The organism is Granulicatella sp. zg-84 (assembly GCF_010892375.1).
Classification (GTDB): Bacteria; Bacillota; Bacilli; order Lactobacillales; family Aerococcaceae; genus WM01.
On record NZ_WNJX01000001.1, the window covers coordinates 1 to 57,671 of the forward strand.

Annotated in this window: 58 protein-coding genes and 1 other annotated feature (1 of these 59 running past the window's edge); of the genes, 7 read left to right on the top strand and 51 right to left on the bottom strand. The window is 32.9% G+C overall.

The features are described from left to right. Positions 1 to 267: 267 nt before the first annotated feature. The 6 genes from GMA06_RS00005 to GMA06_RS00030 all read right to left on the bottom strand — a co-directional run bounded on the left by GMA06_RS00005 (position 268) and on the right by GMA06_RS00030 (position 5,700). Positions 268 to 1,155 (bottom strand): sulfite exporter TauE/SafE family protein, encoded by an 888-nt coding sequence (locus GMA06_RS00005; protein WP_163561274.1) that lies wholly within the window; start codon positions 1,153 to 1,155, stop codon positions 268 to 270. 95 nt (positions 1,156 to 1,250) lie between these two features. Beyond that, complete coding sequence (locus GMA06_RS00010; RefSeq protein WP_163545189.1) at positions 1,251 to 2,405, bottom strand: MFS transporter; 1,155 nt, start codon at positions 2,403 to 2,405, stop codon at positions 1,251 to 1,253. A 119-nt stretch (positions 2,406 to 2,524) separates the two neighbouring features. Beyond that, positions 2,525 to 3,925 carry a dipeptidase PepV gene (pepV, locus tag GMA06_RS00015; RefSeq protein ID WP_163545190.1) on the bottom strand — a complete coding sequence of 467 codons (1,401 nt, stop codon included), beginning with the start codon at positions 3,923 to 3,925 and terminating at the stop codon, positions 2,525 to 2,527. Positions 3,926 to 3,989: 64 nt separating this feature from the next. After that, positions 3,990 to 4,751, bottom strand: a complete 762-nt coding sequence (locus GMA06_RS00020; RefSeq protein WP_163561275.1) for an exodeoxyribonuclease III — start codon at positions 4,749 to 4,751, stop codon at positions 3,990 to 3,992. A gap of 88 nt (positions 4,752 to 4,839) precedes the next feature. After that, positions 4,840 to 5,040 (bottom strand): cold-shock protein, encoded by a 201-nt coding sequence (locus GMA06_RS00025; protein ID WP_163545192.1) that lies wholly within the window; start codon positions 5,038 to 5,040, stop codon positions 4,840 to 4,842. A 189-nt stretch (positions 5,041 to 5,229) separates the two neighbouring features. After that, positions 5,230 to 5,700 (bottom strand): methylated-DNA--[protein]-cysteine S-methyltransferase, encoded by a 471-nt coding sequence (locus GMA06_RS00030; protein WP_163545193.1) that lies wholly within the window; start codon positions 5,698 to 5,700, stop codon positions 5,230 to 5,232. Between the two features lie 85 nt (positions 5,701 to 5,785). Here GMA06_RS00030 and GMA06_RS00035 point away from each other — a divergent pair, with 85 nt between their 5' ends. Next, on the top strand, positions 5,786 to 6,937 hold the full coding sequence (locus GMA06_RS00035) for an iron-containing alcohol dehydrogenase (RefSeq protein WP_163545282.1): 1,152 nt from the start codon (positions 5,786 to 5,788) through the stop codon (positions 6,935 to 6,937). A gap of 134 nt (positions 6,938 to 7,071) precedes the next feature. Here the strand turns inward: GMA06_RS00035 and GMA06_RS00040 are convergent, their stop codons facing one another. The 8 genes from GMA06_RS00040 to GMA06_RS00075 form a co-directional block, all read right to left on the bottom strand. Further along, complete coding sequence (locus GMA06_RS00040; RefSeq protein ID WP_163561276.1) at positions 7,072 to 8,004, bottom strand: 2-dehydropantoate 2-reductase; 933 nt, start codon at positions 8,002 to 8,004, stop codon at positions 7,072 to 7,074. A 289-nt stretch (positions 8,005 to 8,293) separates the two neighbouring features. Further along, positions 8,294 to 8,602, bottom strand: coding sequence for a ribosome assembly RNA-binding protein YhbY (gene yhbY, locus GMA06_RS00045; RefSeq protein ID WP_163561277.1), 309 nt, complete (start codon positions 8,600 to 8,602; stop codon positions 8,294 to 8,296). After that, complete coding sequence (yqeH, locus tag GMA06_RS00050) at positions 8,602 to 9,699, bottom strand: ribosome biogenesis GTPase YqeH (protein WP_163545196.1); 1,098 nt, start codon at positions 9,697 to 9,699, stop codon at positions 8,602 to 8,604. Before yqeH ends, yhbY begins: the two co-directional genes overlap by 1 nt. Further along, the gene (locus GMA06_RS00055) at positions 9,692 to 10,213 is read right to left on the bottom strand and encodes a YqeG family HAD IIIA-type phosphatase (RefSeq protein ID WP_163561278.1); all 522 of its coding nucleotides are present in this window, start codon (positions 10,211 to 10,213) and stop codon (positions 9,692 to 9,694) included. The genes yqeH and GMA06_RS00055 overlap by 8 nt, the downstream gene beginning before the upstream one ends. Next, on the bottom strand, positions 10,200 to 11,147 hold the full coding sequence (locus GMA06_RS00060; protein WP_163561279.1) for a glycosyltransferase family 2 protein: 948 nt from the start codon (positions 11,145 to 11,147) through the stop codon (positions 10,200 to 10,202). Before GMA06_RS00060 ends, GMA06_RS00055 begins: the two co-directional genes overlap by 14 nt. Before the next feature lie 12 nt (positions 11,148 to 11,159). Beyond that, positions 11,160 to 12,104 (bottom strand): nucleoside hydrolase, encoded by a 945-nt coding sequence (locus GMA06_RS00065; RefSeq protein WP_163561280.1) that lies wholly within the window; start codon positions 12,102 to 12,104, stop codon positions 11,160 to 11,162. A 15-nt stretch (positions 12,105 to 12,119) separates the two neighbouring features. Next, positions 12,120 to 13,376 (bottom strand): transcription termination factor Rho, encoded by a 1,257-nt coding sequence (gene rho, locus GMA06_RS00070; RefSeq protein ID WP_163545200.1) that lies wholly within the window; start codon positions 13,374 to 13,376, stop codon positions 12,120 to 12,122. Then, positions 13,376 to 14,647 carry a UDP-N-acetylglucosamine 1-carboxyvinyltransferase gene (locus GMA06_RS00075; RefSeq protein WP_163545201.1) on the bottom strand — a complete coding sequence of 424 codons (1,272 nt, stop codon included), beginning with the start codon at positions 14,645 to 14,647 and terminating at the stop codon, positions 13,376 to 13,378. The genes rho and GMA06_RS00075 overlap by 1 nt, the downstream gene beginning before the upstream one ends. 356 nt (positions 14,648 to 15,003) lie before the next feature. Between GMA06_RS00075 and GMA06_RS08445 the strand changes: the two genes are divergently transcribed. Then, a complete protein-coding gene (locus GMA06_RS08445) occupies positions 15,004 to 15,246 on the top strand; it encodes a sugar-binding domain-containing protein (RefSeq protein WP_240328808.1) in 243 nt (80 codons plus the stop codon). Here the strand turns inward: GMA06_RS08445 and GMA06_RS00085 are convergent. The 15 genes from GMA06_RS00085 to GMA06_RS00155 form a co-directional block, all read right to left on the bottom strand. Further along, positions 15,218 to 16,075 carry a transposase gene (locus tag GMA06_RS00085; protein WP_163561281.1) on the bottom strand — a complete coding sequence of 286 codons (858 nt, stop codon included), beginning with the start codon at positions 16,073 to 16,075 and terminating at the stop codon, positions 15,218 to 15,220. The two genes, GMA06_RS08445 and GMA06_RS00085, sit on opposite strands and share 29 nt — an antisense overlap. Positions 16,076 to 16,324: 249 nt before the next feature. Next, a complete protein-coding gene (gene rny, locus GMA06_RS00090) occupies positions 16,325 to 17,935 on the bottom strand; it encodes a ribonuclease Y (protein ID WP_163561282.1) in 1,611 nt (536 codons plus the stop codon). A gap of 128 nt (positions 17,936 to 18,063) precedes the next feature. After that, positions 18,064 to 18,762, bottom strand: a complete 699-nt coding sequence (locus GMA06_RS00095; protein WP_163561341.1) for a pseudouridine synthase — start codon at positions 18,760 to 18,762, stop codon at positions 18,064 to 18,066. A gap of 62 nt (positions 18,763 to 18,824) precedes the next feature. After that, positions 18,825 to 19,424, bottom strand: a complete 600-nt coding sequence (gene ruvA, locus GMA06_RS00100; RefSeq protein WP_163561283.1) for a Holliday junction branch migration protein RuvA — start codon at positions 19,422 to 19,424, stop codon at positions 18,825 to 18,827. Continuing rightward, positions 19,424 to 21,457 carry a glycine--tRNA ligase subunit beta gene (glyS, locus tag GMA06_RS00105; RefSeq protein WP_163561284.1) on the bottom strand — a complete coding sequence of 678 codons (2,034 nt, stop codon included), beginning with the start codon at positions 21,455 to 21,457 and terminating at the stop codon, positions 19,424 to 19,426. Before glyS ends, ruvA begins: the two co-directional genes overlap by 1 nt. Beyond that, the gene (glyQ, locus tag GMA06_RS00110) at positions 21,458 to 22,372 is read right to left on the bottom strand and encodes a glycine--tRNA ligase subunit alpha (protein ID WP_163546152.1); all 915 of its coding nucleotides are present in this window, start codon (positions 22,370 to 22,372) and stop codon (positions 21,458 to 21,460) included. Positions 22,373 to 22,635: 263 nt separating this feature from the next. Further along, complete coding sequence (locus tag GMA06_RS00115; protein ID WP_163561285.1) at positions 22,636 to 23,697, bottom strand: zinc-dependent alcohol dehydrogenase family protein; 1,062 nt, start codon at positions 23,695 to 23,697, stop codon at positions 22,636 to 22,638. Between the two features lie 118 nt (positions 23,698 to 23,815). Next, positions 23,816 to 24,817 carry a putative sulfate exporter family transporter gene (locus GMA06_RS00120; RefSeq protein ID WP_163561286.1) on the bottom strand — a complete coding sequence of 334 codons (1,002 nt, stop codon included), beginning with the start codon at positions 24,815 to 24,817 and terminating at the stop codon, positions 23,816 to 23,818. 236 nt (positions 24,818 to 25,053) lie between these two features. Next, positions 25,054 to 25,896: a MetQ/NlpA family ABC transporter substrate-binding protein gene (locus GMA06_RS00125; protein ID WP_163546163.1), complete on the bottom strand. Its 843-nt coding sequence runs from the start codon at positions 25,894 to 25,896 to the stop codon at positions 25,054 to 25,056. 10 nt (positions 25,897 to 25,906) lie between these two features. Continuing rightward, positions 25,907 to 26,503: a methionine ABC transporter permease gene (locus GMA06_RS00130; protein WP_163546194.1), complete on the bottom strand. Its 597-nt coding sequence runs from the start codon at positions 26,501 to 26,503 to the stop codon at positions 25,907 to 25,909. 58 nt (positions 26,504 to 26,561) lie between these two features. Next, on the bottom strand, positions 26,562 to 27,578 hold the full coding sequence (locus GMA06_RS00135; protein WP_163546164.1) for an ATP-binding cassette domain-containing protein: 1,017 nt from the start codon (positions 27,576 to 27,578) through the stop codon (positions 26,562 to 26,564). 36 nt (positions 27,579 to 27,614) lie between these two features. Further along, positions 27,615 to 27,837, bottom strand: a binding site (T-box leader). Positions 27,838 to 27,901: 64 nt separating this feature from the next. Beyond that, a complete protein-coding gene (locus tag GMA06_RS00140) occupies positions 27,902 to 28,951 on the bottom strand; it encodes a C40 family peptidase (RefSeq protein WP_163561287.1) in 1,050 nt (349 codons plus the stop codon). Between the two features lie 165 nt (positions 28,952 to 29,116). After that, positions 29,117 to 29,953, bottom strand: coding sequence for an alpha/beta hydrolase (locus tag GMA06_RS00145; RefSeq protein WP_163561288.1), 837 nt, complete (start codon positions 29,951 to 29,953; stop codon positions 29,117 to 29,119). A gap of 25 nt (positions 29,954 to 29,978) precedes the next feature. After that, the gene (locus tag GMA06_RS00150; protein ID WP_163561289.1) at positions 29,979 to 30,977 is read right to left on the bottom strand and encodes an NADP-dependent oxidoreductase; all 999 of its coding nucleotides are present in this window, start codon (positions 30,975 to 30,977) and stop codon (positions 29,979 to 29,981) included. Between the two features lie 83 nt (positions 30,978 to 31,060). Continuing rightward, the gene (locus GMA06_RS00155) at positions 31,061 to 31,492 is read right to left on the bottom strand and encodes an Rrf2 family transcriptional regulator (RefSeq protein ID WP_163561290.1); all 432 of its coding nucleotides are present in this window, start codon (positions 31,490 to 31,492) and stop codon (positions 31,061 to 31,063) included. Between the two features lie 230 nt (positions 31,493 to 31,722). Here GMA06_RS00155 and GMA06_RS00160 point away from each other — a divergent pair, with 230 nt between their 5' ends. After that, the gene (locus tag GMA06_RS00160; RefSeq protein ID WP_163561291.1) at positions 31,723 to 32,829 is read left to right on the top strand and encodes a Xaa-Pro peptidase family protein; all 1,107 of its coding nucleotides are present in this window, start codon (positions 31,723 to 31,725) and stop codon (positions 32,827 to 32,829) included. Between the two features lie 143 nt (positions 32,830 to 32,972). On the opposite strand, the gene GMA06_RS00165 is transcribed toward GMA06_RS00160, so the two are convergent. The 20 genes from GMA06_RS00165 to folD form a co-directional block, all read right to left on the bottom strand. Further along, positions 32,973 to 34,655, bottom strand: coding sequence for an ABC transporter ATP-binding protein (locus GMA06_RS00165; RefSeq protein WP_240328809.1), 1,683 nt, complete (start codon positions 34,653 to 34,655; stop codon positions 32,973 to 32,975). Between the two features lie 250 nt (positions 34,656 to 34,905). Beyond that, positions 34,906 to 35,544, bottom strand: coding sequence for a thiamine diphosphokinase (locus tag GMA06_RS00170; RefSeq protein ID WP_163561292.1), 639 nt, complete (start codon positions 35,542 to 35,544; stop codon positions 34,906 to 34,908). A gap of 1 nt (position 35,545) precedes the next feature. Beyond that, entirely contained in the window at positions 35,546 to 36,193 is a 648-nt protein-coding gene (rpe, locus tag GMA06_RS00175) for a ribulose-phosphate 3-epimerase (RefSeq protein ID WP_163546171.1), read from the bottom strand. Between the two features lie 37 nt (positions 36,194 to 36,230). Continuing rightward, on the bottom strand, positions 36,231 to 37,103 hold the full coding sequence (gene rsgA, locus GMA06_RS00180) for a ribosome small subunit-dependent GTPase A (RefSeq protein WP_163561343.1): 873 nt from the start codon (positions 37,101 to 37,103) through the stop codon (positions 36,231 to 36,233). A 285-nt stretch (positions 37,104 to 37,388) separates the two neighbouring features. Then, complete coding sequence (locus GMA06_RS00185; protein WP_163561293.1) at positions 37,389 to 37,739, bottom strand: YtxH domain-containing protein; 351 nt, start codon at positions 37,737 to 37,739, stop codon at positions 37,389 to 37,391. Positions 37,740 to 37,759: 20 nt separating this feature from the next. Further along, positions 37,760 to 38,200: a DUF948 domain-containing protein gene (locus GMA06_RS00190; RefSeq protein WP_163546173.1), complete on the bottom strand. Its 441-nt coding sequence runs from the start codon at positions 38,198 to 38,200 to the stop codon at positions 37,760 to 37,762. Continuing rightward, positions 38,190 to 39,719: an ATP-binding protein gene (locus GMA06_RS00195; protein ID WP_163546174.1), complete on the bottom strand. Its 1,530-nt coding sequence runs from the start codon at positions 39,717 to 39,719 to the stop codon at positions 38,190 to 38,192. Before GMA06_RS00195 ends, GMA06_RS00190 begins: the two co-directional genes overlap by 11 nt. Continuing rightward, entirely contained in the window at positions 39,716 to 40,417 is a 702-nt protein-coding gene (locus tag GMA06_RS00200) for a response regulator transcription factor (RefSeq protein ID WP_163546175.1), read from the bottom strand. Before GMA06_RS00200 ends, GMA06_RS00195 begins: the two co-directional genes overlap by 4 nt. A gap of 84 nt (positions 40,418 to 40,501) precedes the next feature. Continuing rightward, entirely contained in the window at positions 40,502 to 41,854 is a 1,353-nt protein-coding gene (locus GMA06_RS00205) for an aspartate kinase (RefSeq protein ID WP_163561294.1), read from the bottom strand. A gap of 27 nt (positions 41,855 to 41,881) precedes the next feature. Continuing rightward, entirely contained in the window at positions 41,882 to 43,771 is a 1,890-nt protein-coding gene (gene mnmG / locus GMA06_RS00210; RefSeq protein ID WP_163561295.1) for a tRNA uridine-5-carboxymethylaminomethyl(34) synthesis enzyme MnmG, read from the bottom strand. 132 nt (positions 43,772 to 43,903) lie between these two features. Next, complete coding sequence (mnmE, locus tag GMA06_RS00215; RefSeq protein ID WP_163561296.1) at positions 43,904 to 45,283, bottom strand: tRNA uridine-5-carboxymethylaminomethyl(34) synthesis GTPase MnmE; 1,380 nt, start codon at positions 45,281 to 45,283, stop codon at positions 43,904 to 43,906. A 154-nt stretch (positions 45,284 to 45,437) separates the two neighbouring features. After that, positions 45,438 to 45,968 (bottom strand): rod shape-determining protein MreD, encoded by a 531-nt coding sequence (mreD, locus tag GMA06_RS00220; protein ID WP_163561297.1) that lies wholly within the window; start codon positions 45,966 to 45,968, stop codon positions 45,438 to 45,440. Beyond that, entirely contained in the window at positions 45,965 to 46,816 is an 852-nt protein-coding gene (gene mreC / locus GMA06_RS00225; RefSeq protein ID WP_205426125.1) for a rod shape-determining protein MreC, read from the bottom strand. Before mreC ends, mreD begins: the two co-directional genes overlap by 4 nt. A 184-nt stretch (positions 46,817 to 47,000) precedes the next feature. Next, positions 47,001 to 47,480, bottom strand: a complete 480-nt coding sequence (gene greA, locus GMA06_RS00230; RefSeq protein WP_163546181.1) for a transcription elongation factor GreA — start codon at positions 47,478 to 47,480, stop codon at positions 47,001 to 47,003. Between the two features lie 163 nt (positions 47,481 to 47,643). Further along, positions 47,644 to 49,314, bottom strand: a complete 1,671-nt coding sequence (gene recN, locus GMA06_RS00235) for a DNA repair protein RecN (protein ID WP_163561299.1) — start codon at positions 49,312 to 49,314, stop codon at positions 47,644 to 47,646. Between the two features lie 12 nt (positions 49,315 to 49,326). Beyond that, positions 49,327 to 50,145 carry a TlyA family RNA methyltransferase gene (locus GMA06_RS00240; RefSeq protein ID WP_163561300.1) on the bottom strand — a complete coding sequence of 273 codons (819 nt, stop codon included), beginning with the start codon at positions 50,143 to 50,145 and terminating at the stop codon, positions 49,327 to 49,329. Between the two features lie 10 nt (positions 50,146 to 50,155). Further along, a complete protein-coding gene (locus tag GMA06_RS00245; RefSeq protein ID WP_163561301.1) occupies positions 50,156 to 51,028 on the bottom strand; it encodes a polyprenyl synthetase family protein in 873 nt (290 codons plus the stop codon). A 5-nt stretch (positions 51,029 to 51,033) separates the two neighbouring features. Beyond that, on the bottom strand, positions 51,034 to 51,255 hold the full coding sequence (locus GMA06_RS00250; protein ID WP_163546185.1) for an exodeoxyribonuclease VII small subunit: 222 nt from the start codon (positions 51,253 to 51,255) through the stop codon (positions 51,034 to 51,036). Between the two features lie 2 nt (positions 51,256 to 51,257). Further along, positions 51,258 to 52,607, bottom strand: coding sequence for an exodeoxyribonuclease VII large subunit (xseA, locus tag GMA06_RS00255; protein ID WP_345940862.1), 1,350 nt, complete (start codon positions 52,605 to 52,607; stop codon positions 51,258 to 51,260). Between the two features lie 7 nt (positions 52,608 to 52,614). Then, on the bottom strand, positions 52,615 to 53,481 hold the full coding sequence (gene folD, locus GMA06_RS00260; RefSeq protein WP_163546187.1) for a bifunctional methylenetetrahydrofolate dehydrogenase/methenyltetrahydrofolate cyclohydrolase FolD: 867 nt from the start codon (positions 53,479 to 53,481) through the stop codon (positions 52,615 to 52,617). A gap of 141 nt (positions 53,482 to 53,622) precedes the next feature. Here folD and GMA06_RS00265 point away from each other — a divergent pair, with 141 nt between their 5' ends. The 4 genes from GMA06_RS00265 to GMA06_RS00280 all read left to right on the top strand — a co-directional run bounded on the left by GMA06_RS00265 (position 53,623) and on the right by GMA06_RS00280 (position 56,533). Beyond that, the gene (locus GMA06_RS00265) at positions 53,623 to 53,997 is read left to right on the top strand and encodes a helix-turn-helix domain-containing protein (protein ID WP_163546188.1); all 375 of its coding nucleotides are present in this window, start codon (positions 53,623 to 53,625) and stop codon (positions 53,995 to 53,997) included. A gap of 12 nt (positions 53,998 to 54,009) precedes the next feature. Continuing rightward, the gene (locus GMA06_RS00270; RefSeq protein WP_163561303.1) at positions 54,010 to 54,483 is read left to right on the top strand and encodes an endolytic transglycosylase MltG; all 474 of its coding nucleotides are present in this window, start codon (positions 54,010 to 54,012) and stop codon (positions 54,481 to 54,483) included. Between the two features lie 93 nt (positions 54,484 to 54,576). Beyond that, the gene (gene rpsT, locus GMA06_RS00275) at positions 54,577 to 54,831 is read left to right on the top strand and encodes a 30S ribosomal protein S20 (RefSeq protein ID WP_163561304.1); all 255 of its coding nucleotides are present in this window, start codon (positions 54,577 to 54,579) and stop codon (positions 54,829 to 54,831) included. Positions 54,832 to 55,006: 175 nt separating this feature from the next. Then, positions 55,007 to 56,533: a CAP domain-containing protein gene (locus tag GMA06_RS00280; RefSeq protein ID WP_163561305.1), complete on the top strand. Its 1,527-nt coding sequence runs from the start codon at positions 55,007 to 55,009 to the stop codon at positions 56,531 to 56,533. Positions 56,534 to 56,588: 55 nt separating this feature from the next. On the opposite strand, the gene GMA06_RS00285 is transcribed toward GMA06_RS00280, so the two are convergent. Both GMA06_RS00285 and eno read right to left on the bottom strand, forming a co-directional pair. Beyond that, entirely contained in the window at positions 56,589 to 57,332 is a 744-nt protein-coding gene (locus tag GMA06_RS00285) for a GNAT family N-acetyltransferase (protein WP_163546763.1), read from the bottom strand. 99 nt (positions 57,333 to 57,431) lie between these two features. After that, a protein-coding gene (eno, locus tag GMA06_RS00290; protein ID WP_163546740.1) for a phosphopyruvate hydratase crosses the window boundary here: on the bottom strand, positions 57,432 to 57,671 show its 3' portion. The gene runs 1,059 nt beyond the window's last position; only the last 240 of its 1,299 coding nucleotides appear in the window; its start codon lies beyond the right edge, outside the window — the gene reads right to left on this strand; it ends in the stop codon at positions 57,432 to 57,434.

Here is a 57,671-nt window from a genome sequence, read left to right on the forward strand (position 1 = left end):
GTCAATAATTTTTTTGTATAATAATCCATGAGAAATACCTCCTTGTTTAATTGTGGTGATTTAATCATACAGGTATTTCTCTTTTTTTGTCCACTTTTATATACAAAATCGTGTTGGTGGATTATTCCCACCAACACGATTTATTATAGAGCCCTTTTTATTCTATATCATGCTAAAGTTCATCATCTATAAAACTCACTAATTTCTGACTTTATTGATTTAATAATAAAATTAGTTCTATTTATAAAATAAAACGTGTTTCCGGATTTATCCGTCAACACGTTTTTTATATGACGCGTATAAAAGCGTAATACCTGTATAAGAGGCGATAAACACAACAAGTACTTTTAATTGATTTACATCAATATTCGTTAAAAAGAACCCTGCTGTTAATACCCCAAGTACACCACCAACAATAATGCCAGGAACGCCAGGCCAATTGACACGTCCTGATAAAATAAATTGTTTGGCTCCTGCTGTCATAATCATAGCTGCATTTAACATCATAACAGGTAAAGCAACGGCAGGACTAATTCCCATGAGTGAGAAGAAAATCAATTCTGGAGCGTAATTTCCTAAGCCCATACTCATGAGCATACCAATACCAAAGTCAAAAATGGCACCTATCAATAAATTGATACCGTACAATCCTCTTATATCATCGTTTAAATCGGCACCCGGATTGGTTATCATACGATATACCATAAAAAAAGCAGCTAAAAGCAATAAAGAACCTAAAATGCGTTGGACTTTAGACGTATTCCAATGCTGTGTTACGCGTACTCCAACAAATGCTCCTAAAAAAGCAGATAAAGCCATGACAATGAGTGTCCATAAATCGACTTTAACAATTGTAATAAATAAAAGTGCTTCTGTTAAAACAGGAATAACATGAGCTGTTGTCATAGTGGCTGGTATTTTACGGTCATCTTCTACTAATTTTGTTAGTTTAAAAAGTGTTGTTGTCGTTGCAAAAGTTCCTATTCCTAATGTATCCAATAAATCCGTTAAATAACCAATACCAAATCCTGTCCAAAACTTTTTTGTTAATGATATTTTATGTTTTTTTGTATAAGAAAACATAATAAACAAAAACCAAAAAATTAAACAGATAAGTAAAATTTGAATGCTATGCAATAATAGTTGATTTTCCATGAACGTATTGTAATACGAAATCTTTATTTCGTAAACTGTTTTTTATTTATTTTTACAAAAAATAAAGTCGTCATCTTGCTCTAAGATGACGACTATTATCGAAACAAAATTAAATCTTTATTATCTTGCACTTTAAAATTCACTAATAATAAAAATCCAATACATAATGAAGCTAACATCACTAAATAAAAGCTACTATATCCATAATATGTAATAAGAAATCCACCAATAAATTGCCATAATACAGCCGATAAACTACCTAATGTTGCAACAATTGATAAAGCACTAAATTGATATTCATTTGGTATAATTGTACGTACTACTTTTAAATTGGTCATAATAAACGTCATTCCAACGGTATGTTTAAACAATAAAGTAGCGATAATTTTAATGGGTAAAATCGCCAATAAGCCATAAGCTAAAAACTGTACCATAAGAGAAATATACAATAAAGTAAGTAAATGTTTATTTTTCATTTTATCCATAAATAAATGTGAAAAGAAAACGAGCGGCATTTCACAAAGAACAGCAAATGAAACAACAGTCATACTTACCGTTTCATTTAATCCACTTTGCTGTAACATTGCTGGAATATGCGTTCCAGATACACTTAATGTGCCATAAAAAATAGATGCAATAATCAAATACATCGTATATTGCTTATTACCAAATAGCGTCGCTTTATAATTAGATTGATTTGTCTGTATACTTAATGTATCTACATTATTTTTTGTAAATAACATACCACATACTGATAGAAGCATCGTTAAACAGAATAAAAAATAAATAAACGATGCTCCTATGTATTGATTAACCAAACCTGCTAATTGTGCACCAATCGCAAAACCAATCGTCCCCCAAATACGTAGTGTTCCATATCTAAAACGACTTGTTGTTGCTGTTTTCTCAATAGCTGGGTTCACACCATTCATCAATAAAAAAACAATGGCATACATTATCGCCATAAAGAAAACATCATTTAAAAAAGAAAATACTAATCCAAATAAAGCCGATAAACTCAACAAAATCGTATTTAACAATTTAATATTAAAACGGTCACTTAAATAGCCAATAATAGGTTGTGTTGCCATACCTGCAATTAAACCTGATGACACAATAATGGATACATCCACACTTGTATAGCCTTTATTCAATACATAAATAGATGTAAATGCTGTGAATAATGCATACGAGGCATAGTAGAAAAAATACATGGTGAAGTAACTAAAATAACTATCTTTTATTTTCAACTTTATTCTCCCGTTTAAAACACTTTGTTTCTTGTAAGCTCATAAAATCAATACAAGAAACAATCGTGTTTATTTTAATTTGAACAACCACTTTGCACGGTGCAAAGTGGTTGTTTAGATTATTTTACTAATTCATAGATTGCTTCTGCATAAATCGCACATGCTCTGAATAAATCATCTAAATCAATAAATTCATTCGCTTGGTGCATTGTATCAATGCTGTGTGGGAACATCGCTCCATATGCAACACCACGTTTTAGTAAACGTCCATATGTTCCACCACCGATTGTTTTCTCAACACCTTTATGCCCTGTATGTTTTTCATATACATCAAGTAATGTTTTCACAAGTGGATCACTTGCAGGAACATAGTGAGGTATTTGAGATTTACCGGCTGTCACAACAACATTAAAGTCAACCAATGCTTTTTCAGCTCCAGCTTTAATTTCTTCAGCTGTAATACCTTGTGGATAACGGAAGTTTAACAATACTTTTCCACCATTTTCATTATATGTGAATACTCCTGGATTCATTGTCAATTCACCCATGACTTTATCTGTATATGTTAAACCTAATTTTTCTCCATAATGTTCCAAATGTAATGTTTGTTCAATAAAGGATAAAAAGTTTTTATCATGCCCTTCAAAATGATATTGATTTAAGAATACAGCTAAATAAGTACCTGCATTCACACCATTCATCGGTGCCATCCCATGAGATGCTTTTCCGACAACATCAATTCTTACTGTATTATCTTTTTTAGATAAAGTAGCTGTAATTGGGTATTTGTTGACAAATGCATCTAAATCTTTTTGTAATGTTTCGATAGATACAGGTGTGACGAATAAAGCTGAAGCATCTTGTGGTACCATATTTTCACGTAAACCTGCTTCAAAAGACACTAATTTTGTATCCGCTTGGCTTGGTGCATTTTTAACACTGACGTGTAATGTTAAAATACCTTTTTCTCCATTGATAATTGGGAAATCAGCATCAGGAGAAAAACCAAAATCTGGCGTTCTCTCAACTTCTAAGTAGCGGGTCATACATTTCCAACCACTCTCTTCATCTGTTCCAATAATCAAGCGTAATGTTTTAGACACAGGTAAACCTAATTCTTTAATCATTTTAATAGCATAGTAAGCAGCCACTGTTGGTCCTTTATCATCACTTGAACCACGTGCGTATAAACGATTATCTTTAATTGTTGGTGTAAATGGATCTGTATCCCAACCTGTTCCAACAGGTACTACATCAACATGTCCAAAAACCCCCATCAATTCTTCACCTTGTCCAAACTCAATATGACCAGCTAAATTATCTACATTTTTTGTGATAAAACCATCACGTTCACCAATAGCCAAAAACGCCTCTAATGCTTTTCTTGGCCCAGGACCTACAGGTGCATCTTCTGTTGCTAAATCGTCATTACGAACACTATCAATACTTAATAAAGCATTTAAATCTGCCAATAAGTCATCTTTTCTTTTTGCTACTTCTTCTGTCCAATTTATTGTCATTCCATAACCTCCTAATCATTGGCATTATTATATCATAATCATTTTGAACACTCTATACATTTACTCAATCTAGCCATAATTCAACTGGACAATGATCAGAGCCTAATACATCTTCACGAATCACCACATCTTTAACATGTGACATAAATTCTTTTGCTACGATAAAATAATCAATTCTCCATCCGATATTTCTTTTTCTAGCTTGATTCATATAGCTCCACCATGTGTAAGCACCTGTTTTGTCTGGATAAAAAGCACGAAAACTATCAACATAGTTCGCTTTTAGTACACAATCAAATTTTTCACGTTCTTCTTTTGTGAAACCTGCATTGCCAATATTTGTTTTTGGATTTGCCAAATCAATTTCTCGATGCGCCACATTTAAATCCCCACAAAAGACAATAGGTTTTTTCTTATTTAGTGCGTTAATATAATTTAAAAAATCATCTTCCCATTGTTGACGGTAAACTAATCGTGTCAAATCACGCTTTGCATTCGGCGTATAAACTGTGACAAGATAATATGTATCAAACTCGAGTGTAATCACACGCCCCTCTTGATCATGTTCTTCTTTATCAATACCATAAAACACTGACAATGGTTTTATTTTCGTTAAAATAGCTGTACCAGAATAACCTTTTTTTACAGCACTATTCCAATAGACATGATAACCAAAGTCAGAAAATGGATAATCAACATCTGTTATTAGAGCTTTCACTTCTTGTAAGCACATAATATCTGGCATACTTTCTTGTAAATAGTCTTGTAAAACACCTTTTGTTAAAACGGAACGAACACCGTTCACATTCCACGTTGTTATTTTCATAGATAACCTCTTCTATTTTAAAATATATTTCTATTTTATCTCTATCAAATAAAAAAAGCCACCTTTAAGTAAGGTGACTTTTTTATGATTATAATTTTACAACGTTTACTGCTTGAGGGCCACGAGCGCCTTCACCGATTTCAAATTCAACTTCTTGACCTTCTTCTAATGTACGGTAACCGTCTGTTTGGATTGCTGTAAAGTGTACGAATACATCTTCGCCACCTTCACGAGAAATAAACCCGAATCCTTTTTCTGCATTAAACCATTTTACTGTTCCTTTTTCCATTGGAAATCCTCCTGTTGTGCACGTGCACAGTTTATTATATCTTTTGTAGCCGGTGCCAACTGTCGTAAACACAAAATGATTTAAACTTACAATTACCCGAAAAGTCTAACAAAAAACATTATAGTTAATGTAACATACTTTTTTCTAAAAGTACAGAGAAAAATATAATTTTTTAAAAAAATGTTCGATTTAGTATGTATATTTTTCTTTTTCATGTTCTAATAATTCTATTTTCAAAGAAATACCTGCTCGAAAGCCACCTAAGTAACCGTTTTTACCTAAAATACGATGACAAGGAATCATCATTAAAATTGGATTTTTACCAATCGCATTTGCAACTGCTCTGACACTTTTAGGTTTATTGATAAGACAAGCAATATCCGTATAAGTTGCCGTCGAACCAAATGGAACAGATAATAAGGCTTTCCAAACCTCTATTTGAAATGGTGTACCACGTAAATCAAATACGACATCAAATACGGTACGTTTCTTTGTAAAATATTCCATTAGTTGTTGTACATATATATTTGTTTTTTCATCACATTTTATAGCTTGATAAAGTTGTACATAAAACGGGCTTATATCAATAGAAACTAAGCCTTTTTCTGACACAACTATATAATAAGTATGCATACGATAAAAAATTGTGCTGTAATACATGAATGCCTCCTTTAAAACGAAATAGTTGAAAGTAATATATGTATATTGTAGACTATAGTCATTATTTATGAAAGAAGGTAATCACATGGTTGAATTTGCTTATAAAAACCCGACAAAACTTATTTTTGGAAAAAATAAAATCTCTCAATTAAAAAAAGAACTTGAACAATATGGAAAACGTCTATTATTAGTCTATGGTGGTGGTAGTATTAAACGTACTGGTTTATACGATTCTATCATGACAGAATTAGAGGGTTTTGATGTTTTTGAATTAAGCGGTGTTGAACCAAACCCACGTGTTACAACAGCTCAAAAAGGTGCTGATATGATTAAAGAACACAAGATTGACGTGGTTTTAGCTGTTGGTGGTGGTAGTGTCATTGATTGTACAAAATTGATTGTTGCTGCTGCTTATTATGACGGTCCCGCTTGGGATATTGTTATTGGTAAACATAAACCAACACAAGCTGTGCCATTTGGTACGATTTTAACACTTGCTGCAACAGGTTCAGAAATGAATTCTGGTAGTGTGATTACAAATATTGACACAAATGAAAAATTAGGTTGGGGAAATCCTCTTGTTTATCCTGCTTTTTCTATTTTAGATCCTACATACACATTCACTTTACCTGAACATCAAACTGTAAATGGTATTGTAGACATGATGAGTCACTTAATTGAACAATACTTTAACGAAGCTACAAACACAACTGTTCAAGACGGTATGATTGAAGGTGTTTTACGTGCCATTATTGAAACTGCACCAAAAGTGATTGATAATCCAACAGATTATGATGCACGAGAAACACTTATGCTAGCTGGAACAGTTGCATTAAATGGTTCTTTACGTTGGGGATATAGTGGTGACTGGAGTACGCATAATATCGAACACGCTGTTAGTGCTTATTATGATATTGCACATGCACAAGGTTTAGCCATTATCATGCCAAACTGGATGTCATATGTCATGCCTAAACACGTGGATCGTTTTGAGAAATTTGCAAAAAATGTATTTGGCATTCAAAAAGAAACAGCCTTTGATACAGCAAAAGCTGGGATTGATGCACTTCGTGCTTTTTGGACAAGTTTAAATGCACCAAGTACTTTAGCTCAAGTTGAGATTGATGATACAAAATTAAAAGAAATGACAGAGCATTGCATGATTTATGGTACTTTTGGTCGTTTAGAACCATTAGGCTATGATGATGCACTTGCCATTTTGAAGATGAGTTTATAAATAAAAGTACCTCATTTTTATTATAAAATTCATTCTAACACCTAAAAACAGGAAAAGCGAAGTCAACATATTACCGTGTTGACTTCGCTTTTTGACTTTTGGGACAACTTACTAATACAATTTGACAAAGTTTTTTATTTAGCGTCTAAAATAACCTCTTTTAGATGCATCAGTTTTGTGATGAAATCATTATACGGAACAGAAATATTGTTTTGTTTCCCAAGTTTTGCAATATAGCCATTCAAATAATCAATTTCTGTTAAGCGACGGTTTTTCACTAAATCTTGGTACATAGATGTATAATGGTCTTTTACTTTTAATGTTGCCTGCAAGACAAACGCAAGCAATTCTTCTAAATCAAAATCAATATTTTGTGTGCGAGCGACTTCTACAAATTCTTCGGTTAGATGTCTAACAACCTCCTTACCATTTTCTTGTAATAAATATTCTCCTAAATTACATTCTAAAAGAGCTGTAGCTGCATTAGAGCAACAATTCACACATGCTTTTTTCCAAATGGCATGCATCACATTATCACTATATTGTGCATTTAAATTTGCTTGATTAAAAATATGTACAATCTGTTCAACGCTTTCTTTTAATGTGTCATCTAGTACAGCATTTTGCAAAGTAATATTACCAACACCATGTAACAATACATGCCCTGCTTCTTTTAATTGTGCCGTCCAAATGGTTGTCCCTAACACGATATTTTCTTTTGGTATATACTTTTCAAAAATAGTATGATGTCCTAACCCATTTAATAAAGAGATAACACGGGTATTTTGATGACAATATGTTTTTACATCTTTTAAGACATTCTCTAATGCCATTGATTTTGTTAATGGGATAATGACATCAAAAGTATTGGTTACTTCTTCAGGATAATAAATGGGAATTGGTACACATTCTTCAATACCATTATAATCGACATATAAGCCACTTTTTTTAATTTTCTCGACATGGTCTTTCCATGTATCGACCAATGTGACATTCTCCCCTGCTTTCATTAACTGATAACCAATACGACACCCTAAAGCACCTGCACCAAAAATTGCAAACTTCATAGTATCCTCCTTTTCTTATATACCTATAGCATTTCAAAAACATTTGTTTAACACGATTAGCATATAGAAAAACGAGCTTTGTGTCAACATGAACATTTTATTCATATAAAAAATATCTCTACAACTATTTTGATACCTTTTTCATAAGACATTGTATTTTAATCATGCTCCATTTACACCAACACGATTTAACGACGAATTAAAAATAGAGAAAAGCGATAAAGACTCGTTTTTCTCTATTTTTGTTTTCCTTAATCATTGTTGCAATACATAGAAGATAATAAGGTATTTATACTTCTTTCACACACACAGAGATACGTCTATATTTTTCTTTTGAGGATACTTTGTATAAAACAAGTGTATGCCCGATAATTTGAACAATATGAACGTGTAACATTTCTGTTAGAACACTTGCAACATGTTCTTCATCTTCCATTGTATTTTGTAATAAATTTATTTTTATCAATTCTCTTTTTTCGATAGCTTCACCTATTTGTCTAAGCATATCTTCGTTTAAACCACCTTTTCCAATTTGAAAAATTGGTTTTAAATGGTGTGCTTCTTTTTTCAAAAATTTGACTTGTTTTGTTGTCAACATTAAATAATTGCCTCCCTAATTGTTACGTCCACACCTTTTGGAACATAAACAGCTACTTTACCTTTATGATGCATTGTAATCCAACCCAATCCAGAAATTACAATATCCATTTGTTTTTTGATAAAAAATTCACTACGTACAAATGCCACATCTTCTTGCGGGACAGGCGATAATAAACCACCTTTATGTTTGTCATAAAAAGCTGTTGCTCCATTTAATTTTGTGCGATGTAACAACAATTCTTGAGCAAAATAAAATGTCATAGCATTTTTTTCTCCCGATAAATAATCAAAACGAGCTAATCCTCCAAGAAATAATGTTTGTTCTTCATTTAATTGGAATGTCACCGGCTTTAATTCTTTTTGTGGAGATACTAGTTTCAATGATTTTTCATCTAAATAATGTGCCATTTGATGACGATGAATAATTCCTGGCGTATCAATTAAATCAGCGCCATCCTCAAAAGGAATACGAATTTGATCTAATGTTGTTCCTGGAAATTGAGATGTTGTTATCAATTCTTGTGTACCACCTAAACTAGAAATAATAGCATTGATTAAAGTTGATTTTCCAACATTTGTGACACCTACAACATAGACATCTTTACCCTGCCTACGATGTTCAATAACATCTAATAAGGCATCAATCTCTTTTTTCTTTTTACCACTTGCCATGACAATATCAATAGGCTTAATGCCTTGTGTGTGTAATTGTTCTTTTAACCAGTGTTTCACACGATTTAAATTAACGGATTTTGGCAATAAATCAACTTTATTAGCAACAATCAAAATATCGTTTTTGCCTGCAAAACGATGCAAACCAGAAATCATAGAACCATAAACATCAAAAATATCAATCACATTCACAATCAAGGCATCACGTGAACCTATTTCATGCAACATGGCTAAAAAATCATCATCGGATACGGATACTTTTTCTAATTGATTATAGTGTCTTAATTTAAAACAACGTTGACAATAAAGTTGTCCTGTTTCAATACCTTTTTCATACGCAGATTTCGGCGTATACCCTTTTTCTTTTGGATTTTCTGTTTGTATAGCTAATCCACAACCTATACAAAAAAGTGTTTCAGTCAAGTGTTTCTCTCCATTCTAAATGATATTTTTTTTGCCATTTTGCTAAAATACGTCTTTCAAAAAAACGATTGATTTTTGTCATAAAATAATCACTGTTTACAAGTGGTTTTACCATAACTGTTCTCATTTTTGATAAAGTACCGGCTACAATATCAGTCAATAATTGATCTCCCACCATAATTGTTTTATCTGGTGTACTTTGTAAATTCTCCATTGCTTTTTTCAAACCACTAGACAGTGGCTTTTTAGCACTGGCAACATAAGGGATATCTAAAGTATTCGCTACTTTGGCAACACGATTTTGTCGATTATTCGATACAATGGCTACTTGAATATGTGCCTCTTTTAAGGTTTGTAACCATTCTTTTAAAGCAGGGGTCCCTAATGGATCACACCAAGCAACAATCGTATTGTCTAAATCAACTAAAACAGTATGAATATCATGTGTTTGTAATGCTTCTGGCGTTAAACCATAAACACTATTTAACATCCATGTTGGTTTAAACGATGTCATGCTCGCTCTCCTTTACGTTTATATTTGTATCATCAATCAGATATGGTGGACGTTTTTTTACTTCGTAGTAAATTTTACCAATGTACTCTCCCAAAACACCAATCGAGATGAGTTGCACACCACCAATCACTAAAATGGCAGAAATTGTCGTAAAATACCCACCAACCGTCACACCCTCTTTTAATATTGTGATAAATGTCCATAAAATATATAAAAATGACATGAGCACACATACTAATCCTAATTGAAAGGTGATGCGTAAAGGTTTGTCGTTAAATGATAAAATACCTTGCACACCATAGTTAAATAATTTTTTCAACGACCATTTTGTTTCTCCAACTTGACGTTCTTGATTTTCATACTCGATAATTTTTTGTTTAAAGCCAATCCAAGAAAAAAGACCTTTTGAAAAACGATTGCTCTCTTTTAATGACAATAAAGCATCGACTGCTTTTCTGCTTAATAAACGAAAATCGCCAACACCGTCAACCATTTCAACATCTGTTAAATGATTGACAATTTTATAATACATCTTGGCAAAAAACGTTTTAGATACAGAATCTCCCGTTCGTGTTCTTTTGGCAATTACTTGATCATATCCAGCATGAAAAGCATTGATCATTTCTTTAATAAGTAGAGGAGGATGTTGTAAATCAGCGTCCATAATAATCACAGCTTGTCCACTTGCGTAACTCAATCCTGCAAGCATTGAACTTTCTTTTCCAAAATTACGACTAAAGCTAATGTATTTTACATGATTGTCTTTTTTTGCCAATAATTTTAATTGCAATAACGTGTTATCTTTACTGCCGTCATTGACAAAAATCAATTCATAAGACATACCAATCTCTTTTAATACATCAATCACGTGCTTATATAGCAAAGGAATGGCTCCTTCTTCGTTGTAACAAGGAATTATAATTGATAACATCATCCTTACTCCTTTCTATTTTTTAGCTAAATCAGTAATATAATCAAAAAATGCTGTTGGATTGACATCATATACTAAGTCAACTGGTCGTCCATTTTCTACTTTTATCGTGCGTCCTTTACTTGCTCCTGTTGTGACCACATCACTGTATACAATGTCACGTTTGACTAAAGCTTCTTGTCCAAATGAAGCTGTCGTTAATACATCCCATAAGAAATATGTTGAGTTCGTTACAAAATGAGTCAATGGTGGTACGATAGCATAACATTGTCCTAAAAAGTCAACTCCCTCAAAACGACGTTGACTTGCCCACATATCACGTACATCTAATGTTAAAGGAACTTTTCTTGTACTTTCTAAAGCAACTAATTCAATTTTGATTGAAGAATCCCAAACACGTTTTGCGGCAAATGGATCCCAAAATACATTCCACTCTGCTGTTCCATCATGCTCCGGTTCTTCAATATTGCCATGCTCTAAAAATGTTCCACCCATCCAATATAATTTATTGATTTTTTCTTCAATGCTTGCATCCATTTCTAACGCTCTTGCCAAATCGGTTAATGGACCAACAAAAACTAAATCAATTTTTTCATCACTATTTTTTAAGACATGCACTAAATCTTCATGTGCTTTCAAAGAACTATCTTGAATACTTACTGGTTTATGTTCATTTAAAATAGGTAAGGCATCTACTGTAAAAGCGTGCATGCGCCATTCTTTAGGAAATGGATGAACCGGTCTTGAATTAGAAGATGCAACTTTGATATGTTTTTTATCTTTTTCTGATCCGAATTTTTCAATAATTTTTTTACTTGCAGATACGGCAGGTTCTAAATAACAATCTGCTTCAATGACACCAACACCAACAACTTCAACATCGTCCATTTTCAATAATAAATATAAAGATACTAAATCATCTACACCACCGTCATGGTTTAAATATACTTTTCTTGTCATATTCTCTCTACCTTCTTATTTTAATAAATCAAAATATTTTTTATTGCTTGTTGTACTACGCATTCCTTTTAAAATAGCCTCTGTATACTCGAGTGAATCTCCTTTCATACTGTTACGCATTTTAAAAATTAAGTCTAAACGTTTTTTATCTATCAATAATTCTTCACGACGTGTGCCTGATTTTTTTATATCAATTGCAGGAAAAATACGTCTTTCTGCTAGTTCTCTGGATAAATGTAATTCCATATTACCAGTTCCTTTAAATTCTTCATAAATCACATCGTCCATGCGACTACCTGTATCAATCAATGCCGTTGCAAGAATTGTTAAACTACCGCCGTCCTCAATATTACGTGCGGCTCCAAAAAAACGTTTTGGTTTATAAAAAGCGGCTGGATCAATCCCTCCACTCAATGTTCGACCAGACGGAGGAATAACAAGATTATATGCTCTAGCTAAACGGGTAATGCTATCCATTAAAATGACAACATCTTTTTTTTCTTCAACTAAGCGTAATGCTCGTTCATGAACTAACTCAACTAAACGTACATGGTTTTCAGGTTGTTGATCAAATGTCGAATAAACCACTTCTCCGTTAATACTGCGTTCTAAATCAGTTACTTCTTCTGGACGTTCGTCAATCAATAAGACAATTAAATAAACGTCTGGATAATTTTGTGTAATTCCTTTGGCAATCGTTTTAATCAATGATGTTTTACCTGCTTTTGGAGGTGCAACAATTAACCCACGCTGTCCAAACCCAATTGGTGCTACCCAGTCAATCACACGTGCAGCAATATCATTTGTTTTATGTTCCAAAACAATTTGTGTGTCTGGATAAAGTGGGACTAAAGCTGGAAAATGCTCTCTTTCTTTAGCTTTTTCTGGATCTTGTCCATTGACTTTTAACACATGCATTAACCCATTGCGACGTTCACTTTGTTTTGGTGGACGAGCCGTTCCTGTCACTAAATCGCCTCTTCTTAAATCAAAGCGACGCATTTGTGAATTAGAAATATAAATATCTTCTTGACTTGGGGTATAATTTATTGGACGTAAAAAACCATAGCTATCTTGTCCGTTATAAACAACGTCTAAAACACCTTCAACTGTAAAGAAACCTTGTGTTTCTTCTTGTGCACGAATGACAGCCATGCACAATTCCTTTTTATTCATTTGACTATATGAGGGAATATTTAATTCTCTAGCATATTTATAAATTTCTTTTAACGTTTCTTGCTCAAGTGTTTCTAAAGTCCAAATATTTTCCATTAGTCGCCTCCAATTTCAACCATTTCAATATCCGCCCCTAATGCACGTAAATTATCGATAATATGGGCATATCCTCTTAAAATATGCTCTACACCATAAATTTCTGTTGTTCCCTCTGCCATTAAACCGGCAATTAATAAACATGCCCCTGCTCTTAAGTCGCTAGCTGTGACTTGTGCACCCATAAGACGTTCAGAAGGCCCATTGAAACGAATCGTATCTCCTTCTACTTTGACATTTGCACCCATTCTCACCAATTCAGCAATGTGTTTCACACGTTTTGGATAAATCGTATCTAAAACCGTTCCTGTTCCTGTTGCTTTTAATAATAATGGTGTAATCGGTTGTTGTAAATCAGTCGCAAATCCCGGATAAGGTTGCGTTTTAATTGATACCATATTTAATTCTTTCGTTGGTTTTACTAAAATATCTTCTTCTCCAACAACAAAATCGACACCCATTTCGTCTAATTTCGCCAAAAAACTTTCAATATGTTCGGCTATGACATTTTTGACTAAAATACCCTCACCGCAAGCGGCTGCCAATGACAAATACGTTCCTGCTTCAATACGATCTGGTATAACGGCATGTGTACAGCCATGTAAGTGTTCCACACCATCAATACGAATAGTGGCTGTACCTGCACCACGGATATTAGCACCCATTTTATTCAATAATGTTACCACATCAACAATTTCAGGCTCTTTTGCTGCGTTTTCTATAATGGTTCTACCTTTTGCTTTCACCGCTGCAAGAATACAGTTAATTGTGGCACCAATAGACACAACATCAAAGTAAATACGTGTGCCATGTATCCCGTGTTTTTTAGCATCTAAAGAAATAGCACCTTGCTCATTCGTCACGGTTGCACCTAATTTTTCAAAAGCTTTAATATGCTGATCAATTGGACGAGGACCTAAAAAACAACCTCCAGGTAATCCAATAACTCCTTCATGAAAACGAGCCAATGTTGCACCCATAAAGTAATAAGAAGCACGTAAACTTTGAATTTTACCACTTGGCATTGGAACAGATTTTATATGCGTTGGATCTATTGTTAACACGCCATTATCAAATACTGCCTTTACATTAAAATCATGTAATATCTCAATCAATGCATGTACATCTTTAATATCTGGTACACCTTCTAAAGTTACTGGGCTATCCGCTAAAATGGCAGCTGGAATAAGTGCTACAACACTATTTTTTGCACCATTTATTGTCACTTCCCCAAATAGTTTTTTGCCCCCGTGAACAACAATTTTTTTCATGTTTCATTCTCCTTAAAACGTATCTACTATCTCTCATTCGCAATTTTCTTATTTTTGTCTAAATGACAAAAACACCCATTTTAGAATAGCTTAAAATGAGTGAAATGTCTATCTTTTTATGTTGTATTCACGTTTCTTCTTGAATGCTGTGCATAAATCGTATAGAATAATATTTAATTTATATAATCATTAAGGATATTCTATGGAAAAACATGTATAAAATAACGATACATTTTTAATTCATCTATGAGAGGACTACTATATTCATAACCAACCGATTACAGAATTATCGAAAAAATATGCCTTGAGTCAATACAAACTTTTAAAAGAGCTAGACGAATCGAAAGATAAAAAGCTTGTTAAAATTTTTATTCATTAGCTTTATCCGTAAAGACGTATTATTTGAATCATTAGACACAGCTGTTGTTGTTTTATACGGTCACCCATTCAATATCAATGGACAATTTTTATCAATCAATCACAACAAAACATTTGGGCTGTCGTTAGAAAATATTTTCTACATTTCTATCCGAATTAGTGTATGTAATAACAAATTTAAATCATCTGCCATTATCGGTACATTAAAAGGAAGTTTATGAACGCATTTATTTTTAGACAAAAAATTTGCATTGAAAATTTTGGATACATTATGAAAATAATAACAGAGTTTATGCAAAAATCCAAATGGAGACGTACTTGCGCCATAAAGCAGTCTACAATAAAATTGTGTTTACCATCTACACTACGATGGTCTAAGTACATAAATCCTTTTTCTTTATTATCCCGATGGTAATAGCCACTTTCTTTATCAGTCGTACTTTCTTTAATAGTTTTAGAGATGGTTTTATCGGTGTAATGAAACGGCTTTTTTCCAATAGCTTCTCGTTCGGCGTTGATTTCGTTTTCTAAATCTCGTTTACGTTCTTGAACCACTTCAATAACAGCGTTTCTAAATTTATTTTTATTGGCGTTTGCTTTAATGTGTGTGGAATCTGTGAATAAAGCTGTCCCACTAATTAAATGATGTGAGATAGCTTGGTGTACAATAGTATTAAATATATCTTCAAACACAGACGTCCCTTGAAAACGGCGAATATAATTTTGAGAGAAAGTAGAATAATGTGGGGTAGGTTTAGAGAAAGGGAGGTTTAAAAACCATCTAAACGCTACATCCGTTTCGACACGTTTAATGGTTTCTCGCATGGATTTAATGCCATAAATATCTTTTAAAAAGACCAATTTAAATAAAACAACAGGGTCTAAACTATTGCGACCATTCGTATGACTATAATAAGGAGAAGTAATTTCATAAATAAAGTTGAAATCAATTGATTTATCAATTTTACGTAGTAAATGGTCTTTTGGTACTAATTCGGACAATGTGTTTAATATGATTTCATCATTTGGGTGAGTTTCTTTATAAAACATCGATTTTTCCCTCCTTTTTCTTATCTCTATTATACCACTTTTAAGCGTTATTATCGTATCAGACGTTGTGGTACGAATGGCTTCGTTCTCGCACGTAGTAGAGAGCGAGCGATGTATCGTGTACATCGTGGTAAGCCGGACAACTTAACGTCTGATACGAAAAAAGACTGTCGACATTTTAATTTGTCAACAGTCTGAAATAACAAATCATCCTAGTGCTTCTTGCACTAGGATGATTTGTTATGTGTTTTATTTAGCATACTCCACTGAACGCAATTCGCGTATCACTGTTACTTTAATATGCCCTGGATATTCTAACTCAGATTCAATTTTCTCTTTAATATCACGTGCCAATAAAGCTGTTTGATCATCGTCCAATACATCAGGTTTAACCATGACACGTACTTCACGACCTGCTTGTATGGCAAAACTTTTATCAATACCTTCAAAACTATTTGAAATTTCTTCAAGTTTTTCTAAGCGTTTAATATAGTTTTCTAATGAATCACTTCTAGCACCTGGTCTTGCAGCAGATAACGCATCTGCAATGGCAACAATCACTGCAATGACTGAGGTAGCTTCAACATCACCATGATGGGAAGCAATGGCATTGACAACAATAGGATTTTCTTTATATTTTTGAGCAAATTCAGCACCAATTTCCACGTGTGATCCTTCTACTTCATGGTCTAAGGCTTTTCCTAAGTCATGTAGCAATCCTGCACGTTTTGCCAAATTAACGTTTTCTCCTAATTCTCCAGCAATGATACCAGATAAACGAGCCACTTCAATACTATGATTTAAGACATTTTGTCCATAACTTGTTCTGAAATATAAACGTCCCAATATTTTAATTAAATCAGGATGTAATGTATGCACACCTACATCAAAGACTGCTTTTTCCCCAATATCTCGAATGCGTTCATCCATTTCTTTTCTAGATTTTTCAACCATTTCTTCAATACGAGCCGGATGAATACGTCCATCTTTCATGAGTTTTTCTAATGTCATTTTAGCAATTTCACGACGTACTGGATCAAAACCACTTAATACAACAGCTTCTGGTGTATCATCTATAATAACATCAATCCCTGTTAACGTTTCTAATGTACGAATATTTCGTCCTTCACGCCCAATAATGCGACCTTTCATTTCTTCATTTGGTAAAGAAATAACTGATACAGTATTTTCAGAAACTAAATCTGATGCCGTACGTTGAATAGCTTGTAAAATAATATTTTTTGCTTGACGATCGGCTGTTTCTTCTGCTTGACGTTGTGACTCTTTTACCAAAACGGCACGTTCATGTTTTAATTCTTCTGTTAGTTTTGTTAAAATGATTTCTTTTGCTTCATCAGATGTTAAAGATGCAATATTTTCCAATTCTTGTTGTTGTTGTGCAATCAATGATTCTATTTTTAATTGCTCTTGTGACAATACTTCAGAACGTTGAGATAGTACCTTTTCCTTATCATCAATCGTTTGCTCACGACGAGATAAGTTCTCATCTTTTCTATCTAAATTTGTTTCACGCTGAACAAGTCTTTTTTCTTGTTCAATGACATCGTTTCGACGTTCTTTTAACTCTTGATCTATACTTGTACGATATTGTTGAATTTCTTCTTTTGCACCTAATAATAAAGCTTTTTTCTCAGATTCCGCATCTTTTAATGTCAAATCCGCATTCTTTTTAGCATCTTCTAATAAAAATTCGACTGTACCACGTGTACTTGCCAATTTTTTTTCATAAGATAATTTTCTAAAAATATATCCTGCCCCTATACCAAGGATAGCAGCTACTAAAATAACAATGATAGTAGAGGTTGCATCTCCTTGTGGGATTAAACCACTAGGTCCCATATCGACACCTCCTATCATATTTATTTTTTTATTTTTACTAAATAATACATAATGACATACGACAACTTAGCCGTACACCCTTACATTTTATAGATAATATAGTCCCTTGTCAAATATTATATGGTCATTTATCTACCCTTTTTTAAATGCTCCAATTCTTCAATTGTTAACTCTCGATATGCTCCAATTGGAAGTGTTTCATCTAATTGTAAACTTCCCATACTCAATCGTTTTAAAAAAACAACTTTATTATTCAATGCTTGAAACATACGTTTTACTTGATGAAATTTTCCTTCTTGAATCGTCACGAATACACAATACGAATCTTTTATCGTGAGCTTAGCAGGCAAACATTTATAGCCGTCTTCTAATATGATGCCTTCTTCAAAAGAAAGTACTAAATCTTCTTGAATTGGATATTTTAGATGTACTTCATATCGTTTATCAACATGCTTTTTAGGAGATAATAAATCATGTGCTAAAGCACCGTCATTTGTCAATAATAATAGACCTTGTGTATCCTTATCCAATCTACCAACAGGTGCTACTCGATGATACCTTTTATCCAACAAATCTAAAACTGTTTGATGTATCTTATCTTCTGTTGCACTTACCACACCTTGTGGTTTATTTAACATAATATAGTCGTATTCTGTATAGTGATATACTACCCCTTGGCACATAACTTCATCTTGTTTTCCATCTATTTTATCATCTGCTTTTTTAGCAATTTCTCCATTTACTTGGACTTGTTTCTTTTTGATTAACTCTCTAACATCTTTTCGTGAGCCAACACCCATGTCTACTAAAAATTTATCTAATCTAATCATCTTTTTCTACCTACTAACACAATAAAATCACACTGGTAACCCACTGTGATTTTATTGATTTATTTACTTCCTAATAAAAGTTTAAATGCAATTCTCAACGCTTGATCTGTCGATTGACAATGTTCTTTTTCAAGTTGAGGTAAGACTTTTTTAATTTCACGTTCCGAATATCCTAATCCTAATAACGCTTCTTTCGTTTCTGCTAAAATTGGTGATATTTCTAAAACAGGAATATGATTTTCCAAAACAGGTTTCGATATATCAGTAAACTTCCCTTTTAAATCTAACACTATTTGAGCTGCCGTCTTTTTCCCAACACCTGGAAACTTCGTCAAATAAGTAACATCATTCGTTTCAATAGCCTGTATCAATCCCTCACTATTATCACTCGCCAAAATGGACAACGCACTTTTTGGACCAATCCCCGATACGCTAATCAATTTCAAAAATAATTGTTTTTCTTCTAATGACTTAAATCCATATAACGTAATGGCATCTTCTCGAACAGCTTGATACACATACACCGTTATATCTTGTTTGAGCATTTCTTGCAAACCGAATGCATTCGGCATAAAAATCTGATAACCAACACCATGCACCTCTACAACTACATACGTTGGATAAATCGACACTAACTGTCCTTTTACATACTCAAACATTATTTCACCACTAATTTCGTTGTATCTGCATAGTTTAATATTTTTGTTGCACATTGCACCAATATACTTAAACGATTGTTCCGAACTTCTTCGTTTTCAACCAACACCATATTATCATTAAAGAAAGCTGTAATAGGTTGTGTCAACATTTTTAAACTATCATAAGAAACATGCTCTACTTGTTGCATCACTTGTGCCAGTACTTTTTCACTATCCGTTTCAAATAAATCTGATACGATGTTTATTTTTCCGAAGTTTTCTATATCATGCGATTTTTTAGCAAGGTTTAACACACGAGATACAGCCTCGATTGTTACTTTAAAATCAATTTCTTGCGTATGCTCTTGCAAATCTTTGGCATTATGGATAAGCAATGGAATATTTAATGTTTGACTCGCTAAAACAGATTCAATCACATCATAACGAATATCATAACTTTGTAATTTTTGTTGTAAACGTGCCAAAATAAATTGTCGTAATAACTCTACAACGTCACTATTTTCAACGTGGTATACTGTTTTTAAAATAGTTTCAAATAAAGAAACCATATCGATTTGCCAATTTTCTTTTTCAAAAATAGACACAATACCAATGGCTTGACGACGCAATGCGTACGGATCATTCGAACCACTTGGTATCATTCCTTTTAAGAAGAAACTAATCAATGTATCTAGTTTATCAGCAACAGCCAACAATGCTCCAGATATACTTTCTGGTAAAGCACCGTCACTTGATAAAGGCAAATAATGCTCTCTAATGGCTTGTGCCACTTCTATACTTTCACCTTTATCTAAAGCATATTTTTCACCCATAATTCCTTGTAATTCTGGGAATTCACCAACCATATTTGTCACTAAATCAAATTTATAAATTTCTCCTGCTCTTACAGCATGTGTCACATCAATTTGTAACAAGTTTGAAAGAACTGTTAAAATGGCTCTTGTATTTGACATTTTGTCATAGACAGATCCAATTTTCACATGGAAGTTAACATGTTTTAGTTTCTCAACTGCTTGTGCAATCTGAATTTTAGCATCTTCTTTTGTAAAGAATAGCGCATCTTCTAAACGTGCTACCAACACTTTTTCATTTCCTTTAACCACATTATCTAAATGTTGATCATTCCCATTTCTAACAGAAATAAAGAATGGTAATAATTGACCTTCTTTATTTTTAACATAGAAATAGCGTTGGTGCTCTTTCATTGTGGTGATAAGCACTTCATCAGGTACAACCAAATATTTTTTGTCAAATGTTCCAAAAAATGCAGTTGGATACTCCACAATGCTTGTTACTTCTTCAAGCAACTCTTCATCTAATTCCACAACCCAATCATTTTCTTGTGCTAACGCATCAATTTGTGACACAATCAATGATTTTCTATCTTCTTGATTAACTAACACATATTCTTTTTCTAACTGTGAAACATAGTCGCTTGGTGTCAAAACTGTCGTTTCTTGTCCTAAGAAGCGGTGGCCTCTTGTTGTTGTACCTGTTTCTACACCCAAAATATCAAATGGAATGATAGTATCTCCGTAAAGAGCGATTAACCAATGAATAGGACGAATATATTTCAACGTATGATTGCCCCATGTCATTGAAATCGGAAAAGTCATTTTTAAGATTACATCTTTTAAACCAGACAAAATAGATAATGTATCTTGTCCTTTAATTGATTTTTTAACATGAACATACTCAACACCTTTAATATCCTCAAAGAAAATATCATCTGTTGATAATCCTTGCCCGTTGACAAAACCAATAGCGGCTTTTGTCCATTGACCTTGTTCATCTAAAGCAATTTTTTTTGCCGGACCTTTGGCAACTTCTTCTATATCTTCTTGTTTTTCAACAACTTCTTTAACAATAACTGCCAAACGACGAGGTGTGGCATACGCAACCACTTCTTTGAATGCCAAACGATTTTCTGTTAAAAATTGTTCTACACGTTCTTTTAATTGTTCACTACTAGAACGTACATATTTAGCAGGTACTTCTTCTAGTCCAATTTCTAATAAGACATCTTTTGTCATTTATTTATCCTCCTCTAATAATTTTCGTGCTTCTTCACGACTTAACAACGGAAAACCTAAATCACGTCTTGCTTGTACAAAAGCTTTTGCGACTTCTCTAGCCATATTACGAATACGTGCCAAATATCCTGCTCTATCTGTTACAGAAATAATACCTCTTGCATCCATTAAGTTAAATGTATGACTACATTTTAAAATATAATCATAAGCTGGGTGAACTAAATTTTTCTCCATTTGCTTCAAAGCTTCTACTTCATATTTATCAAATAATTCTTTTAATAATGGAGCATCACTTGTTTCAAATGCGTATGTAGAATGTTCAAACTCTGGTTGAATAAAAATCTCACCATATTTTACTGTATCGGTCCATTGTAAATCATACACGCTTTCTACTTCTTGAATATAAGAAGCTAAACGCTCTAAACCGTATGTCAATTCTGCTGTAACAGGTTTACATTCTAAACCACCAACTTGTTGGAAATATGTAAACTGTGTCACTTCCATACCGTCTAACCAAACTTCCCAACCTAAACCAGCACATCCTAAAGACGGATTTTCCCAGTTATCTTCTACGAAGCGAATATCATGCTCTAAAGGATCAATCCCCAATGCTTTTAGACTATCCAAATATAATTCTTGAATATTATCTGGAGAAGGTTTCATAATGACTTGAAATTGATGATGCTGGAACAGTCGGTTTGGATTTTCACCATATCTTCCATCTGCTGGACGACGAGATGGCTCAACATACGCTGCATTCCAAGGCTCTGGTCCAATAGCTCTTAAAAACGTATAAGGGCTCATTGTTCCTGCCCCTTTTTCCGTATCGTACGCTTGCATCAATAAACAACCTTGTTTAGACCAATAATTTTGTAATGTTAAAATAATTTCTTGTAAGGTCAATCCTTTTTTCATATTTTATATCCTTTCCTATCTTCTCGTTCTTATAAAAGAATGGCATAATCATGCCACATTTTACCATATTTTTAATCAATTCACAACGATACAATACGATATACTAAGCTATTAAAATAATGTATATATAAACATTTTTATTGTTTTTTTACAAAAAATATTGAATCTCCGTCAAATCTGTTGGTACAACACGATTTATTATAGAGCCAAAATAATATAAAAAGCCTAAACTAGCATTGGCTAGTTTAGGCTTAGAGTGATTTTTATTCAACTGGTGTAATATCATTTTCGATAATAACTTTAATCGCATTATGTTCACTTGCTTTACCAAAAATTTCATATGCTTCTTCAATTTCACTTAATTTGAAGTAGTGTGTTACTAATTTTTCTGGTTGAATTTTGTTTGCTGCTAATGCTTGTAATAATTGAGGTGTTGTATTTGTGGATACTAAACCTGTTGTAATATTGATGTTGTGAATCCATAATCTTTCAATATCGAATAAAACAGGTTTTCCATGTACACCCGCATTTGCGATTGTTCCATCAATCGCAATAACTTTTTGACAGAAGTCAAATGTTGCAGGAATACCAACAGCCTCAATGGCTACATCGACACCACGGTTATCTGTTAATTCAAATACTTTTTGAATTGCTTCGTCAACATTAGAAGAATTGATTGCGTGTGTTGCACCAAATGACAATGCTCTTTCTAAACGGTTGTCATCAAGGTCAATCATAATGATTTTTGCTGGTGAGAAGAATTGAGCTGTTAATAAAGATGCCAATCCAACTGGTCCAGAACCAACGATTGCTACGGTACATCCTGGTGTTACTTTACCTTTAAGAACCCCAATTTCATATCCTGTTGGTAAAATATCTGATAACATTACTAATGCTTCGTCAGATAATTCTTCTGGTGTATGATATAAAGTTGCATCTGCATGTGGTACACGTAAAAATTCTGCTTGTGTTCCGTCGATTAAGTGACCGAAAATCCAACCACCTTCGTCTTCACAGTGTGCATAAATTCCTTTTTTACAGTAATAACATTTACTACATGAACATACACATGAAATAAGTACTTTATCCCCTTTTTTAAAGTTTGTTACTGCTTCACCAACTTCTTCCACAACACCAATACCTTCGTGTCCTAAAATAGTGCCACTTTTAACAGCAGGAACATCTCCTTTAATGATGTGTAAATCGGTACCACAGATTGTTGTTTTTACCATGCGAACAATAGCATCTGTTGGTTTTAAAATAACCGGTTTGTCTTTTTCTACAAATTTTGCTTCTCCTGGTTTAACATATGTATAGGCTTTCATAATTAACCACCTTTCTTCTATATGATTATATTATGCCACATTTTTTACAAAAAATACATAACTTTTAAATACAAAAATCATCGAATTTATTGTTTATTCGGCACAAAAATAAGATGCACTAACGAATGTGAAAAAGAAATATAATGAACAAAGCTATCACAACTTGAAAAAGCCCCACACTCAATCCATAAATAGCAAATTTAGGACCTTCTTTTAGGAATTTTTTTATATCCAGTCGTAATCCAATAGCGGCTAAAGCAATGGTTTCAAACCAACTGCTTACAAATTTTGCACTGGATACAAAAACTGGTAGTATCCCTATGGTACTATTGATAAGGCAAATCAATAAAAATAAGCACACATACCACGGAATAGGGAATGTTTGTCTTTTTTGGACAACTATTGGCGAATGATGTTTTTTAAACACTACTTTTTTACAAGCATATACAACAAATACTAAACACATAATACGTGTCATCTTGTATAGCATCGCAAATTTAACGGTTTCTTCGCTGACTAAGCTTGCTCCTGCCACTACTTGACCTACCGATTGCAATGTACCACCTAACAAGGCACTTTTGGACATCAAAGCATCTTGAAACAGTGCAGTCGCTAAAAATGGTAATGTTAACATCATCACAGTCCCTAATAAATTGACTAATGTGACAATTTGACCTTTCTCATCATCTTTAGCATGTATTGCCGGTGCAATAGCACCGATAGCTGATGATCCACATACAGCATTTCCTCCCGCCATCATCAAACTCATCTCATCATTAAACCCAATACGTCTTCCTAAAAAATAAGTTCCTATTAACACAATAGACATATTGAGGAAAATATATCCGACACCATTGATGCCCATTTGACTAATCGTTTGAAAAGTTACAGTAAATCCTAATAAAACAACAGAACACTCAAGAAGCTTACTTTCAGAAAATTTTGTTCCTTTATTAAATATTTGATGCTTTAAAACAGTATTACCAAATAAAATGCCTAACAAAATAGCTAATGTTGCTGGTCCTCCTATGGCAATATAGCTTGATACCATTTTTGCCATAACCGTGACAAAAAAAGCAGCTATTACACCTGGTAAAAGAGGTTTTATTGATATTTTCATATACTGACACTTCTTTCTAATCTTTTATGTTTATCTTACACAATATGCTCCCTTTTGAATAGGTATTTTACTAAATTCTAACAATCAATTATGAAATATACACTACGACTGAAATTTATCTGTTAATTTAATTTTTTATTAGATGTACTAATTTCGATTACTTTCTATTATTTAATAGTAAAAAAGCTTGAAATCAACACATAAACGTGTTAATTTCAAGCTTTTTCGTTAACTCTTTATTTATAAGACGGTTTGTCGAAACCTTTGAATTGTTCATCAATCACTTTGTTGAAATCATCTGATTTCACAACGTCGATAATGTCTTTTGCAAATTGTGCATCTTTGTCTTTTGTATTGACAACAACACGGTTACGATAATTGTCATCCATTTTTTCAAGAACAAGTGCTGTTGTTAAATCTAATCCAGATGCTAAAGCGAAGTTACCTGGTACAGCTGAAATATCAGAAGATTCGATAGCTCTTGGTAAACCAGCAGCTTCAATTTCGTTAAAGACTAAGTTTTTTGGATTTTCAGCAATATCTTTTTGAGAAATTTTCAATACATCTACATCCGCATTTAATTTTAATAAACCTTGTTGACTTAAAATATTATATGCACGTGCAGCATTTGTTGCATCTCCTGGTAATGATAACTCTGCTTTTTCTGGTAATTCAGATAATGATTTATATTTAGATGAGTAAATACCCATTGGTGCTGTTGGTACTTGAATTAAATCAGATAATTGTAAATTATTTTTTTGAGCAAAGTTTTTCATATAAATGATATGTTGGAATAAATTAGCATCTAATTCTCCAGCTGCTAAAGCATTATTTGGCTGTACATAATCTGTAAATTCTTTTACTTCTACTGTATAACCTTTTTTCTCTAGACCTGGTTTAATAGCTTTTTTCACCATATCCGCATAAGGTCCTGATGTTGCACCAATAACTAAATTTTTCTTTTCTTGTGGTTTCTCTTTGTCCGCTGCTTTTTCTGTTTGTGCACCACATGCCACTAATGTAACAGCTGATAAAGTTGTTAAGCCTAATAATAGTAATTTTTTAAATGATTTTTTCATATACATTCTCCTATTTCTTCGTTAATTCTGCTAATTTGTCGCCCGATATTTGAATAATTTGGACAACTAATACTAAAAAGACAATCGTCACAATAAGTGTCATATTATCATAACGATAATAACCATATCGAATAGCTAAATCACCAATCCCCCCTCCTCCAATTGCTCCAACAGTAGCACTATAAGCAATAATGTTAATAAGTGTTAACGTAATGCCTTGTATAATGCCATAAGTTGCTTCAGGTAGTAAGACAGAGGTAATGATTTGCCATGTTGAAGCTCCAGAAGCCACACTCGACTCCAAAACACCTTTGTCTATATTTCGCAAAGCCGTTTCAACTAAACGTGCCAATAATGGCACTGCCGCTACACTAAGCGGTACCACGGCTCCCATAGCACCTGTTGATTTTCCAACAAGTAATTTTGTAACAGGAATCAGAGCAACCATTAAAATAATAAATGGAATGGAACGTATCATGTTAATAATCATATTAGAAATGGCTCTCACTACATGATTTTTCCATATTAGCCCTTGACTTGTAATATAAAGTAAAATACCTAACGGAATCCCTAATACAATCGCAATGATAAGCGATAAACCTACCATAATGCTTGATTCCTGTATTGCTTTCACAAATTCTGGTCCAATTTCTTGAATAAATGTTTCAATCACAAGACGTCACCACCTTTACCTGTGATACGACACTTCTTAAATAACTTAGTGCCTTTTCCTTTTCTTCATCTTTTCCGGATAAAGCAATCGTTAAATGCCCCAATGGCTCATCTTGAATATACTCAATTTTTCCTTGCAAAATTGACACAGATACCTCAAATAAATCTTTTAGTTTATCAATAACCGGTTCTTCGGCATTATTGGAATGAAACACTAACGTTAAAAGAGTGTCTTTTTCATTATGATTAAACACTTGACTTGGTAGAGCATCATCATATAAACTCGCAACAAATTGTTTCATCAAATCTGATTGTGGATGTGCAAACAAGTCATACACACGATTGCTCTCAACAATGCGTCCTTTCTCCATAACAGCAACTTTATGACAAATGGATTTAATCACTTCCATTTCATGTGTTACCAGTACAATCGTAATACCTAATGATTCATTGATTTTTTTTAATAAAGATAAAATTTGTTTTGTTGTTTCCGGATCTAATGCACTCGTTGCTTCATCGCATAATAAAATCTTTGGATTATTTGCCAATGCTCTTGCAATACCGACACGTTGCTTTTGTCCCCCCGATAATTCTTTTGGATAACTCGTTGCTTTATCGGATAGCCCTACAAGCGTTAACAATTCATTGACACGAGTAGCATGTTCTTCTTTTGGTACATTTGCCGCTACTAAATTAAAAACAATATTTTCATAAACCGTCTTAGAGGCAATCAAATTAAATTGCTGAAAAATCATACCAATGCTTGCTCTAGCACGTCTTAATTCGTTTTTATTTAGCGTTGATAAATCCACACCGTCAACTTCTATTTTCCCAGATGTTGGCTGTTCTAAAAAATTGATACATCGAAGCAAAGTACTTTTTCCTGCTCCACTATATCCAATAATACCAAATATATCACCTTTTTCGATATGCAAGTTGACTTGATGTACGGCTTGTATTTCCTGTTTTTTCTGTTTAAACAGTACACTAACATCATCAATTTTTATCATATCAATCTCCTTTCTGCACAAAAAAACTCGTCCTTCATGAAGGACGAGTTTCACCCGTGGTACCACCTTTGTTTACTTATTCATCACTAAATAAGCCTCATACAGTTTAAAACTGTGACACGATAACGGGTGCTCCGTTTATTCCTAATAAGTTAGAATAACCACTCTAAGACCATTTCCATTAGCGATTATATTTGCTTTCACCACGCACAAACTCTCTACAATTATCCACTAATGTTCTTCTTTTCACTGCGTTTTATGAGAGAAATTATAATATTGACTCATCATTTTGTCAATATTTTTTTATTATAATCTACACAAAATTATGGTTGAACAATTCGACGCACATATTTTAATTCTTTTTCATAGGGTGTTCCTAAAATGGACATCATTTCTAAAGAGGCATTTTCATTTGGAGCGTGTAGCATGACACCTTTATCGACGTAAATACCTACATGATGTATACCTTGCTCATTTTCAAATAATAGTAAATCACCTAAAGACGCTTTATCTTTTGGTATCTCTATACCATCAAGCACTTGCTTCGTTGTATCTCTGGATACTTGAATATCTAATAAACGATACAAAGTATGTACCAAACCACTACAATCAAAGCCATTACCACTTGTCCCAGCCCATGTATAGTCTATCCCAATCAATGATTTTCCAATCGTCATCATCTCTTCTAATGAAGTCATAGATCCTCTCACGATTGCATCTGATTTTTGAATGGTCGCTTTTCCATTTAAGGTTTCCACAATAAAATCCGTTGCTGTTTCATCTACTAATGGTAAATAAGAACCGATTGATAATGTTATATCACTATTCTCTAATCGTCCTTTGGTCGTTGCTTTACTCACAACAATTTGTTTTTCAGCTCTTTTAAACGTTTCTGGAATATCAGATAAATCTTGAGTAAAGACCCACCCGATATACCCATCCACATCTTTACCATTAGGCTGTTGGAGTGCAACAACTTTTGTATAATCACCACTTGTTTCAAGTACCCTTACCGTATCGGCATACAGCAATTCTGAATCGACTAACTGGTCATGCAATAATTGAACACGCTGTTCATGATTTAACACATAAGGTTCTTTTTTCAATGCTTGCTCGTATAAAATATCTTTTACAGGATGTGATGTAGGTGCCTTAAATAAAAAAGTCGAAAAACGATTGACTACTTTTAATTGTTTCTCTGCCGTCCATTGATTAGATACTTGATTTGTATCTGTTTCTTGAACAACAGATTGTGTTTGATTCTGTTTCATCAATAAATAAATGAAAATAGAAAATATCATCAACAGTAAGACTACACCCATACCTATTAAATGTGTTTCTTTTTTCTTTACGTGTTTTTCAGTTCTTTTCATTCTCTCACCATTAACATTCTAATTTTGTGACATAATACGATTTGTCTTTTTATCAATCTTACACTTACAACCTAGATAACGTCAATATTTTTGAATGCTAAAAATGAACCGACAATGTTGAGTTGTCGGTTCACCATATCATATTTATGAATGTCGTCGTCTTTTTTATACTTCTAAAAAGGTGAACACATCTTTTGAAAATGTATCTGCATTTTGAAAAATAGAACCATGTCCTGCATTAGAATAAATAATCAGTTGACTACCCGAAATTTTTTCGTGCATATCATAAGAATTTTCGGTTGGCACTTGCATATCATTGTCGCCATTGACAATGAGCGTTGGTTGCGTAATAAAACGTAAATCATCACTTTGTGATTTCCCCCAACGTTTGATTGCTTTTAATTGTGTTAAGAAAGCAGACACTTTCATCGCTTTATCTGCATAGCTATCTTGTCTTATGTTCATGCGATTTAACACTTTTTCTGCCTCAAGTTTTCCTTGTTCATCATGATTATAGAAAATATAGCGTTTTGGATCGACACGCTCCAAACTCGCTTTTAACATATAGCGAAAAGTCTTACCAGTCACCTTATCTACTTCTTTACCTCCACGAGAAGCTGTTCCAGCTAAAATTAACTGATTGACCAATTCGTTGTTTAATCGAACGATTTCTTGTGCAATCATACCACCCATAGATAAACCCAGAAGATTGATTTTTTCATACCCAAGTTCTTGAATAATGGTAATAGCCTGCTCTGCCATTCCTGGAATAGTACCGGCTACTTTCCCCTCACTTGCACCAACACCAGGTAAGTCTAAAACAATGATATGTTGTTTTTCTGAAAGTAAATCAAGTAATTTTGGATCCCAATTATCCAAAGTAGCTGCTAAATGAATAAGCATTACCAAAGGTAGTGCTGACTTCCCTTTCCCAAGTTCTCTATACGCAATTCGGTTACCCGAAACCATAATATACTCATTTTTTGTTGTAATATACGACATATTTTCTCCTTTATACTAAATCACTCTAAAATGTTAATACTGTCTTACCTTTAGAACGTCCATTCGCTACTTTATCTAAAGCTTCATTCACTTGTTCAAATGGATAAACTGTATCAATAGACGGTTTAATCATACGTTCACTAAAAATATCAGCAACTTCTTGTAATTGTTCTCCATTACTTTCTACAAAAATAAAATGATAGTGTACACCATATTGACTTGCCATTTTATCAAATTTGCGGCCTGCCAATCCAAATAAAAATTGTTTCCACTTTGGTAAATGCATTCGTTTGGCAAAATCACCATTTGGCATGGCACGTAAAGAAACGAGATGTCCACCTTTTTTCATAATAGACATTTGTTTCTCTGTTTCTTCTCCACCAAGGGTATCTAAAACATAATCAACTTCCTTTAATAAATTTGTATAATCTTCTTTTTTGTAGTCAATAAAACGGTCAGCACCTAAAGCTAACACACGGTCTTCATTGACACCATCTCCATTCGTAATAACGGTTAGACCTTTAGCTTTTGCAATAGGAATTGCCATGCCTCCAACGCCGCCTGTGCCTCCAGAGATGAAAATAGTTTTTCCCGCTTTTGCATCCATCAATGCCAAAGACTGCATAATAGTTAATGCTGTAAGAGGAATAGCCGCTGCCTCAATATCTGTTAAATATTCAGGGACTTTGGCTAATGCTGATGCATCAACAGCAACAAATTCTGCAAAGGCTCCAATGCTATTTAATGGTAAACGAGCAAAAACACGATCTCCTACATGAAATGTTTTGACATTTGATCCTATTTTTTCAACAAAACCGACTACTTCATTACCTGCCGTTTGTGGTAATTTATATGGAACAATCATCTTTACTTCACCACGAGAAATCATATTGTCAACAGGATTTACACCAGCTGAAACGACTTTCACTAACACTTGATGCGGTTTAATTTCAGGTATATCCATTTCTGTTAAAGTTAAGGTAATATTTTCTTTATGATAAGTTGTATGTTGTGCTACTTTCATTTTGTATTCTCTCTTTCTTTTTGTGTACTTGTATCTGATTCAAGTCTATCTTTATGTTTAATAAAATCTGACTATTATATTAGTCAGATACGATTTTGTCCTACTTCTTGATAAAGATTATGAATGACATCATCTAATGTTTGTTTTGATAGCTGGTTTTCTAATAGACGTTCAGCATCTGAAAAAATAGGAAACATAGCTTTTTCAATATGTTTTCCAACAATACATTCCCTATTGGCATGTTGGTGAATTTGAAAAAGACTAATAGTGTTAACTTCTTGTGTTGCATAATAAATTTCTAATAAAGAAATTTCTTTGGCAGTCTTACTAAGTTCATAGCCTGATTTTCCTTGTCGAGATGTTAAAAGACCTGCATTTTTCAATAGTGCAATCACCTTACGAATATAACTTGCATTTGTTCCCACACTTATTGCCAATGACTGAGAACTTAATACTTCCTTACTTTCGCTAATCATCGTCAAAATATGAAGAGCAACAGAAAATTTTGTATCCATAACGGCTCCTTTCGTAGTTGTATCTGATACAAGAACAACTTTAACATAAAAATATTTTTTTGACAAGCTTTTTTGATAACAAAAATAAAATAAAAATGACTTTTTATAAATATCTATCATCTTTCTAAGAAAATAAGACAATATATCCCGTCTTTATTTTAAATAGTTGCGATAAACAAAATATGTGCTAATATAATTTATAACAAATGAACTAGAAAGGACAAAACATAATGTCTACTTTACACACATTACAACAAACTTTAGCACATCAACAAGTTGATTTATGCTTTATACAAAATCCAAGTACTATTGGTTATTTAACAGGATTTCATAGCGAACCACACGAACGAGTGTTTATGCTTATCCTTGTACCAAATGATAAACCATTACTAGTCTTACCTGCTTTAGATTATGAATTAGCTAAAGAAAGTACAACAGGATTACAATTTTTACCCCACTTTGACAGTGAAAATGTTTGGGAAAAATTGGCACAAACATTACGCCCATATATTTCTCAAGCAAAAAAAGTATCTATTGAGAAAAACTTTGTCACAATGCAAACATTAGAACATTTAACACGTATCTTACCAACCATTCAATTTACGCACGATGTTTCAAGTACGATTGAACAATTAAAACTAATCAAAACACCAGAAGAAATCACTTTATTAAAAGAAGCAGGAAAAACAGCCGACTTAGCTACTAAAATTGCCGCTCAAACATTACAAGAAGGCATTACAGAAAGTGCTGTTATTGCAGAAATTGAATACCAACTAAAAAAACAAAACGTATCCAAAATGAGTTTCGACACAATGGTACTTTCTCAAGCAAACGCAGCAAATCCACATGGTAACCCAGGCTTAAATAAAATTCATTTTAATGAATTTGTACTCGTTGACTTAGGTACAATGCACCAAGGGTACGCTAGCGACATGACACGTACACTATTCTTTGGTGATAACCTATCCAGTGAACAAGAAAAAATTTATAACATTGTTCTTGAAGCACATCACACAGCAAGAGATATGGCAAAAATTGGTATGACTGCTAGCGAATTAGATGCTATTGCCAGAAATATTATTACAAAATACGGATATGGCGATTATTTCACACATCGCCTAGGCCATGGTATTGGACAAACCGTTCATGAATTTCCGTCTATTGCCTCTGGCAATGATTTTGTACTTCAAGAAAATATGTGCTTCTCTATTGAACCAGGTATTTATATTCCTGGAAAAATCGGTGTTCGTATTGAAGACTGCTTCTACCTAACACCAACAGGTGCACAATCCTTTACTTTTAGCCCGTACTCTCTAAATTGGAAAGATTATATTTAATGAAAACAGAGATAATCGACATGCTTACCAGTTCGATTATCTCTGTTTTATCATTCTAAATATTTTTAACATTAAATGAAGAAAGTTTTTTGAAATAAATTCGGCTCTTTTTATTTTAGGTCAATTCGTATTTTTCAATACTTTTATATCATTTGTTCAGACACAAAACGTGCGTATGTTTCATGTGTTTGTAAAAGTTCTTCATGTCTACCTTGTCCAGTAACACAATTATTTTCTAAGAAATAAATTTGGTCGGCATCTACAACTGTTGATAATCTATGAGCTATGACAACAATCGTACGATACTCTTTTAATTTCTTTAAACTTTGATTGATTTTATACTCTGCATCAGCATCTAAATTTGCTGTTGCTTCATCAAACAGAATATAAGGAGAATCTTTCAAATAAGCTCTTGCTATTTGCAATCTTTGCTTTTGTCCTCCAGAAAGTAATTTGCCATTTTCTCCAACTTGACTATTCAACCCTTCGGATAATTGTTTTATTTCATCTGTAAGAGATACCATGGACAATGCTTCGTCTAAGTCTTTGTCTGTCACTAGTTTGTCTATCCCAAAGCAAAGATTTTCACGAATGGTACCAGAAAGAACAGCATTGGATTGTGCCACTAAAGCAAATAATTGTCGCCAATTTCGTAAATCATATTGATAAATATCTTTTTCACCGATTTCAATACTTCCTCCTGTAATATCATAAAATCTTAAAAGGAGATTGATAATAGTTGATTTACCAGCACCAGACGGACCAACAATCGCAATTTTTTGATAAGGTTTAATGATTAGATTCACTTTATCTAATACAGGCTTATCAGAAGAATAACTAAACGATACATCTTTAAATTGAATGGTTTCAACATTCATAGAAATTTCTGTTCCTTCATACTCCTCACTAGGTATTTCTAATAAATTCATTATTTCTGTTGTAGCACCCTTTTGTTTCGCAAATTCTGCAGAAACAGACGATAATGTACCTATTGGATTTAAAAGTTGCAACAAATAAATAATAAAGGAAACTAATGTACCAACACTTAAATCTCCTAACGCTACTCTCTGACCACCATATAAAAATACAATAGCTATAACACCAAAAATAAAAAGTAGTGCAAATGGTGATTCAAACGATAGTACTAAATCTGTTTTTAAAGCGTGTTTTCGGATAGAATCTACTCTTTTTTCTTGTTTAGTTGCGATACTTTTCTCTGCAACATTTGCTTTAATCATTTCTATCTCCTGAAAAGATTCAGCAATATTCCCACTTAGTAAACTTGTTTCTTCTTGAAGTGATTTATTTGCTTTTTCACTAATATTAGAAATTGGTATAATCAACAACGCCATAATAGGTAATGTAATAATCAAAACGAGAGAAAGTTTCCAATCCAAATACAATAATACACTCACTGTTCCAATTAGAATGATAATACTTGCCACTAATTGTGGTATACTTTTTATCAAAAAATCTCTAATAACAAGTGTATCATTCACAATTCTAGAAGCTAACTCTCCACTTTTTCGATAATGAAAAAAACTCATTTTCTTACTATAAAATTGACTGATTAAATGCTTTCTAAGTGAAGCAACTTGATTCTCACCTGCCACAGCAAATACGTAATTACCAAATGACAAAATTAATGCTTGAAGTAGTAACATACCTATGAGAATACCTAAACTATTTATATCCAAAGAAGTATCTGAATCAACCACTTTTCTTAAAAAAAGAGGAATGATTAAATTTGTTAAAGATGATGCAATAACCAAAATAACTCCGAGAGACATTTTATGTGTCCACACCCACAATTTATTTTTTTTCATATAGTAACTCCTTTCAATATCTTACAATTAATAGGTCCTATTAAAAAAACAAGTAATAAAGTATACAAACAGAAGCTAAATTCTCCTAATAAATTTTATCAATAGATACAACAAATACCGACTGATAATTCATATAAAACTGAAATTTTTTAATTGCTTGTTCCTTCTCCTCAAATAATTGAAATAAAAATCCTTTTAAACAATATTATATATATTGGCAAATATTTAAAATTCTCCATCAATATAGAGCTTATTTATCAGCTGTTTGCATCACACACATTAAACCTTTTTCAAAAGAAAACGTCATCGTGTCTGTTAAAAACTCATTGCTGATTAAAGAAACAGGATACTCATAATTGGCTTTGTTCAAAGGATATTTCGCATTAATTAAACTCAATGCTTTTAAGGGGGTCATACCAATAAAGGACAAATATTTTTTCGTTTTGTCGTGTGTTAACGTATACTCTCCCGGTTCATAAAAACGTATCGTATTGCCCTTTTCAATCAAACGAAATTTTGTCAACCACTTTTGAAAACGTGATTGGTACACAAACCACAGATTACAAATCAAGTGGTCAATACGTCCACCACTTAAAGAACCCAAAATGATAATTTCTTCAATATCATCGTCATTTTCTTGGCTTAACACATGCATAAGAGCATACTGCAAATCAGTATCATCCTTTTCACAAGGCAACACAATACTCTCTTTACTATCCGGTTTCTCAACCGAATCAAAATCTCCAATAGCCCAGTCCAGCACATACCCAGCATCTACTAAGCGTTTGGCACCAGCATCAACACCAATTAACATATCATACGAGATTGTTTTTAAATATGCTAAATCAGGGTCTGGTGCTCCAGCACAAAAAACAATTTTTTTACCCATATTACTGCACGGCTTTCAAACTTAAAATAGCTTGCTCTATATTTGGTGCATTGTAAATATAAGAGCCTGCGACAACAATATCCACACCTGCTTCGTGACATAATTGAGCAGTTTTATCATTGATACCTCCGTCTACCTCAATGACATAGGTATACTTTCTTTCTTTACGCAATGTATCTAATTGTCTAATTTTATCTAATGTTGACGTGATAAACGCCTGACCACCAAAACCGGGATTTACTGTCATGACAAGCACTAAATCTACATCTGCTAAAATAGGTTCAATTGCACTTACTGGTGTCGCAGGATTGATAACAACTCCAGATTTTACACCAGCCTGTTTAATTTGTTGTAAAACACGGTGTAAATGTGTACACGCTTCATAATGAACGGAAATAATATCCGCACCCGCTTTAGCAAAAGCGTCAATATACTGATCAGGATTTGAAATCATTAAATGACAATCCAATGGTAAATTGGTAACTTTGCGAAGTGCTTCAACAATATTTGGTCCTAATGTTAAATTAGGTACAAAATGTCCGTCCATTGCATCAATATGAATCAAATCAACTCCATAGTGTTCAACTAATTTAACATCTCTTTCTAAATTGGCAAAATCTGCACTTAAAATAGACGGTGCTACTTGCATCTATATTCCTCATTTCTTTTTAGTTTATTCTTTTTAACTATTTTTTATAAATTATTTTTTTGTTTTTTATTTCATCATGAAATTGTACATAATGCTGATAACGTTGATTTAAACCTACATTCGTATCGAGTTGTTTCTTCACAGCACAATGCGGTTCGTGCGTGTGTAAACAACCACGGAATTGACAGTCCTGCTTAAATGTAAAAAAGTCAACAAAACATTGTTCTAGTTCTTGTAATGACATATCAAAAAAATCAATGGCACTAAACCCGGGTGTGTCTGCGATAAAGCACCCCTCCACATCATGTACTTCTACATGCCTTGTTGTATGACGACCACGTCCCAAATGTGTTGAAATATCTCCTGTTTTCAAATCTAATTCAGGTAATAGCTCATTTAAAAGTGTTGATTTACCTGCTCCCGATTGTCCCATTAAAACCGAAAGCTTACCTTGTAAAACATTTTTTAATGTTGATAATACATTTTCTTGGTGTGAATAAAAGACTGTATATCCTAATTGCTCATAATACTGACACATTTGATGTATAGACGTCCTATCTTCTATTAAATCACATTTGCTTACATAAATAACAGGTTGTATCATCAGCTGTTCCAATGTCACAATAAACCGATCTAATAAAAAACTAGAAAAATCCGGTTCAATAGCCGACATCACGATAATGCCTTTATCCACATTGCAAATAGGCGGTCGAACGAGTTCATTTTTTCTTGGAAATAGCTTTAATAATACACCTTCTTTGTCATTAGTACTTTCAAACTCAACAAAATCTCCAACCAAAGGTTTTTGATTGCTTGCACGGAAATTTCCTCTCCCTCGTGTTTGATACACTTTTTGATTAGCTTCCACATAATAAAAACCACTTAACGCTTTAATAATTTGTCCTTTTATGCCTATCACCTCATTTATTTACTACAATTCTATCATAAAGTACCTACTCGGAACAGATAAATCATTTTCTATTTAAAAAATATGATAAGATAATCTTCACTCATCTATTAGTATTTTTGAATATACATTTAATCTTATATTGATTATACCATATTAACAGAACAATACGAACGATCGACTATACTTGTCTTTATACCAAACCGTGTTGGTGGCTTTCAGCCACCAACACGGTTTTACGAAGTACCATAAAAACACAAAAAGCACCCTAAGGTGCTTCTCGTATGACTATTCAACGTCTTCTTTAATGTCTTCAACAGATTCTTTTACATCTTCTACAACTTCTTCAGCTGTATCTTTTACTTTTTCTGCTTTAAATGATAGTTGAGATTTCAAACCTTCAACATTTTCTTTTAATGTGCCACGTAATTCTTCTGTTGATTGTAAAGCCGCTTCTTTTAATTCTTGACCTTTAATGCTTGCTAGTTCAACATAATCTAAAGCAACAGCTTTTAAATCTTCTGCTTTATCAGCAATATCTTCACGTAATTCTTCACCTTTTTTAGGTGCGTATAATAATGCTACAACAGCTCCTGTTGCCGCTGCTAAAACAGTTGTAAATACATATTTTAATTTCATGTTATTCTCTCCTTATCTCATTAAAATTTTTTGATTGTTGTTGGTTTTTTCTTTGTTGTCGATTTGAAAATTTTGCTGACTGCACTTCCCATTTTCACAACAGACTTACTTGCTTGTTTTTTTCTTAAAACAAATGATTTTGATAAATTGTTCGCAGATGTATTCACATTTGAAACAGATACACCTAATTCACCCAATGCTTTAAAAACAGGATCTGTTTGTTCTAATTTACCATTGATGTCATTGACTAAATAATTCGCTTTATTTAATAAGCCTTCAACTTCGATTGATAAACTATCAACATCTTTTGTGACAATATCAAGACTATTTTTTACTTCATTCAATAATTGATTTGTTGTTTTAACAACACCCATCAATCGTTGTATAAATAATACTAATACAATCACTAACACAATGCAAGCAACTAACAACAAAGATAATAAAATATTATTAAAGCCCATAATGTTCTCCTTGTTCTATGTTTTTCTGTTTTCTTTTTCTCTTTTCTTGAATGATACGTGATAAATCAGTAATCACTGGTAACTCAATTCTAAAAGTAGAACCACTACCTACAACACTTTCAACACTAATACTTCCTTTGTACCCTTCAATCAATTCTTTTGCAATGGATAAGCCTAAACCATTTCCGCCTTTATGACGAGATCTAGCTTTATCAACTCTGTAAAATCTCGCAAATACTTCCTTCATGTCTTTTTCAGAAATACCTTCTCCAAAATCTTGAACAGAAATTTGTACATTATTCAATGTTTTAGATAAAGACAAATGTATTTGAGGAATATCCGTTGAATATTTCACAGCATTATCCAATAAAATAATCAAAACTTGTTCTAAGTGATGACGAGAAATAGATACCCAAATTTCTGTTTCATCTTTAGGATAATCATTCTCAAGTTGAAACTTAAATTTCGGATGAATAAGCTCAAAATTATGATGAACTTGGTTGACTAAACCAACGACTTCTGTCATTTCATTTTTGTAGTGAATACCAACTTGTTCAGCTCGAGATAAATCTAACATTTCTTGTACTAATGTTTTCATTCTTCCTATCTCTGATAAAGAAGCTGTCAATGATTCTTCTAAAACTTTAGGATCATCTTTTCCCCAACGATTTAATAATTGCAAATGCCCTTCAACAATGGCAACCGGCGTTCTTAATTCATGAGAAACGTCCTCCACAAATCTTTTTTGATGTGTGATATACATAGCCATTGTATCCAATAAATCATTAAAACCAATGGATAGATCTGTTAGCTCATCGCTTTTTCTTCTTGATAAATCCATACGTTTATCAGAAAGTGCATCTTCTTTTAACTCTGCCATAATATCTGTCATGTGCTTAATTGGTTTAAAGAAAATATAAGCAACAATATTTCCTGCAATCATACAAATAACAATCGCAATCAAAGTAATAAAACCATATGTTTTATAAATATTGTTAACATGTTGATAATAGTGATTCAATCCAAATATCAGTTGCATATATCCTTTTGATTCTTGCGTTTTTTCATCAATAATGGCATGGGTTGTAATAACAACGTCTTTTTTATTATTTTTTATAACAGATAATTCATCATTTTTTGGACTAAATACTATTTTAGGAAAAGGCAAACTTTCATAAATTAGTCTATTTTCCGTATTAAAAATTCTCACTTCAATATTATCATTTGTAAAATGATAAGGTATAGCAGCCGTCGTTGAAAATTCTGTTTGACGTGTAGATGTTGTAAAGAAATCATGAAGATTTTGTTCGTTTAAAGGTTCAGATGATTGAGATAAAATACGGACCATTGTTTGAGAATATTGCGTAATTAAATTTATCTCTGATGAAAAAACCTGATCCTTTAAAAAGAGAACCATGACATAAGAAATAGATAAGTATAATAAAGAAAAAATAATACTTAACATACCTGCCCATTTCCAACGTAATGACAAGTTATTGGAAAATAACTTTTTTATCATGACCTCATAACATATCCTGTACCACGTACAGTTTGCACATAACTTTTTTGATTAGGTCTATCAATTTTATTTCTCAAATAACGAACATATACATCTACAACATTTGTTTCAACTTCTGGTTTATATCCCCAAACACGTTCTAATAGCACATCACGAGATAAGACAACATTGATATTTTCCATTAAGGTTAACAACAATTCATATTCACGTTTTGTTAAATCAATCACTTCACCGTCACGTTTTACAATACGATTTTCTTTTTCAATCATTAAATCTTTATACGTTACAACCGTTTGTTTTTGATTTTTAGCATCATCTGCTAAATCAATACGTCTAAATAGAGAGCGTAAACGTGCCAATAATTCTTCTATGGCAAAAGGTTTTACGATATAATCATCTGCCCCTTGATCTAATCCAGATACTCTATCTAAAACAGAATCTCTCGCTGTCATAATGATAATAGGCGTTTCTTTCGTTGGTCGTATACGACGACAAACTTCTAACCCATTCAATTCAGGTAACATTAAATCTAATAAAATAACATCCCACTCTTTATTTAATGCTGCGTCTAAACCGCTGCGTCCGTCATGATAGATTTCCGTTTCGTACCCCTCATGTTTTAATTCTAACTCTACAAAACGTGCTAAATTCTTTTCATCTTCAATAATCAAGACACGCTTTTTATCTGTGTGTTCCATGCTTTTCTTCCTTTCATAAAAAGTTCGATATTACTTAATAATATCATACATTAAAACGGATAAATTTACCATTAAAATTACTTTTTATTGTTCAAAAAACTCTTTATATAGTGCACGAACCGCTCTATGTTCGTCTTGGGGTGCAATACCAAAAATAATACTTACTTCTGATGACCCTTGGTTAACCATTTGAACGTTGACATTTGCATTGGCAAAAGCGTTTGCCGCACGTGCAAGCGTCCCTACTGATTCAACCATTCCTTCCCCTACAATCATAACTAAACAAATTGGATCTTTGAAGCGAACTTCATCAGCATTTAATTCATATTTTAATCGTTGTAATAAAATAGCACTTTTCTCAGGAGATAATTGATTATCACGAATTAAAATGGTAATATCGTCAATTCCTGATGGCATATACTCATAACTAATATCTAATTCATCACAAATTTTTAATGCTCTACTCCAAAAACCAACTTCTCTATTCATCAAATATTTTTCAATATAGACTGTTGTAAAGCTAGGCATACTTGCAATACCAGATACTGTATGCACTGATTTTGGAACACTTTTCGTGATTAATGTTCCCGCTGCTGTTGGATTATTCGTATTCTTTACACGAACTGGAATCCCCTCTGAAAAGGCAGGTTGTAAAGCTTCATCATGCACTACACTAAAACCAGCATAAGACAATTCACGCATTTCACGATATGTTAAATGTTCTAATTGAATAGCATTTTTTACAATATTTGGATTAGCTACACAAATACCGTCAACATCTGTAAAGTTTTCATATAATAAAGCACGTACCCCTTTGGCAACAATCGCTCCTGTAATATCTGAGCCACCTCTTGAGAATGTCACCAGTTTTCCATCTAGTGTATACCCAAAAAAGCCTGGAAAAACAACGATTTCTTTATAATTTCTTAATTTTTTTAAATTTTCATACGAAATAGGTAATACATTGGCATTTCCTGGTTCGTCACTCACGAATAATCCTGCATCTTTTGGATTGACATAAACAGCAGGTAAACCCTCTTTTCTAAAATAGGCAGCAATGAGCTTTGCATTATTATCTTCTCCGCTTGCTTTTAAAGCGTCCATAAAATACGATGGTTGTGACATATCACTTGTTATTAAAGTATGTAAATTTTCTTTTATATCCTCTAAAACAGGTTCTTCTATTTGTAAATCAGTAACCATTTGTGCATAACGTTCTAATACATGTTGAAACTGTGCGGAATAATCTTGATTATTTAATGCTTGTTCTCCTAATGCAATGAGCATATCCGTTACTTTCTCATCATCTTTAAATCTTTTTCCAGGTGCAGATACAACAACTAAACGGCGATCTGCATCAGATTTTATAATTTGAAATACTTTTTTTATTTGTTCTGCCGAGGCTAATGAACTCCCACCAAATTTAACAACTTTCATTTTATTTCCTCCATAATATGCTGATGTTTAAACTTGTTTTTGACCTTGTGTCATATAAATCGTTAAAATAGAAATATCCGCTGGATTTACACCACTAATACGGCTAGCTTGCCCTAATGTTTCTGGTTGAATGAGTTTCAAACGTTGTCTTGCTTCTGTTGCTAGACCATTGATTGTATCATAATCAATAAATGCTGGAATTTTTTTCTCTTCCATTTTTTTCAATCGTTCTACTTTCTCAATCGCTTTAGCAATATATCCTTCATATTTTATTTGAAGTTGCACTTGTTCGTGAATATCTCGTGGCAATGTATTTTCCAACGGTGCAAACTGTAAAATATCTGAATAAGTTAATTCAGGGCGTTTTAATAAATCTGATGCTAATACACCGTCTTTTAACTCTGCAGATTGTTTTTCTTGTAAAAAGGTTTGTAGTGCCTCTGTTGGTTTCAAACGTGTCGTTCTTAAACGTTCAATCTCTTCTTTAACAGATTCTTTTTTGTGTAAAAAGGCTTGATAACGTGTATCTGTGACTAATCCAATTTGATGTCCAATATCCGTTAAACGTAAATCGGCATTATCGTGACGTAATAACAAGCGATATTCCGCACGTGATGTTAATAAACGATACGGCTCAATCGTTCCTTTTGTCACCAAATCATCAATCATCACACCAATATATGCATCACTACGTTTTAAAACAAGGGGCTCTTTTCCTTGTACGCTAAGAGCAGCATTGATACCAGCAATCAACCCTTGACCTGCTGCTTCCTCATATCCAGATGTCCCGTTCATTTGTCCTGCTGTAAATAAATGCTTAATTAACTTTGTTTCTAAAGACGGACGAAGTTGATGTGGTTTAATCACATCGTACTCAATCGCATATCCTGTACGCATCATTTTCGCATGTTCCAATCCCTCAATAGAATGCAACATATCTTCTTGTACCTCTTCAGGCAAAGAAGATGACAAACCTTGTACGTATACCTCTTCTGTATGTTCTCCTTCTGGTTCTAAAAATAGTTGATGACGAGGTTTATCACTAAAACGAACAATTTTATCTTCAATGGACGGACAATATCTCGCACCAACACCTTCTACAATACCTGTAAACATCGGTGCACGATGTAAATTGCCACGAATAATCTCATGTGTTTTTTCATTCGTATACGTTAACCAACAAGGAATTTGATCGTAACGATACTCACTATCTTTTGTTTCAAAACTAAAATGATTTGGCGTATCATCACCCGGTTGAATTTCTGTTTTTGTATAATCAATCGTTGAAGATAAAACACGTGCTGGCGTTCCAGTTTTAAACCTTGCTAATTCAAAACCTAATTCCTCTAAATGCTCTGATAATTTAATAGACGGCTGTGAATTATTTGGACCAGACGAATAAACAACTTCTCCAATTATAATTTTCCCACGTGAACTTGTTCCTGCTGTTAACACAACAGCTTTTGCACGGTATACAGCACCTGTATGTGTCATGACACCACAACATGTATTATTTTCAACAATCAAACGTTCTACTGTGCCTTGACGTAGCGTTAAATGTTCTTGTTTTTCAATGGTATGTTTCATTTCTTGTGCATATAAATGTTTATCAGCTTGAGCACGTAATGCTTGTACCGCAGGCCCTTTACCAGTATTTAATAAACGCATCTGAATATACGTTTTATCAATATTTTTTCCCATTTCTCCACCAAGAGCATCAATCTCACGTACCACAACACCTTTTGCTGGTCCTCCAATGGAAGGATTGCACGGCATAAACGCAACCATATCTAAATTGATTGTTAATAATAATGTGTCTTGTCCCATACGTGCTGAGGCAAGAGCTGCCTCCGAACCGGCATGTCCTGCTCCAACAATAATGACATCATAATGTCCTGCTTCATACATTTCAACCATATATATCTCCTTAACTCTATTGATTTTTTATTCTTTTCGTATTCATTTCAAATCATTTGAACGCATACTATTTTTTCTTTGTTATATATACTCTTATTGCTTACTTAACACAAACTTTAAAGCTGATTAATTTTATTTTCCTAAACAAAATTGACTAAATAGCTCTGTCAATAATTCATCTTGAACCGTATCTCCTGTAATTTCACCTAACAGTTCCCAAGCTCTTGTAAAATCAATTTGAATTAAATCGACTGGCACTTCTAAATCAATAGCTTGTAAAACATCTTTCAATTTTTCAATGGCTTGTTGAATGAGCGTAATATGTCGCACATTCGATACATACGTCGCATCTTTATCATTTACTTGTCCAGCAAAAAACCACTCTGCAATTTTTTCTTCTAATTTATCAATACCTTGATTATTTAATACGGATAAAGGAATCACATTATCCATATCAGTATATGGCAATAACTCCTCCATATATAACTGACTAGGCAAATCTATTTTGTTTAGTAAAATTAAACGTTTCATACCTTTTGTCATCTCTAATAATGATTTATCTTCATCTGATAATTGTTCAGATTGATTTAAAATCAATATAATAAAATCGGCATCAAGAATAGCTTTCTTACTACGTTTCACACCAATTTGTTCGACCACATCATCCGTATCACGAATACCTGCTGTATCAACTAATTTTAGTGGAACACCTCGCACATTTACATATTCTTCAATCGTATCTCTTGTTGTACCAGCAATATCTGTTACAATCGCCTTATCTTCTCTTAATAAGCGATTTAATAAACTTGATTTCCCAACATTTGGACGCCCAATAATTGCTGTTTGTAAACCGTCACGCAAAATTTTACCTTGCTGTGCTGTCTGTAATAGATACTCTAATTTTTCTTTGACATCTATTGATTTTTCTTTTAATAGTGCCAGAGTCATTTCTTCAACTTCGTCATATTCGGGATAATCAATATTCACTTCAACTTGCGCCAATGTATTTAAAATGTCTTGACGTAACTGGCGAATCAATGATGATAAATGACCGTCTACTTGTTTTAATGCGACAGACATAGATGTATCTGTTTTTGCACGAATTAAATCCATAACCGCTTCAGCTTGAGATAAATCGATTCGCCCATTTAAAAAAGCACGTTTTGTAAATTCGCCTGGTTCTGCTAATCTCGCACCTTGCTCCAAAACCGTTTGTAACACTTTGTTGACAACAACAATCCCACCGTGGCAATTTATTTCAACAACATCCTCTTTTGTAAACGTCTTTGGTGCTTTCATCACACTAACCATAACTTCATCAATCTGTTGTAATGACGTTGGATGTTGAATATGTCCATAATGAATGGTATGTGACGGTACTTTTGTTAAATCTTTTTCTTTAAATAATGTATTCGCAATATCAATAGCCTTTTCTCCCGATAGACGCACAATACCAATAGCTCCCTCACCTAATGCTGTTGAAATTGCTGCAATTGTATCAAATTCAAACATGTTTTCACCTTTTCTATATAAAATAAAAGTGCAAACGACGCCTAGTAAAACTAAGACGAAGATGCACTTTCACTGCTCTTCATATTAACAGTTATATCATAACAAAACATTGTAAAAATGCAAGTCATTCATAACAAATTCATATCTTTTAGCACTAAATATCTTCAATACGATTGAAAAAAACAAATACTGCTTTAAGCGGTTTATATACTATAAATAAATAAATGATATTTAAAAGCATTGTTGGGATTACTTTGTTCACAAGATAGCCGAAAAAACTCATATCTACACTCCCTATCGCTAAAGCAACAAAAAACTGTAATAGATTACACAAAAAATTACTAAAAGCAACAACTAAAACTAATGTTAAAAAGGTTTTTTCTAATTTTGGCTCAATCTGTTTAATCATATACAGAATAGCCACAAATGTGACTGTATAAAAAGACAATACTGAAGCATAATACGCATCATAAATCAAACCAAATACAATAGCTAATAAAACACCATGACTTCTTGGTATCCAAAAATTTATCATGATAAGCATGGTTAAAAAGAGTTGTGTCACCATAATAAAATCAGGTGTAAAAAACATATTTTTTGTATATACAGATATTACACCGTCAAAAATAATAGCTGCCAATAACAAAATCGGAATAAAGAGATAATCTACGATATAACGTTTCATTGGCTAACACTCTCACTTCCACGTTTAATGACAGTGACATATTTAATATCATAATGATCACTCGTTGGTGTCACCATGACTTCTTTAAATAATCCCGTATTATCGACTGCTACCGAAGAAACTTTTCCAATCGCTAAAGAGCTAGGGCCTACACCGTTCATACCTGATGTCATCACATTTTGCCCTTCTTTTATATCTGCGTCTAAACGTACATTAGACATCACATACATTTTTGACTTACTATCATATTTGTTAATGACACCATATTCTGTTTTATCTCCAATTTGTATCATTGCAGAAACAGAAATATTGGTAGATTGTACACTTGTTAATAATCCGACTTTTGCACTCGTCGCATTTACAGAAATAATACGACCAATTAATCCATTATTTCCCATAACAAGCATACCAACCTGTAATTGTGCATCTGTTCCTTTGTCAATAATTAATTGTTCATTCCACATATCTGGTGTTCGTGCAATAACAGCACTCACAACAGTTGTGTAATCTGATAAATTCCCTTTTAATTCAAGTGCTTTTTTTAGTTGTTCATTTTCTTTTTCTAATGTTTCATTTTTAGATTGTAATTCAAATAAGTGATCAATATGAGATTTCAATACTTTATTCTCTTCATAAGTACTGAATAATCGAGAAATAGACTCTCCGAGTCCATTTACCCATTCAACAGGTTTACCAAAAATACGATTAACTAAACTAATAGATTCATTCCCTGTTGACAAAATCGTATTTTGACCTCCATTAAATGTAGATAGTACTGCTAAAGCAATAAACACTACCATTGTGACGACAAAAAAAAGTAACTTTCTATTATTAAAAAATTTATTCAATCTTTTTCCTCCTTGTCGTCTTTCACATGATACAATCATACCACCACATACAAATTTTTTCATTACAAATTTACTATTTTTTGAAAATTTTTTATAAACGAAAAAAACAAAAAAACTATTCGAGAAAAAAACAAACATTATTTTTTGTTTTTACCGAATAGTTCCCATTATTTTTCTAAAACATTTATGCTAATTCAATTTTGATGATTTTAACTTTCATCACACCCCCAGGAGTGTCGATAGCTACTTCATCATTTAATTTTTTACCAATCAACGCACGAGCAATTGGAGAATCATTAGAAATTTTACCTTCTAACGGACTTGCTTCTGCTCCACCTACAATCGTATATGTTTCTTCTTCCCCGTCTGGTAACTCAATAAAAGTGACTGTACGTCCTAAAGATACTTCATCTTTAGCAATATTATGATCATCAATAATTTCTGAGAAACGTAACATTTTTTCAATCGTTGTAATACGACCTTCTACAAATGCTTGTTCATCTTTTGCTGAATCATATTCAGAGTTCTCAGATAAATCACCATAACTACGAGCTACTTTTATACGATCAATAATTTCTGGTCTTTTCACTAATTTTAACTCTTCCAATTCAGCTTCTAATTTTTGTTTCCCCTCAAGCGTCATTGGATATGTTTTTTCTTCCATGTTGTTTACACAACCTTTCATTCATAATTCAAAGTAGTAGCAATAAGATACCATGAACTGATTAGAAAATCAATTCAAAATTAAAAAATATATTGCTTATATCAAAAACTTATAAATTATCACTAAAAATTTTCGTATGTTTGTACATTATTGATAGTGTTATTTACTTTTTATGCAATAAGTCTTTAGCGTGTAATAATGCAGTATCTGTAATATCATCACCAGCTATCATACGTGCAATTTCAACTATTCTTTCCTCTATTGTTAATAGTGATACATATGTTTTTGTTCTATCCTCAACAATTTCTTTTTTCACAACTAAATGATGATCAGCAATTGCTGCTACTTGAGGTAAATGTGAAATACATAATACTTGTGTATCATGAGCAATCAAAGACATTTTATTTGCAATCGCTTGAGAAACACGTCCACTTACTCCTGTATCAATCTCATCGAAAATGACGGTTGAAATACCTTGTGTTTTTGTGAAAATTGTTTTTAAAGCAAGCATCATACGTGATAACTCCCCGCCACTAGCTACTTTAGCTAAAGGTTTTAAAGGCTCACCAATATTTGTCGCAATTAAAAATTCAATATCATCAATACCATTGGCCTTAAATTTCACTTTATCTTGATGTTCTTTAAAATGTACTTTAAACATCACTTTATCCATATATAAATCAGACAATTGTGTATGAATACTTTGTTCTAAAATCATTGCTTTTTCTTTTCTTAATGTTGATAATACTGTAGCACTTTCAAGTAATAACTCTCTATCTTTTAAAAAGGTTTGTTGTGCTTTTTGCAAATAACTGTCTTTATTTAATAATGTATCTAGTTCCAATTTAATAGCATCATAATAAGCACGCACCTCATCAATCGTCTGCTTACCAAAAGATTGTTTTAACTGATCCAATTCATTTAAACGGTCATCAAAAGCTTTTACCGTTTCTTCATCGTATTCAATTATTTCCAATGCTTTAGCAATATCTTTAGATACTGTTTGTACTTGTTCATAGACATCATTTAATACAGTATCAACATGATGATACGCATCTCCTAAAAGGGACAATTCAGATATAGCTTTAGACAATAATTCTTTCACACTAATATTATCATCTGACAAAAGCATATCGACATTTGTCAATGCTCTTAGTCTTGTCACATCTTCTTGTATCTGTTTTAACGTTTGTTCCACTTGTACATCTTCATGCTCTTTTGGATTTACTTTTTCAATCTTTTTAATCTGGGATTCCAATAAAGAAATTCTGTTTGTGTCTTGCTTATCCGATACCATCAATTCTTTCAATGTTTTTCTTGATGACGTATACGCTTGATATAGTTGACGATAACGATCCATTTCCTTGGATATCTCTTGCCCTCCAAACACATCTAACATGAACAAATGTTGCGTATCGTCCATTAAATGTTGATGCTCATGTTGACCATGAATATCAATTAAAGAAGAACCTATTTCTTTTAAAATTGATACTGTCACCAAAATACCATTGATACGAATCGTATTCTTACCCGTTTTATGTAATTCTCGATAAACCATTAACTGATTATCCTCATAAGGAATATGATGCTTTTCAAGCATTTTTTGTGTTTCAATCAAATTATCAATATCAAATAAACCTTGAAGAATAGCTTTATCTTGCCCGAAGCGAATGTACTCACTTGAACCTCTTGCTCCAACAATCAATGACACCGCATCAATAATAATGGATTTCCCTGCTCCAGTTTCTCCAGTCAATACCGTCATACCAGAAGAAAAATCAACTGTTAATGCCTCAATAATCGCAAAATTTTGAATAGACAATGTTTGTAACATCACGTCACCTCCTTACTTTTTCACTAATGTTTCTGCAGCTTGCATGACAATATCATGTATATCCACACACACATCATTTTTGTTTAGATCATGCGTCAATTTTAAACATGCTAAAAATTCAATATTACCCGAACCACCTGTTATTGGCGAAAATGTTAAACCAATTACATCATATCCAATGCTCGTGGCAAAATGTAAAATATCATGTATCACTTCTTCATGAACATGTGTATCTTTAACAATACCTTTTTTCCCTACTTTTTCTCTACCTGCTTCAAATTGAGGTTTAATCAATACAACAACATAACTATTCTTTTCTAATATATTGGCTAAAGTAGGTAAAATCAATCTTAAAGAAATAAACGATACATCAATTGTTGCAAAATTAGGTTGCCCTCTCTTAAAATCACCTAATTGAGCATATCGAAAATTCACACGTTCCATAACATCTACACGCTCATCTTGTCGTAATTTCCAATGCAACTGATTGTATCCTACATCTAGAGCATAGCATAACGCTGCTCCATTTTGTAAAGACACATCCGTAAAACCACCTGTTGACGCACCAATATCTAACACACGCTTACCGGTTAAGTCAAGATGAAATAACTCGATTGCTTTTTCTAATTTCAATCCACCTCGACTGACATACTTCAGTGTTTCTCCTTTAATATGAAGTTGTTTTGTTATCGATAGTTTTTCTCCAGCTTTATCAATTCGTTCATTATTTTCATCATAAATCTGTCCAGCCATAATCATTCGTTTGGCTTTTTCTCGAGTATCCGTTAAACCTTGCTGGACGACTAGTAAATCTGCTCTTTCTTTTTCCATATATCTCCCATTATTTCACATAATTTAAAAAATCCAGTAATAATTCACTATCCAAAGTCGGATATACTTTTTTCAAATTATCTATTGCTTTTTCTGCACGGCTAATTTCTTGAAATAAACTTTCTCTTGCACCACTAATGCCTAATAAAGACGTATACGTACTTTTTTGCAATATAGCATCTTTCCCTTGAATTTTTCCCTCTATATCAAAAGAGCACTCTACATCTTTTAAATCATTGTGTATTTGAAAAGCTAGCCCGAAAGAACGAGAAAACGCCTCTAATAATACTTGTACTTTTTCACAAGCATTTGATAATACCGCACCAGCAAAAGTAGCATATCGAATCAAATCGCCTGTTTTGCGAGCATGAATAGATTTTAGCGTATCTAAAGAAACGTGTTGATTCTCGGCTTGAATATCGCCCATTTGACCACCAATCATACCATTTGGTCCCGCACAAATAGCTAATTGTGATACTAAAAGAACTTTTTGAATATCAGGGACATCACTTTGACAAATCAATTCAAATGCTTTTGTATTGAATGCATCGCCAGCAAGAATGGCAGTTGCCTCGTCAAATTGTTTGTGGTTAGTTAACTTTCCACGTCTATAATCATCATTATCCATTGCCGGCAAATCATCATGAATTAAAGAATAAGTATGTATATACTCTAATGCAAGTGCTATAGGATAGCCTTTTGATACATCTTTTCCTAATGCTTGTATAGTAGCTAGTAAAAGCATTGGACGTACTCTTTTCCCACCATTTGTTAATGAATAGTGCATTGCCTCTTTTAAACGAATATCATTTATAGTTGTAAGAGAATTTTCTAAATATTGTTCAAAATCTGTTATTGTTGTTTTAAATGTGTGTATATTCATAAATATTATCCATTCGTATCCAAAATAGTTTCTTCTCCATTTTCAAGAACTAGTTTTGTGACTGTTTTTTCTGCATTTTCTAATGTTTGTTTGCAATATTGACTTAATTCAATACCTTTTTGAAATTGTTTTAATGCCTCTTCTAAAGGGACATCTGCTCTTTCTAATTGTTGTACAATGACTTCTAATTCTTTTAACGCTTCTTCAAAACTCTTTCCTTTAGCCATTTTTAACCTCTTCTTTCTATTTCTTCAACAGACTGAATAACTGCATTCGCTTGCCCGTCGACTAATGTAATCGTAATGTGTTCATCTACTTTTAAATCGTGCACACTGGATACTACCTTATTTTCTTTGGTCACATAACTATAACCTCTAGACATACTTTTTAATGGACTTAATAAATCTAATTTTTGTATTAACAAATCCGCTTTCTTTTCTTTTTCTTGATTTATCTGCTTATAATATTGAAGCAACTGTGTACGCAATGCATCTACTGTTTGTTTATATTCGTCTATTTTATACGTGGGACTAACATGTTCAAACTGCCAATCAAGCTTATCAAATTGCCCTTTTTTTTGTAGCAGTAATTGTGTCATACGATTGCTGAGTGTTTGATGCATGTAGTCTAATTTTTGTACATAACTATCGTACAAACGTTCCGGTTGTGTAAACACATAAGACTGGTCTAATTGATATAATTTTTTCTTTAAACTATCTAACTCATTATTCATCGCAAGTGTTAGTCGATGAAACCATGTATCCAATGTATACAAGACATCTCTTAGTACTGGAACAGCACATTCTGCCGCAGCAGTTGGTGTTGGCACACGCAAATCTGCTACATAGTCTGTTAGCGTTGTATCCGTTTCATGCCCAACAGATGAAATAACGGGAATGGAACATTCATAAATGGCACGTACTACTTCTTCTTCATTGAATGACCATAAATCTTCAATAGAGCCACCACCTCGTGCAATAATGACCGTGTCGTATGTATATGTAGACATCATAATACGTCGTAAACTATTTACAATACTACTCGCTGACTCTTTTCCTTGAACAACCGTTGGATACACATCTAACGCAACAATCGGATACCGTCTTAAAATTGTTTGTTGTATATCGTGAATCACTGCGCCACTTTGACTAGTTACAATAGCAATTCGTTTAGGGAATCTAGGAATGGCTTTTTTAGGTGCAGAAAACAATCCTTCTTTTGTTAACTTTTCTTTTAATTGTTTATATGCTTGAAAAAGTGCACCCGCACCCGCCATTTCCAAATGTTCAATATAAATTTGATATTCTCCTGTACTTTCATATAAACTAATACGCCCTATAACAAGTACTTTCATCCCTTCTTCTAACATAAACCCTGCTTTTTTAAAAACATTTTGAAAACAAATGGCTTTAATTTTAGCACCGTCATCTTTTAAACTAAAATATTGGTGTGTCGGTCTTAAACGGAAATTTGACACTTCTGCAACTAAATGTACTTTTGATAAATGTGGATCAACATCAAATTTTCTTTTTAAATATTTGGTTAAAGCTGTGACCGTTAAGTATTTTTCTTCTGACACTGTATCACTACTTTCTATTATTGTTTTTCGTATTTTCAACAGCATGGTCAAATGTTTGTTCTAAAAGCATTGTAACCGTCATTGGCCCAACACCACCTGGTACTGGTGTTATATACGAAGCAATCTCACTAACTTCTTCACTAACATCTCCAATCAATTTACCCATATCATTACGATTCGTTCCAACATCAACAACGATTGCACCTTCTTTGACAAAATCTTTCGTAATGAAATGAGGCTGCCCCACAGCAACGACAAGTATGTCCGCTTGTTTGGTCAACTCTTGTAAATTTGGTGTACGTGAATGTGCTGTTGTAACAGTTGCATGTTCATTTAAAAGCATTTGTGTCATCGGTTTTCCAACAATATTACTACGCCCAACAACAACAGCTAATTTTCCATCAAAATCAATATTATATTCTTTTAGTAAAGTCATAATACCATAAGGTGTACATGGTAACGTCGTTTTATTTCCCAAAAAGAAATTACCAACATTCATTGGATGAAAACCGTCGACATCTTTATGATAATCAATTGCTCTTAACATTTTTTGTTCATCTAAATGGGCTGGCAATGGTAATTGAACAAGAATGCCATGACATTCTTCTTTGTGATTATAAAAATCAATTTTTTCTAATAATGCTTCTTCTGTAATATCTATTGGAAGATGTTCAATCACCGATTTCATACCAACTTTATTTACAGCTGCTTCTTTATTTCTAACATATAATTTACTTGCTTCATTTTCCCCAACAAGAAGGACAACTAATTCTGGCACAACACCCTTTTCTTCTTTAAACTGTGCGACTCTTTCTTTTAAATTCATTTGCATTTTTTCTGCCAAGGATTTTCCATCCATCTTAATTGCAACCATCTTTTCTCCTACTTCCAATTATTGATATACAACATTTTAACATATCAGATACTTGTTTTCATCTCTTAAAAAAAGCTAAATATTGAAAAACATTCACTTTTGCTTTAAAATAGAGATATATTATTTTATGGAGGTGTCACAATGACATTTGATATCAATATGGTTATTCTCATATTATTCGGATTATCAGCATTCTTTTTATTTCTATCCTTATTTACAAAAAACTCATACAAACGAGAAATAAACGAATTAAAAGACTACTCTTTTGAACAATCTCAAGAGTTATATAAACTAAGAGAACGTATCAGTTCTTTAGAAACATTTACAGGATTTTCACTATCTCAACCTTTATCTTTTACAGGTGAGTTGCGTAATCTAAGTGAATTAACAAAAGAAAATATTATTCATCTTTATTCAGAAGGTCGTTCACCAGAAGATATTTCTATTTTTGCAAATATTCCTGTTGAAACAGTACAAATTTTAATTGACCGCTATATTGATGAATCAACGAAATAAAGGAGGTCAACAATGAAACAAGCATTTCGTTTTTTAGGAATTGGCTTTCTATTGTCCGGTTTATTATTATTCGGTTTACAATATGCAGGTATGCTAACAGCTTCAACTAAACCTACCCCAGTTGGAACAAGCCAAATGACGACAACTGCGACAATGTCAACATCAAGTCAGATGACATCTACAACATCATCTTCGACAACGCAACAAAGTCAAGTATCGACAACAACGACAACATCTTCATCTACGTCTACATCTGCTGCAACATCAGGTAGCGATGTTGAGTTTATTGTAAAAGAAGACGATACATCACATGATATCGCTGAAAATTTGAAAAAAGCAGGACTAATTGATAATGCTGATGACTTTATCAAATATTTATATGAAAAAAACTTATCAACAATCATTCAAACTGGTAAGTTTAAAATCTCAAAAGGATTAAGCTTTGAAAAATTAAGTGATATACTAACAACATATCCTGGAAATTAACAAATATTTATTGCAATAAAGTTTCTATTTTTGTATAATGGGATAGTTGGTATATAGATACCAGAATTAGAATTTTTGAAAGAGGTGACTACAATGCCAAATATTGAATCTGCAATCAAACGTGTTCGTACTGCTGAAAAAGCTAATTTCTTAAACAACACACAAAAGAGCGCAATGCGTACAGCAATCAAAAAATTTGAAACTGCTGCTGCTGAAGGTGCTGAAAATGCTGCTGAATTATTAAAAGTTGCTCAAAAAGCAATTGACGAAGCTGCAACAAAAGGTTTGATCCACAAAAACAAAGCTAATCGCGATAAATCACGTTTAGCAAAAAAATTAGCTAAATAATCATCAATAAAGCACTCTACAGTGCTTTATTTTTTTGTATCTAGAGAACCCCTCTCTAGATTTTTATTTTGTAAAGAAACTGATATATTACTGTCACGCATTCAACATATTCTTTTTTTATAATATAGTATGCCATAGACTATACGGTATTATTACATGAAGAGGTGCTTAGAATATGAACAAGAAATTCTCGAAGCTAGTAGGTGGTGTACTCTTTAGTACATTACTGTTAACACATCATCCACAAAGTACAGCAGCTTTTGCAGAAGCGATGACTTTTGAACATTCAAATAAAAATTTACACGCAAAATTAGAAACTGAAAACAATCAAACATTTTTAGTTCTATCTGCAACTCAAAATTTAGAAAATATTGCTGTATCTGTATCATCAAGTGATTATGAAACACAAACAATCAAATTAAATAAATTAGATGCAAATGAAACACAACGTTTTAAAATTACATTGACACCAAAAGAATCCATGACTATGTTACCAAAAACAAGTAGTGTCAAAGAAACATTGATTTTTGAAGGAAAAATCAATCATATAAATGTTTTAGTGTCTATTAGATATGAGGTTCTAGAAAATAATGAGGTATTAGAAAGTACAAATACACATATGACAGACAATACTTTATCATCAACTGTAAATGAGCCAGTGACACCAAACCCATCTGCTACTAACGAAGATAAACTAAAAACAGAAGAACAAGACAGTAAAGTAACAAATACGGAGACAGAAGCAGAAAACAGCAATTCTAGCAATTCTAATGAACCAACAGAAAACACGACTTCTAATGAAATAGTAGAAAGCGAAAATTCTAATAAAAAAGATGAAACTATCTCTAATCACGCAACATCAAATGAGATAGCACCACCTGTTGCTCCAGTAACTATTAGTACAGGATCTATGAAACCAGATGAACCTGCCAATACGGATAAAGAGGCAACTCAACCAAACACTGAAACAAATAAACCAAACAACTCTGAAAATAATACAATTGGTGTTGTTCAACCAAATACACCAGCAAATAATCGCGATACAAATACAACTCCAGACGTAGATACAAATAAACCGACGGACAAAGAAGATGTATCCACTCAACCAGTTGAAAATAATACGGAGACAACTCCAAATAAACCTGCTGAAGAACCAGTTCAGCCAAAACCAAATACTGAACCGACAAGCCATACGCCAGATACATCACCGGTTGTGACACCTATTCACACAACACCAACGGTAAACCCTACAAGTGATTTATCGTCTCCAAAAACATATACCATTGATTTAGGTAAAGGAAAAACAGGCACTGTGACAGGTTATTACGATTCAAACTTAACACAAGAACTCATCACTTTATTAAATCAACATCGTGAAAAACAAGGACGTAAACCACTAAGCATTAACACTCATTTATCCGAAGGTACATTACTACGTGCAAGAGAATTTGCATACAACGCCATTAAAGGCGATACAAACTACCATACACGTCCAAACGGATTAGCATATTCATCTGCATTTTCTACTACGAATATTGGAGAAAATTTAGTGATGCAGTACCCAACTGCTCAAGGTTTAATGGGCTGGTGGCAACATTCATACAATCACAATGCAAATATGCTAAATCCTAATTGGACAAGTGTCAGCATCGCTGTATTCGTTGTAAATGGACAAAATTACGCTATTCAAATCTTTAATTAAATAGAAACACAAAAAGCATAGACGGTGTAACCTATCCGCCTATGCTTTTTATGCTCTATGCTATAAAATAACCTTCAATATAAAAACCTATTTCTTCATACCCTTGATGTTGATACATCATATGAGCATCACTTCCCTGCTCTGCAATCAAAACTAATTTTTGATTAGATAATTTTTTATGTAACACCGCTTTTTGTAACAAAGTACCTACCCCTTGACGTTGATACGCTTCATCAACTTGAAAATTATCAATTTCAATAAAATCTTTTTGATAGTGCAAAATTACATCACCAATAATAGTATCTTTATCAACAGCTAGTAATATATCTCCTTTTTGTAAAATATCTTGAATATATTGTTTTGCTTGTTCACGATATAAGTTTCCATACTGGATTGTTTCTTCATCATATTTTTTAAAATATATCTCTAACCACTTTTCTGTTAATTTTTCAATCGTTACATTAAACGTGCACGATTTTGTAAAATTAGCTTTTTCTTCATTTAAGCACATCAACACTTCGGTAGATAGATCAAATGACCACTCTTTCAAGACTTTCTCTATATCTTCTGGTAAACATTCATTTTCAGGAAAACTTAAATGAACATACTCCGATTGATAATTTGCTTGCTTTTCCTTTACAAAAGCTATATCTTCTTTTAATTCTTCTAAAGTAGGCATCACTTTATAATAAAGTACATTACTATCGTATCTTTCTGAATAACGTTCATTTTGTTCATAAATATATCGACTTGTTTCTACACTATTTTCAGATAGGTGCATGAATATATGTTTGTGCATGTTATCACCTCTTTCGATTTATTCTTAAATAATATCATAAATAAAAATGTTTACCAATAAAAAAACAGGATTGATAACATCAACCCTGTTTTTCAAATACTATTTTTTTAAATTATAAAATGCTTTTAGACCTTCATAAACAGCTAAATCGCCTAATTGATCTTCAATACGTAATAATTGGTTGTATTTTGCAATACGGTCTGTACGGCTTAATGAACCTGTTTTAATTTGTCCTGCATTTACAGCAACTGAGATGTCTGCGATTGTTGAATCTTCAGTTTCACCTGAACGATGTGAGATAACAGCTGTATAGCCAGCTTTTTTAGCCATTTCAATTGC

Coding starts and splice junctions, on each gene's coding strand:
- GMA06_RS00005 (WP_163561274.1), bottom strand. CDS start 1,155: ATGGAAAATCAACTATTATTGCATAGCATTCAAATTTTACTTATCTGT.
- pepV (WP_163545190.1), bottom strand. CDS start 3,925: ATGACAATAAATTGGACAGAAGAAGTAGCAAAAAGAAAAGATGACTTA.
- GMA06_RS00020 (WP_163561275.1), bottom strand. CDS start 4,751: ATGAAAATAACAACGTGGAATGTGAACGGTGTTCGTTCCGTTTTAACA.
- GMA06_RS00025 (WP_163545192.1), bottom strand. CDS start 5,040: ATGGAAAAAGGAACAGTAAAATGGTTTAATGCAGAAAAAGGATTCGGG.
- GMA06_RS00030 (WP_163545193.1), bottom strand. CDS start 5,700: ATGTATTACAGCACAATTTTTTATCGTATGCATACTTATTATATAGTT.
- GMA06_RS00035 (WP_163545282.1), top strand. CDS start 5,786: ATGGTTGAATTTGCTTATAAAAACCCGACAAAACTTATTTTTGGAAAA.
- GMA06_RS00040 (WP_163561276.1), bottom strand. CDS start 8,004: ATGAAGTTTGCAATTTTTGGTGCAGGTGCTTTAGGGTGTCGTATTGGT.
- yhbY (WP_163561277.1), bottom strand. CDS start 8,602: ATGTTGACAACAAAACAAGTCAAATTTTTGAAAAAAGAAGCACACCAT.
- GMA06_RS00055 (WP_163561278.1), bottom strand. CDS start 10,213: ATGACATCGTTTAAACCAACATGGATGTTAAATAGTGTTTATGGTTTA.
- GMA06_RS00060 (WP_163561279.1), bottom strand. CDS start 11,147: ATGATGTTATCAATTATAATTCCTTGTTACAACGAAGAAGGAGCCATT.
- GMA06_RS00065 (WP_163561280.1), bottom strand. CDS start 12,104: ATGACAAGAAAAGTATATTTAAACCATGACGGTGGTGTAGATGATTTA.
- rho (WP_163545200.1), bottom strand. CDS start 13,376: ATGGAAAATATTTGGACTTTAGAAACACTTGAGCAAGAAACGTTAAAA.
- GMA06_RS00075 (WP_163545201.1), bottom strand. CDS start 14,647: ATGAAAAAAATTGTTGTTCACGGGGGCAAAAAACTATTTGGGGAAGTG.
- GMA06_RS00085 (WP_163561281.1), bottom strand. CDS start 16,075: ATGTTTTATAAAGAAACTCACCCAAATGATGAAATCATATTAAACACA.
- rny (WP_163561282.1), bottom strand. CDS start 17,935: ATGGGACCTAGTGGTTTAATCCCACAAGGAGATGCAACCTCTACTATC.
- ruvA (WP_163561283.1), bottom strand. CDS start 19,424: ATGTTTGAGTATGTAAAAGGACAGTTAGTGTCGATTTATCCAACGTAT.
- glyS (WP_163561284.1), bottom strand. CDS start 21,457: ATGACAAAAGATGTCTTATTAGAAATTGGACTAGAAGAAGTACCTGCT.
- glyQ (WP_163546152.1), bottom strand. CDS start 22,372: ATGAAAAAAGGATTGACCTTACAAGAAATTATTTTAACATTACAAAAT.
- GMA06_RS00115 (WP_163561285.1), bottom strand. CDS start 23,697: ATGAAAGCCTATACATATGTTAAACCAGGAGAAGCAAAATTTGTAGAA.
- GMA06_RS00120 (WP_163561286.1), bottom strand. CDS start 24,817: ATGAAAATATCAATAAAACCTCTTTTACCAGGTGTAATAGCTGCTTTT.
- GMA06_RS00125 (WP_163546163.1), bottom strand. CDS start 25,896: ATGAAAAAATCATTTAAAAAATTACTATTATTAGGCTTAACAACTTTA.
- GMA06_RS00130 (WP_163546194.1), bottom strand. CDS start 26,503: ATGGTAGGTTTATCGCTTATCATTGCGATTGTATTAGGGATTCCGTTA.
- GMA06_RS00135 (WP_163546164.1), bottom strand. CDS start 27,578: ATGATAAAAATTGATGATGTTAGTGTACTGTTTAAACAGAAAAAACAG.
- GMA06_RS00140 (WP_163561287.1), bottom strand. CDS start 28,951: ATGAAAAGAACTGAAAAACACGTAAAGAAAAAAGAAACACATTTAATA.
- GMA06_RS00145 (WP_163561288.1), bottom strand. CDS start 29,953: ATGTCGTATATTACAACAAAAAATGAGTATATTATGGTTTCGGGTAAC.
- GMA06_RS00150 (WP_163561289.1), bottom strand. CDS start 30,977: ATGAAAGTAGCACAACATACAACTTATCATAAAGAAAATATTACCTTA.
- GMA06_RS00155 (WP_163561290.1), bottom strand. CDS start 31,492: ATGGATACAAAATTTTCTGTTGCTCTTCATATTTTGACGATGATTAGC.
- GMA06_RS00160 (WP_163561291.1), top strand. CDS start 31,723: ATGTCTACTTTACACACATTACAACAAACTTTAGCACATCAACAAGTT.
- GMA06_RS00165 (WP_240328809.1), bottom strand. CDS start 34,655: ATGAAAAAAAATAAATTGTGGGTGTGGACACATAAAATGTCTCTCGGA.
- GMA06_RS00170 (WP_163561292.1), bottom strand. CDS start 35,544: ATGGGTAAAAAAATTGTTTTTTGTGCTGGAGCACCAGACCCTGATTTA.
- rpe (WP_163546171.1), bottom strand. CDS start 36,193: ATGCAAGTAGCACCGTCTATTTTAAGTGCAGATTTTGCCAATTTAGAA.
- GMA06_RS00185 (WP_163561293.1), bottom strand. CDS start 37,739: ATGAAATTAAAATATGTATTTACAACTGTTTTAGCAGCGGCAACAGGA.
- GMA06_RS00190 (WP_163546173.1), bottom strand. CDS start 38,200: ATGGGCTTTAATAATATTTTATTATCTTTGTTGTTAGTTGCTTGCATT.
- GMA06_RS00195 (WP_163546174.1), bottom strand. CDS start 39,719: ATGATAAAAAAGTTATTTTCCAATAACTTGTCATTACGTTGGAAATGG.
- GMA06_RS00200 (WP_163546175.1), bottom strand. CDS start 40,417: ATGGAACACACAGATAAAAAGCGTGTCTTGATTATTGAAGATGAAAAG.
- GMA06_RS00205 (WP_163561294.1), bottom strand. CDS start 41,854: ATGAAAGTTGTTAAATTTGGTGGGAGTTCATTAGCCTCGGCAGAACAA.
- mnmG (WP_163561295.1), bottom strand. CDS start 43,771: ATGGTTGAAATGTATGAAGCAGGACATTATGATGTCATTATTGTTGGA.
- mnmE (WP_163561296.1), bottom strand. CDS start 45,283: ATGTTTGAATTTGATACAATTGCAGCAATTTCAACAGCATTAGGTGAG.
- mreD (WP_163561297.1), bottom strand. CDS start 45,968: ATGAAACGTTATATCGTAGATTATCTCTTTATTCCGATTTTGTTATTG.
- greA (WP_163546181.1), bottom strand. CDS start 47,480: ATGGAAGAAAAAACATATCCAATGACGCTTGAGGGGAAACAAAAATTA.
- recN (WP_163561299.1), bottom strand. CDS start 49,314: ATGTTACAAACATTGTCTATTCAAAATTTTGCGATTATTGAGGCATTA.
- GMA06_RS00240 (WP_163561300.1), bottom strand. CDS start 50,145: ATGGAAAAAGAAAGAGCAGATTTACTAGTCGTCCAGCAAGGTTTAACG.
- GMA06_RS00245 (WP_163561301.1), bottom strand. CDS start 51,028: ATGAATATACACACATTTAAAACAACAATAACAGATTTTGAACAATAT.
- GMA06_RS00250 (WP_163546185.1), bottom strand. CDS start 51,255: ATGGCTAAAGGAAAGAGTTTTGAAGAAGCGTTAAAAGAATTAGAAGTC.
- folD (WP_163546187.1), bottom strand. CDS start 53,481: ATGGTTGCAATTAAGATGGATGGAAAATCCTTGGCAGAAAAAATGCAA.
- GMA06_RS00265 (WP_163546188.1), top strand. CDS start 53,623: ATGACATTTGATATCAATATGGTTATTCTCATATTATTCGGATTATCA.
- GMA06_RS00270 (WP_163561303.1), top strand. CDS start 54,010: ATGAAACAAGCATTTCGTTTTTTAGGAATTGGCTTTCTATTGTCCGGT.
- rpsT (WP_163561304.1), top strand. CDS start 54,577: ATGCCAAATATTGAATCTGCAATCAAACGTGTTCGTACTGCTGAAAAA.
- GMA06_RS00280 (WP_163561305.1), top strand. CDS start 55,007: ATGAACAAGAAATTCTCGAAGCTAGTAGGTGGTGTACTCTTTAGTACA.
- GMA06_RS00285 (WP_163546763.1), bottom strand. CDS start 57,332: ATGCACAAACATATATTCATGCACCTATCTGAAAATAGTGTAGAAACA.